Raw genomic sequence first — 57671 nt, forward strand, 5'->3', positions numbered from 1 at the left:
CCGTGGTCCGCCAGTTCGATCAGGTGACGGTTCACTTCCTTTCGATTGAAGCCGGTGTTGAAGGCGACGACTGCTGGCGTCAGCACGAGGTCCGTGCCGTGGAACGCGCCGAGGATCTCGTCGTCCATCGGCGTCATCCACTCGGCCGGCCGTCGGACTCGCGACGGCTCGCTCAACAGCACGCGCTCCCACTCCGTCGTCCGCAGGTCGTTCGTCACGGGGTCGTAGAGGCCGAAGACGACCAGCAACGCGGCCGTGCCGTGAACCCAGTGGACCAGTTGCGGCGCGACTAGCTCGACGATCGGTCCGCCGATCACGGCCAGTACCAGCCCGGCGACAGTCACGAGCACGAACCGCCGGTAAGCCGTCACTGACGCCTCGAGCGAGAGGAGATACAGGAGCTCGAGGGCGACGACGACCCCGATCGCCAAGTTGTACCTGATGAAGGGGGTCAGTCCGTCCACGGGATCTCACCTCCCGATTGATCGCGGCGGAGCTGTCGGTGGCGCAGTATCAGCAGGCCAACGAAGATCGCGACGATCGTGTTCGCCGCGCTCCGGAGGACGTGGAGGACCAGCGACTCCGGCTCGACGACGAGCAACATCGTGTGGTAGATGGTCATCGCGACCATCCCGACCGAGAGGAGAGCGATCGACGTGCCGAAGGGGGAGTCACGGAAGATCCCCCAAGACAGGAGCGCGAACACCCCGGCGCCGGTGCCGGCGACGATCGCGAACGGAACGCCGAGGAGGTGGACGACGGAGTGGGTCATGTTGCGGGCTTCGGTTCCGGTGGTCGTGAAGCTGCGGCATGGTATTTCATCGGCGTAACGATCGGATCGAAACTGTCCCGACGCGGTGCGGTATCGGTTGGCAGCGGTGGCGGTGATCCACCGGTGACTCTGCCGCCGGCCTCGCGGTAATCATCTGTGAACCGCTCCTCACCGATCGGCCGTCCCGCGGTGCCCACTGCGAGTCTCTTCCCTCACCGTTCGGTCGGGCTGTCGTGGACTGTGAATAACAAAGCGGGTCGTAGGCGACTGATTGATCGCAATGGCACTGACCCAGATCGATCACGTCAGCGAAAACGAGGAGATGCAAGAGTGTATCGACAACTGCTTCGAAGCCGCCCAGGCGTGTGAGTGGTGTGCCGACGAGTGTGCCGGCGAGGGCGAGGAGATGGCCAAGTGTCTCCGGCTCTGTCGCGACGTCGCCGACTTGACGACGATGCATGCGCGGTTCATGGCCCGTAACTCGAATTACAGCACGGAACTCGCTGAAGCCTGCGCCGGCGCTTGCGAGGAGTGCGCCGAAGAGTGTGAACGTCACGACGCCGAACACTGTCAGGTCTGTGCGGATGTGCTGCAGGACTGTGCGGAGACCTGCCGGAACATGGCCTCGGCCTGAACGGCGAATGGATGCGACGCCGAGACTCGCTGCCAGCGGCAACTGCCTGCTTGGCTGCTGGCTGATCACCGCCCCCTTCGTCTTCGCCGTGGCGGGAATCGCTCGGTGGAACGACGTCCTGGTCGGCACCGCGGTTGCGGTCGTCGCCGGCTACAACTACGCTAGCGTCCGCAGCCGGCGGCCCCCGAGCGCCACCGGAGCGGGAGTCGTCGCGGTCCTCGGCTGCTGGCTCGTCGTCGCTCCCTTCGCTCTCGGATTCGAGGGACCGGCGCTGTGGAACGACGTCGTCGTGGGGACCGTGATGGCGAGCTTCGGCGGCTACAATGCGTACACCGCGACCGCCGCCGACCGCGATCCGTGAGAGTGTCCTCCTCACGAACTCGCGGTGGATGGCTAATGTTGTTCAAGATGTCTACGACGTTCGCCCACAAGTTGTCCATCCACCGGTTGACACGGACAATTTTGAGCCGCGCCCATGGGATGAGCGCGAGAACGGATTCGTCACCGTGGGCCGACTCGCCCGCTACAAGAACGTCGAAGAGACGATTCGCATCGTCGACGGCGTCCGTAATAGCGGCCACAACGTCCACCACCACATCGTCGGTCCTTCCTACCACCCCGACTACCGGCGCGAACTCGAGGCGATGGCCGACGCCTGCGAGTACGTCACGCTCGAGGGCGAACTCCCGCGCGAGGAACTCAATCGATCTGCTCTGTACGCACCGCTATGGACTCCACGGCAAGCGCCACGAGCACTTCGGGACGGCGGTCGCCGAGATGGTCGCAGGTGGTGCGATTCCGTTTGTTCCCGACAACGGCGGACAACGCGATATCGTCGATCGCCGCGAGGAGCTACTATACGGAACGCCGGACGAGGCCGTCGCGAAGATCGATCGGGTGCTTTCCGATAGGTCATTTACGGATGCGAGGTTGTCACCCCGGCTTTCGACGCGATGTCCGCCTTGATCCGGAGCGCGTCGAAGCTCGGTTCGGTCGCGACCGCTTTCGCGAGGAAATTCAATCTCTCGTCCGGGGGATACTGGACGGTGAAGAGACACCTCAGCGATTCGAGGAGTTACCCGCGAAGTAACTCGTACCGAACCCGACCGGGTAGCCGTTTTCACAGTCTAGGAACTCCAGACAAACCGAAGGGGATGAGGCGGGGGGCTCCAACAAACAGTTAACTTCCGATACGGGGCGTTCGTGTTCGGCGACCGTCACCGTGGCGCGATCAGTCCGAAACCAGCTGCATCTCGATTTGTTTCCGGGGAGAGACGAATAATAGGTGAAATAGCCACCTATTCTCCGTTCTCTGGGCCATACTCGAGGAAACGAAACTGTCTGATCTGAAAGCATGCCATATTGATGGCGAGTTAATGGATAAGAAGGACGTAACACACTTCTGGTCAACGGGCCACGATTCCAATTCAAATATCCAATTAATTTCGAACTCGGTGTCAGAAGACAATATCAGTGAAGCAATCTATAAAGCTGTTGAGAATATGGAGACAACTCAACAAGACTCGTACACTGATAACAAGTGACTTCTCAATGGATATGGAACCCAACCAGATTATCCTCGAGCGTTCGGTCGAGGTCCAGCGTTTCACCGCAGATCGGACATTCGACCGGTGGCATGAATGCTATTTCTTTCCCATTCTTATCCATTCGGTAGAAAGCGATCGGCTGTCCGCCTATACAACGAGGCAGTATCCGAAAGAGCAAGCGGTGAACACCACATCCCAGAAGGGTGAGGGTAGGGGTAACGGCGGTTTGGCACTGCCAGCAGTTCATCACACCGATGCTGTGGGACTACCCGTGCCCGAAAGGTATGGTCGTCCGGTGATTGGACTGCGAACCTGACACTCCCACCGCTTGGGATTCCTCCGCGTTTACGCGGAGGAGGATGTCAATCAGGTACCATCTGGGGCCGGGAGCGACACCGAGAATGTTGCTCCCTCATCCGGCTCCGAATCGACCCAGATCTCGCCCTCGTGGCGTTCGACGATTCGCTTGCAAAGCGCGAGCCCGATACCTGTACCGGTATGTTCCTCCTGAGTGTGGAGCCGCTGGAACACCTCGAAGATACGATCCTGATCTTCGTGGTCGATCCCGATCCCCTCGTCGCTGATTGATAGAACCCGCTCGTCGCCAGCCCATGTGGCCGAAACGCGTACACGTGGCGGCTCAGCGCCGCTGTATTCAAGGGCATTCCCCAGCAGGTTCTGGAACAACTGGCGGAGTTGACTGGCGTCACCCTCGATCGCTGGGAGATTCTCAGTTGTAATCTCCGCATCGGTCTCCTCGATCTGGAACTGGAGATCAGCCAGCACGTCCTCAAGGACAGCGTTCAGGTCCACCGGTTCAAACGAGTCACCCTCTGTCTCGATGCGAGAGTACTCAAGCAAGCCCTCGATCATTGTTCGCATCCGGTCAGCACCATCCACAGCGAACTCGATGAACTCCCGGCCGGTCTCGTCCAACTCGTCGACGTATCGATCCTCGATGAGTTGGAGGTAGCTCGACACCATGCGTAACGGCTCTTGGAGATCATGAGAAACCGCGTATGCGAACTGTTCGAGGCGCTCGTTCGACTCCTTGAGTTTGCGCCCGTATGTCTTCCGTTCGGTAATGTCACGAGCCACACCAACTACCCGCGTCAAACCGTCGTCGTCCTGAACAGGGTGACCAGGGGCTTCGATCCATCGTACTTCTCCGTCTCGAACGATCCGAATCTCTTCGTGCTTCGGCTCGCCCGTTTCGAGGGCCTTCTCGATACCCTGTTGTACCCCCTGTCTGTCCTCTGGGTGAACTATATCAAAGAAGTCCTCCCAGGTTTCGACTGTAGTTCCGTAGAGTGACTCCGCCGAGGGATAGAACGAAACTTCATCGTTCTCGACGTCCCAGTCCCAGACGACCGCATCGGTGGCATTGAGGGCGAACTCCATCCGGTCTCGGACACGCTGGAGTTCCCGCTCGCGTTCTTTCCGCTTAGTAATGTCTTGGACTGCTCCGCGGAGCAAGGTAACCTCTCTATTATCTACGTTGGGATCGCCCTTGACATGGAGCCAGCGTACCTCGCCGTCAGGTAATCTGAACCGAGCCTCTACGTCGAATGACTCGCCGGAGTCGAGCGCCTCCTCGACGGCGTTCTCGATGATCGGTCGGTCCTCCTTGTGGTAGACGTCGAGGGCTTCGTCCAGTGATGGTTCCTCGTCGTCGGGTATTTCCAAAATCTCGAAGAGATGCTCGGTCCAGAACGCCTCACGAGTGTTTGTGTCTATCTCCCAGCCGCCGACGTCTGCGATGCTTTCCGCCTTTTCCAATAGTTCGCGTGTCCGTTCGAGTTCCTTTTCGCGCTTCTTGCGGTCGGTTATATCCCGGAAATACACGGAGAGGCCAGATTCCGAGGGGTAGACTCGGACCATCGCCCAGATTCCCAACGGGTCAGAATCCCATTCGAAGCTCACCGGTTCCCGGGTAGCCATCGACGTCTCGAACTTCTCGAAGAGCAGGTTGGATTCATCGACATCGAGCACCTCCCAGGGTTTTCGTCCAAGAAGTTCCCCTGCCGATTTACCGAGATATGCCTCGGTGCGTTGATTCATATACTCAAATTTGAACTCATCGTCGAGGGCATAGAACGCATCATCAATTCGCTCGAAGATGTCGTCGAGTTCCTGCTCAAGTTCGTCGCGCTGCCGCTCGAGTCGCTTAGCCTGCTCCTCCAGTTGTTGCTCGTACTCACGCCGCTCGGTCATATCGCGGGTAACCTTCGTGAATCCCTTGAGCCCTCCCTTGTCATCTCGGATGGCGGTGATTGTGACGTTTGCCCAGAACGTCGAGCCGTCCTTGCGGACCCGCCACCCCTCGTCCTCGATACGGCCCTCGGCCGTAGCGCTTTCGAGATTCCGATCTGGCAGGCCGTCGGCGATATCGGTGTCGGTATAGAACGTCGAGAAGTGCTCGCCGACAATGTCGTCTTCCGAATAGCCCTTGATCCGCTTGGCCCCCTCGTTCCAGCTGATGATCCTACCTTCGGGATCAAGCATGAAGATAGCGTAATCTTTGACAGCACTCACGAAAGCGCTAAACTGCGCTTCGTCTGGCTGCTCACCACCTGCCAGATTTTCCGCAGGTTTCCACCAGATTCGGCTCAAATCGTCTCTTTGTTTGGTTTGTATCTCTCCCTGTTCGGCGAGGTCCTCCAGACAATGGCGGGCGGTTTGACGGGGGCACTCCAGCTCTTCGGCGACTTCCCCCGTGAAGACTGGCGCCGACGGTTGGTCTGTTTGGCTGAAGAACACCCGAATATCATCTATCGTGACGTCTGGTGGTGGCCCAGGGAATTCCATTGCCTCCGAATATGGCCGTGAGCCTATAAGCGCTTGGCGTCCCCGGGGTAGTTTCCGCCAGATTCGACTTATTTCACAGAGAGTTTCATCAAATAATATGGTTATAGAACCGATTTGAGCCGGTCTACGATTTGGTACCCGGAGATGGGGGAGAGTCAAGGCAGATGTACACGCGAGTGGCACCGTCCCCGTCGAGTTTCTGAGTCAGACCGTCGTTGTCGCCGGACGACCAGTAGTCCAGGAACAGTCGTGTCGGCCCGATAGTGGCCGCAAGCAGATTAGAGATGTCCTCACGCCCCATCCACCGCCGAATCCGTCTTGTGTTCGAATCCAGCCGCTTCCGCAGCAGCGAAATCTCGTAATCCTCCTCATTGTCCCTGTTGTCGTGCGTTCCCGGCCAGTAATCCAGTCGGCGTTCCACGTCCCGTGAGACCGTCCGCTCATGATCTGGACCGTCATCCGCAGCACCTGTTCCAGGCCATGACGGGAGCGCCTTGAGCAAACTCACGTTACGACCGACAGAATCGGTAATACAGAGATGTGCCGTCGGTCGCAGTCATTCTCCGAGGAAATCACTACTGAGGGAGGGGAAGATCATGTGCGCGAAATGGACCGCGAGGACGACGACGATAGGGCCGAGGAAGAGTCCGTACCAGCCGAAAGCGAGGGTCCCGAGGAAGTACCCGAGGAGAACTAACCCCATGTGGACGCCGCTTCGCGCGGAGAGGTACGACCGCGCGAAGAAATCGGGGATCGTGTCGACGACGACGAACGTGAGAACCAAGAATGCGATCGGGTGCCAGAGCGGCGTTGACGCCGTCACTGCGAGTCCGAACAGAACAAGTCCGTACGGGACGTAGACGATTTTCATTCCGACGGCCGGTATCAGCGTCCCAATTCCGATAAGCAGTGAGAGTAACACCGGCGTCGCAACGATAGCCCCACCCGGTGTGAGGTAGTTGAGACCGGTGTACGTTATGGCAGCGGTTACGGCTGCAACCGCAATGACCGCGAGATTACTAAGAAAGACCGTTTCGAGGTCGTCGTCGACCGACTCGATGTATGAGACGATCTCGTCGTCATGGTCGATGCTCTCATAGAACCACCGTCGTAACTTCTGGTCGTCACGCAAGAGATAGAAGAGAAATGTGAGCATGAGAAAGAACCGAGCGAGAACTGAGAAGACGAATCCGGCGAACGACTGTAGTCGTCCCAGCGCGCTCGGAACGCCTTGGCGGAGGACGCCAGCGACCGGGCTGCCGGAACCAGCTGTGAGTGCGTCTCGGAGTCTGTCGACGTTGCCCTCCCTGACCAATCGCAAATACGGCTGGAAGAGCGATCGATATGCCTCGAGTTCACTCGAAGCGAGGAATTGATCCAGCTCCCGGAGTGCGACGACGCCCGCGTAGACAATGACGGCCGCCATGGGGACGACGACGAATAGTATCGTGACTGTCGTCGTCACGTTCGGGTGGTCGATGACGCGATCGAGTTGGCGATACAGTGGACGCGTCGCGTAGTAGACGAATATCGCGAAGAGTACTGTCCCCACGTATCTGAAGAGGGCGATTCCGATCAGTATCGCGATACCCAAGCCGAATCCAACCCAGAGGAGTCGCTCGCCGTCCCATCCGTCGAAAACGGCCATGGTCAATTACACGGATACAAACCGGAAAAATGCCGGTCTTGAAAGAGTAGACTGTAATCATCGCGTGGTCGTCGCAGAAGCGAGTAGTCGACACGGCGGCAAATGCGGCTGCGGGTTTTAGTGTTCTCGAACCTAGTTAGTGCTCTGTGACGCTCGAGAAACTCGTCCGCGACGAGTGGATGAACGCCGTCATCGGATGGTCGTTGACGGGCATCGTGGCGCTGGGTGCCATCGAGAGTATTCTTACAGGTGTTCTACTCTGGGGTGGGTTCGAGCTAGTCATCGTCGCTATGGTATCAGTACCAGCGCTGATAACCAGCGATTGGACGGCGATGGTTCCCTGGCCGCTCTTGGCAGTCGCTACGCTCTCAGTCGTCGCCGGTGTGGCCGGATTTCCGTCCGAGACCGTGGTGTATCTCGCTGTTGTGACGCTCGCACTCATCGTCGTTGTCGAGCTTGAGACGTTCGCATCGGTCGAATTGAGTCGTCGGTTCGCTGTCGCCTTTGCGGTACTGACGACGATGGCACTTCAGGCGCTCTGGACCATCACGCAGTTCTACTCGGATCAATGGTTCGGGACCGAGTACCTGCGCTCACAGACTGAACTCCAGTGGGACTTCGTCATCGTCACCGTCGTGGGGCTCGTGCTCGGCGGACTCTTCCAGTGGTACGCCGATCGATTCGAGCCGGCGGGTGCCGTCGCTCGAGCCGCAAATGGAACGGAATCACCATGACGCTCGGCGACGCACTGGGGCTGACGGATGCTCAAGAGCGCCGTATCGTTCGAGGCCTGCAACTTGGGCTCGTCGTGCTCCTCGGTTACGGGGTAGTGACGTTTCAGTTCGGAATCTCCGGAACGGCGGGATTGGCCCTTGGGATAACGCTCCTGCCGGCGTGGTTGCGTTGGGAATACGGATACTCGATGGATGCCGGACTCGTCCTCTGGATCACCACCGCCGTGATCCTCCACACGGTGGGATCGCTCTGGCTCTACGAAGCGTACCAGTGGTACGACGAGATCGCCCACACCGTCTCGGCGTCAGTCATCGCGGGACTGGGGTATGCGGCCTTCCGGGCGTTCGAGCTCCACTCCGACGAGATGAACGTCCCGTCGACCTTTCGCTCCGTGTTCATCGTCGTCTTCGTCCTTGCGATCGGCGTCATCTGGGAGGTACTGGAGTTCGCTCTCGGCGGCGCGGTGGTCACTGTCTATGGAATCGACGATATCGTTACTGACTTCGTGTTCAACGCAGTCGGCGCAGTGATCGTCGCGATCTTGGGGACCGGCTACGTCGGCGAACTTGTCGGATTCTTCAGGCGACGACTTCGGTCTAGACCCGAGAACTAGATCCCTGCAGTGACGTTCGATCGATGGCGCTGCCAACGGCTGCAAAAGCCAGCACGAGGACTATCTGAGGACGGGGTGAATGACTGATTGTCCGGGAGGGACATCGATTCAGCATGAACGACCAGCCTAGCCGGAAATCGCGACGGTGGTTCGTAAAGGCGGGGTCGGTCACTTCGGCCATATTGGGACTCGGAGTGACCAAGAGTGCAGTGGCACAGGAGACGTCTACCGAGAGCGACGCCGGTGGTGGCAACGGGCAGTTTCGGGAGGCGATCGCGACCCGTGAGACGTACTTTTCGGGCGCGATCTTCCGGGTCGTCTCGCCGGCACTGGAGGACGCCCCCGTGGTGGACAATCCGGATGTCCTGCAGAACCACAGCGTACGCATCGTCGAACACTTCAACACGAACGAGGAGGGGTATCTCTTCGCACCCCAGGACGCGCAGATCGAAGAAGGAGAGCAGTACGTGTTTGACGACCGGTTATCGCCGTCGACTGAAGACGAGCTAGCAGTCAACGATCTCGTCCGCGTCCAGTACCGACCGCTCACCGGAGAAGACCTCCCCTTCAAGCTCGAGGCCAAGGAAGACTTCGAGATTCTGAATGAGGGTGGCGGCGAAGCCGCCGTCCGTCCCGATAACTTCTTCTCGAGCTCACCGTTCAAGATAACTTCGGGACCGCAGGGCTGGGTTCCACAGGATATCGAGCAAAGCGGCCTGTTTACGGGGTACAATACTGTCCATGCCGAATACTTCGGTACGAACAATCGGTTCCTCTTTTTCCCTCAAGAGGGAGCAGAAACGGAACAGGGAGAACTCTACGTAATGCGTGACGAGTCCGAGATATTCGATCCGGCGGGCAATCTCGTGGCCACCGAGTTCGATGTCGTCGACGAAGAAACCCTTACTATCGACGACGATTCCCTCCGGTGAGACCCTCCCCGGCGTTTACGCCGGAGAGGATGTCACACCTTCGACGTCGCCGACGAGAACAGGCCGACAGGACGCATGATCGTGGGAAGGAGTCGATTCAACTACGGCGAGCGAAATCCCATCGAAACGCAGTACAGGCCGCCTAGGCGGATCGATCGCTTCCTGCCGTCCGGAGGAGCGGTCCGCCTCGAGCTCGCCGCCCGGTGAGGCGAGTCGACGCCCGCTCTGATCGTGATCGGCCGAACCGGGCGTCGGATCGGCGACCGTCTGCCGAAAAGGTGCCGACTCGCCCAGTATCATGTCGGTTGAATATCCATGGCTATGTGTTATCCAGTTAGTACGTGTCAACTCCGACGTGCCAATTGCTCCGGATCCAGCAGAGATATTCGATCGGGCAGTCACGGAAGGTGAACGGCGGCTCGACCAGTCACTGCTCGAGCTCACGGCGACCAGCTTCATCGCGGGATTTACCATCGTCTTCGGTATTGCCGCGCTCGGAGTCGTTGACGGACTGGTCGAACCGCGCTTCGGTGACGTTGCACATATTGCGGGCTCACTCACCTTCGCGGTCGGCGTCGTCTTCCTGGTCGTCGGCCGATCGGAGCTGTTCAACGAGAACTTCTTCGATCCGGCCGCGAAGGCGGTTGACCAGAACGGTTCGTGGCTGCTCGGGTCGCTCCTTCGCCTGTGGATCGTCACCCTCGCCGTCAACCTTGTTGGCGGGTTCCTCTTCGCGTTCGTCTTTGCCGTCGATGGCGTTCTTCCGTCCGGCACAGCACACGCACTGTCGCGGACTGCCGAAGCAATCATCCACCGGCCGATGAGAGGAATGTTCGCAAGCGCCATCATCGGCGGTGCGCTCGTGAGCTTACTATCGTTCCTCCTCCAAGGCGTCAACAGCGTTCGGAGCCGCATCACGATGGCCTACATTGTCGGGTTCCTGTTGGCCCTCGGGCCGTTCGACCACGTAATCGTCACTGCAATCCACGTCTTCTTTGGGCTTCTCTTCGACGCTCAGATCGGGTACGGAGCACTGGCCGAAACGATTGTCATCACGACTGCAGGGAACTTCGTCGGTGGAATCGGCCTCGTTACGTTCACCCACGTCGCTCAGGTGGTGGGTGCGGAAGAATGAACGCAACGAGAACCGACATCCCGGCCGCATCCAGCCCAGTGTACTTGAGCGCTCATCCCGTCCGATTCCGTCATGACCAGTGGAGACACGGGTTCGACGGACAAGATGACCAAGGACACGCGTCGTCTCATCCTCAATCCGATGAGTGGGGAGGGTGACCATACTGAACAGGCCCATCAACTCGCCACTGATCACGGATTTCAGACCGTCGAGACAGAACGCGCCGGACATGCGGTCGGTCTCGCGACGCAGGCCGCCGACGACGATGTCGATCTTCTCGCGGTCTGTGGCGGCGATGGGACTGTCCACGAAGTCGTTCAGGGACTCGTCGCTGCCGACGCACTCGAGGATGTGACGCTCAGCATCATCCCAGCGGGAACGGCGAATATCGCCGCGTCGGCGCTGGGAATCGAGACCGTGAACGACGGGTTCGCGGCCGCGGAACGAGGCGATACGAGGCGACTCGACCTGGGGACGGCCGACGGCGAGCCGTTCGTGATGTCGGCCATCGCGGGCCTCCCCGCAGCGGCGAGTACGACTACCTCAGGGGAACTCAAGGAACGAATCGGCACGCTCGCGTTCGTCATCGAAGGCCTGCGGACCGCCCGAGAGTTCGACGGGCTCGAGGTGGCGGTCGACGCCGTCGCTGGTGACGGAGAGTACGCTTGGCAGGGCGAAGCGCTGTGTCTGCTGATCGGGACCCTCCGGCACTTCACTGGCGAAAATGAGCCTTTAAACGCCCAGACTGGCCGTCTCGAGGTGACAATCGTCGATCAAATGCCGCCGGCGGACGCGATCGCCGAGGCTGTCGAACGACGGCTCTTCAGTCGGGAAACGCCCCACGTCACAACAATCGAAGCGTCCGAACTCGAGGTCGTTGCCCTCGAGGACGAGCCGGTGCGGTTCAGTCTCGACGGAGAGCACCGGAAATACGAGACGGTTGAAATCGGTGTTCAACCGCGAGCGCTCCGTGTTTGCGTGGGGGAGGAGTACAGTTCCGGAACGTGAGTCGGGTCCGCCTCGAGAGTACGTCGACCGAGGCCGTTCCCTGCCGGTGTGACGGTTAAGCCCGCAGCCGTGGAAGTCCGCGGCGAACGCCATGCGCGTACTTCTGGTCCGTATTGAAGTACGCGTTGAGTTCGTCGAGGTCCGGGTCGGTCAGCGTGAGCAGGGTGACATCGTGGTCGTCCTGCAACGCCTCGAGCACGTTCATATTGACGGCTTCTCCGCCGCCTTTCGACATGAGGTCCATATGGACGACGCCGATTTCAGCCATCGTATCAAACCAGATAAATGGACTACCGATAGCTCCTAATAGCTGTTACAGGCAATGGGAAGGGACTCACGGTTCGGTCAATTATGTATCATAAAAAGCCGTGTTAATCAAATCCCTGTATGTCCGTCGAATCACCGTACTTTTGGACAGAGTATCCAGAAGTTCGTCTCTTTCTCAAGAGTGAGAGATGTTTCCCAGAAATTCACTGTTCGACAGCGATAGCGCGTATTTGGATATGGCTCAAGTCAGCAACATCAGACTGACCAGTAGTGGGCAATCGCGTCTCGTTTTCCCCTACTCGCACCTTCGCTGCTCGCTGAGAAAGGGGAGGGCGTCCCGCTCGTTCACAGCAAAGACGTGACTGACGGCCGTCCAGTCGAGTTCAGCGACGGTGAGGTGGACATCAACTTGTGTGCAGCGGCTGCCCGTGATGCCGGCGCTGAGTGGCTGATATACAAGCACGACGACCCGGTCGATCCTATCGCCTCGCTTGAACGTGGGGCACAGACGCTCTCGAAAGTATGCAACTGATTCGTTGATGTCGCTTGGTAGATTTTCGTCGAACAGGATTCGTTACAGTTTCGAACTGATCAGCGAGACACTATTTATCTCATTTTTAGATAATAGTTAACTCAGATCATCACACAATATACTGTAGAGATGACTGAAGAAGGTGAGAGACAGCGGGCAGCAGCAGTATGTGACAACTGTGGAACTGCCCATGCGGTACGTCTCGGGCCCGACGGGGAAATACGGCCGATCGGGAGCGGACGGGATGCCACTTGCACATGTGGAAATGCCAATCTCCGTATCTTGAGCAACGACGCGGAGGTTCTCGAAGACGTAAATATGTAGAATCGGCGGTGTTCGATCACGAAGACTAATCAGGACAATGGCTTTCTGAGTCATCTCTATTGACCACTGCGAGTATTGAACTGCTCTGCGACCCGTCGGGTGCCGGGCCGAGGTTTTGCCAGCAGCTGCGGACGCCCCCGACAGATGGTGCGGATTGCCGTAGCGCACACGGATCTGATGGCGAAAGGCGGCGGTAGGGCCGTCTGTATGACCGTCCTTGAGGCCCTCCACCGATATCACGACGTACGGTTGCTCACGCTGATGCGGCCCAACTTCGCCGAACTGAACCGGTATTTCAACGTCCGCTTTCGATCGCCCGTTCGTTGAGCAACTGTCGCGTCGTCGACGTCGCCGGATAGACGTTATCTGCCCAGACGTGGATCTCGAGGTCGTCCCGGTCGAGCGAGATAAGTCCGATGCCAGAATCCTTGCACTGCTTCTCGTGCTTGATCGCGTCTTCGATTGCATCGGCGTCCATGACTACCCAGCGCATATCGGCGTAGGAGTCGGATCGGATCGCCTGTCGGAGTGCCTGTTCCCAGCCGCGTTGCTTGAGCTCGAAGGTACGAATCGAGAGGGCGTCTGGATATCGGACTGTCACGGCCGCAATATTCGATCGACTGGTGAGGTTGGGATCGGTAGAAAACTGCTTGCCTTCGCGTTGACCACGCTGATCCAAAATATGTGGCAGCAGTGATCTCAATCGGCGTCGATGATTGAGTATTCCTTAGAGGTCAGGCGACGCGACTCGACAGCCACACGGCGCCGCAACATGCTCCATCGGACCGCGTGTGTGTACCAGAATCACTGCTTTCCCACAGTGCGGACACGATGGCAGCGACCAGTCTTCCTCCTCTCCTGACTGTCTCTTCTCGCTCATAGCCACCTCGAGCGGTGACTGTCGGGATCGACGGCTCCTCGAGTGCGATACGACTCTCGTGCGGGACGTTTATATCCCGTTAGAAGTAAGCGAAACATGGCTTGCAAACCGCTCGTTTGGAAGCCACGTCTCGGGTGGTAGTGACACCCGGGACATTTCAACGCATGCCCCCGCGACAAGGTGGAGCGCGGCTTCCATCTTGATTAATGATACCTAGTTACTTATAGCATTGGGATTACCACTCGAGAGAAATAGTCGGCACCAATCCTGCTCGGTGATTGCTCGCCGGTATTCTGGCCGCCGTGCTCTGAGTTATATCCAATCAGGAGGCCACTGCCGGCGATGTCTGAATCCGAATACAGAGATGACCGTCTCATCGCTGTCACGCTGACTGAGTTCAGCATCCAGTACGAGCAGGCCGATCCCGAACTTGCTGAACATGCATGGCAACTGGCTGCCATCCGTCTCATCGATTACGATAGTCGGCCCGCTAGGGCTGTCGACGCACTCGAGATTGGAGCGCCAAGTAGAGAGTGAGACTAATCAGAGAATAGCTCACATAATAGTATTCTGATGAGAGCTACCGTTCAGTACAGGTATAGCAATTATCACCTATCTCTGGGTCAGTATCACGTCCAGCCATGGTCTTATTCTGCGTGAGACTGAACTGGCCTTATGAGCATTATTGCAGAGTTTTCCGTTGACTCAGACGATTTCGCCCTCCATGAATCGTTGACTGCTGCACCAGACATGATTGTTGAAATTGAGCGTGTCGTCGCAACGCTTGAAGACAAGGTTATGCCATACTTCTGGGTCAGTGGTGGTGATCAGACGGAGTTCGAAGACGCATTCCGCGATGACAATTCCGTGCAGAATGTTACTGCTATTGACGAGGTTGATGGTGGGAAATTATATCGGTCAGAATGGACTGAGAATATCGAGACGATTATCTATGCGTACGTCGAAATTGGGGCGACCATTCTCCAAGCGATCGGGAGAAACGAGAGTTGGGAACTACGGATGCGGTTTGACGATCAGGATAAACTCTCACAATTTCAGGCATACTGCAGTGAAAATGATATCTCGTTCGTACTCAACACCCTCAGAGAGCAGGAACAACCAATGGCGAGTGCACAGTACGACCTAACGACAAAACAACGAGAAACCCTTGTTACGGCACTCAAGGCGGGCTACTACAATATCCCGCAGGAGACGACGATGAGTGAATTAACAGATGAATTGGGGGTCTCTCAACAGGCCCTCTCAAAACGCTTTCACTCAGGTCATAAAATCTCATTACAAGCACCTTGACCGTCAGCCACCCAGACGACGAAGAGTCAGAGTAGCGGAAAACCATTTATACATAAAGGAGTGGTCGATACAACCCTTCTCCACTTGGAGTAAAACGACTACAAGAGAGTATGAGTGATTTACTGCAAGCGCAGGAAAGCATCAATTCGGTGTTTGAGGTATTCGCACATCATCGTCGTCGATATGCCCTCCGCGAGTTACGGCGGCATGCGAACCCGATGAAACTCGCCGATTTAGCTGATGAATTGGCTGTCCGAGAAAATGAAACACCAATTACTGACGTTCCAGCTGACGAGGTGAAGCGGATCTATATGTCGCTCTACCACACATATATCCCAAAATTGGAAGAGGCTGATCTCGTTTGCTACGATCAAGAACAAGATTCAGTCACGCTTGCAGAGCAGGCTAAACACATTGAACAATATCAGGAAATCATTACAATTGGTTGAATTATGAGTGAATCAGCACGCGAAAAGATGCTGCCAGATGCTGTGAGTGTGGTGCAGTATATGCAGCATGGATATTGCCTGACGACTCGATTCAACTCATTGGCCGAAAAGATGGCTGTCAATGTGGAGCATCAGCCTTCGAATTAGTAGACGCCGATCCCGATTGGGAGTAGAAACTATGACCTTCAACCTACCAACAGAGTGCCCGATTTGTGAGGCAATATTAGCACCAGACCGTTCACTTGAAAGCACCTTATCAAGAAGCATACCCATCGCGAAGTAGTCCGGCACCTTGTACCCCTACAGGGCCAAATCGCTCACTAAGAACCTCATTTAAAGACCGCTTTTGTTCAGTTCGCATGTGTAGTGAGCGTGTATTCTATGACAGAATAGATTCAGCAAAGCCGAAAACGTGATAGCGGACTCTAGCAGATTCTGCTATCAGTCTCCAACTCTAGTGATTGAATTTCTAGGGTGGTTTTGGAGGATAGTATATTCAACAGCAGACGTATTGACCTCCTCCACGCCCTTCAGGACGTGGAATCCGCCCATCTGATTTCCGCCGGGTGTGGCGTTCGAGGTTCCAGCCCGCACTCAAGGGGAACCGGCAGCATACCGGGGGAACTCTCGTTTCCTCCCCTGTATAGGGCTGTGGCCCGGTCAAACAGGCCCCGTCGAATACCATGTCATCGCCGTGCGAACCACCGCTGGTTCGCCATCCTTTGTGGTTCAGGAACGGCATCTCACGGTATTCGTCGCACTCTATGCTACGACGCACCACACTAAAACAGTTTTGATGGAAATCCGGTCCGGCCATCTACGACAGTTGGTCGGATAGGCCTACCGCTCGACCCGCGCCTGAAGACGCAGGTATGCGCTATCGTTCTGTATCACCTCCCGACCCTCCTCCAGAGTGGCGGTCACTAACCGTTTCGATGGCCCAACCACGAGATAGATTGGTAACCGCCATCTCTTTATCACCGACATGCTGCTCAGTTCAGGAAATAGCTGAGTTAGTTTTGATGTCAGTTAACAATCTGTATGTGTTGGTATCACAGAGGAGTTCAATGGATGCTACTCCGTGAATGCTCTATACCTATATACATGAAATATAATAGGTTAACGTCCTAATTGAGTTTCATCCGTTTGCAATGCGCGAATCCGTAACCCGGCGAGACACGCTTACGTCGATGCTTGTAATGGCCCTAAGCGGGAATGTGGCCGCAAATCCTGGACGGAGTAAGGGCAACGGAAACGGTCACGGCAATCACGATGATCACCACGGGGCGGACGAACCAACGCTTAACCGATTTGCGACGACGGTTGCGGGTGCGGAGTTCACTGGTATGTTCCTCTCGGATAATGGACAGCTCTTCTTTAACGTCCAGCATCCATCGAGCGCCGAAACTGACGGAGTTGGGGACGGATACCTCCCTAGTGCTGTTGGCGCTGTCACCGGCATCAATATGAATGACCTCTCTGGAGACTTCTCAAGCGTCCAGCCGCCAGAGGGGACTGCGACACGTGTCAAGACAGCCGCTGGAGAATACCAGGTTCTCGCCGAGGGTGGCGATGAGACTGAGACCGGCCAAAATTGGGCATCCCATACAGTGACGATGGCGAGCCGATGACAGCAGGTGCGAATCCGGATTTCAACGGGTTCGTTCCAACTGACGAGGATTCGAACGAGGGCTACCTCTTTACGAACTGGGAAACCCAGCCCGGGATGGTGAGCCGCATGCACATCAGTCAGAGAAGCGATCAGGGGGAGTGGTCGGTCCACGAAAAGCAGAATCTCGATTTCCGCCCAGTTGAGGGAACATGGAATAACTGCTTTGGCACCGTCTCTCCGTGGGGAACACCGCTTACTTCCGAGGAGTATGAACCAGATGCATACGCGTGGTTCCACCCCGATGAAACCGGGTACGGTAATCCGGAGCAGCGTTTCGAGGACTACCTCGGTTACTTCGGGAACCCGTACCGGTACGGCTACATCGTCGAGATCGAGAACCCGACCGCTGACGATCCTGCTCCGGTAAAACACTACGCGATGGGGCGTTTCTCCCACGAAAATTCTGTGGTGATGCCTGACCAGAAGACGGTCTACATGAGCGACGACGGGACGGGCACGGTCTTCTTCAAGTTCGTCGCCGACGAGCCAGGCGACCTCTCCGCAGGCACACTGTACGCTGCCCGTGCCAAACAAGAACGTGGCTATAACCCCGCAGATGTTGGGTTCAGCCTCGACTGGATCGAACTTGCTCATGTGACTGACGAACAGGTTGAGCAGTGGATCGCAGAGTATGATGATCAAGGCTCCTCAACGGATCCGAACTACGTCACTGATAAAGATGTACAGAAATGGGCTAGTGGGAATGCTGAGGATGACCGCGCAGCGTTCCTCGAATCACGTGCGGCTGCGGCCGCCGTCGGTGCGACCGACGAGTTCCGCAAGATGGAGGGCGTCAATGTCAAGTCGAATGCACAGCCCGGTGATTTCCTCTACATGGCTATGTCGGAAGTCAACGAGACAATGTCCGACTGGGAAGGTGACCTCCAACTGAAGGGGAACGACTACGGTGCAGTCTACCGGATGCGCTTGGATGGAAGGTACGACGTCCGTAAGATGGTGCCAGTCGTGGCTGGCGGTCCCGGGGCAAATATCTGTGGTGGGTGTCCATATGACGCTAAACCGAACTCAAAAGTACGGTCTGTCAGGATTGTGAGTTTAATCCGGCAAAGAAGACGAGAACGGTGTTGTCGGTGCGGGGATGCAGAAGGTGAAAGACACCTTCTCGCGCCGAGAGATCGACCCTGAGAACACCATTGCAAACCCCGATAACCTGCTAGTGATGGAAGACGGTCGCGTCATCATCGGTGAGGATTCCGGTCTCCACCGCCCGAACATGATGTGGCTGCTAAACCTTGGCCAACAGTAACCAACACTCCGTTTCTATCTCCTTATTCCCTCGTATTACCCGTTCAGTTCGCATACCTACCTACCATCCTATTCGTCCTAATTCATAATGAAATTTAGACAATGAACAAACGAGCAGAGGAGAACTATATAGGTTCTCCTACTCCGGACCCGCAAGGACCTGCACATTGGACTGCGTCACGCAGAGACGAAACTCACCAACCGAGAATCTTACCTCGAGATTAGTGCCTGCTGAGTCGACGAGTTGCTCGAGCGCTTCGATGTCGATCACCCGTTGGAATTGGTACTCGTCATGACTGAGTCCCTGCTCTTCGAGTGTAGTGACAATCTCGAGGAGGAGATTTCGCTCACTCATCCACCATCACCTCGTCGACGACATCGATGATCTCCGCGGCTGTCGAACTGACCACGGGTCAACTCTGACTCGTCGATATCGACGTCGAAGACCACGTCCTTGACGCGGTCCTCGGTAAATTCGATATCTCTGATGTTCACAGTCGTGAGGACATCACGGAGGCAACGGTTCAGGAACAGTAGTTCCGGTTCAGAGAGCATAGTCTTGTTCCGCAGTCTCGACAATATCAACCGGGCATCGAACCTATTCGATCCCGGTCGTGAAAGGGCCATATCGGGGCAGCCAGCCGTCCGATACCGTTCGATACCGGGATTACCTCCTATCTTTTTTATATTTTCGTGAAGCCATCCATCGAAACCATTAATACCGTGTTCATGGCCACATGGGGTGGGCCTACTGGCCTGATGTGATCACATGCCCGAAGTACGATTCGAGGTGGACACCGACGCGCCACCCGACGAACAGCCGGGGGACAATCCGTTCAACCGCTGGCACCCCGACATCGAGTCTGTCGTCACCGCCGAACCGGGGGAGACGGTTCGACTTGAGTGTCTGGACTGGACGGGCGGACAGATACGCGACAACGACGACGCGAATGAGGTCCGCGACGTGGACCTGAACCAGGTCCACTACCTGAGCGGACCGGTAGCGGTCGAGGGCGCCGAACCGGGAGACCTGCTGAAGACGACGCTGCTCGATATCGGCGCGCTGAACGAGCGATCCGAGTACGGGTTCACAGGAATCTTCTCGCAGCAAAACGGCGGCGGCTTCCTTACCGATCACTTCCCCGACGCGGCAAAGGCAATCTGGGACCTCGACGGGACCTACGTTTCCTCAAGACACATCCCGGATGTCTACTACGAAGGGAAGATCCATCCCGGACTCATCGGGACGGCTCCCTCGCAGGAACTGCTCGAAGAGTGGAACGAACGCGAACAGGAACTGATCGAGAAGCACGCCGAGGATCCGGAGTCGATCCAGAACCACCCGACCGGCGAATCGGAGCCGCCGGTCGCATCGCCCCCGACAACGGACGGCGCATTGCCCGGTGAAGCCTCCGGCGATGCTGCCGATCGGATCGCTGAAGAGGGCGCCAGAACGGTTCCACCGCGGGAACACGGTGGCAACTGCGACATCAAGGACCTCTCGCTGGGCTCGACGATCTACTTCCCGGTGTTCGTCGAGGGCGGGAAGTTCGGCATCGGCGACATCCACGCCTCCCAGGGCGACGGAGAGATCACGTTCTGTGGCGCCATCGAGATGGCCGGCTACGTCGACGTGAAGTTCGAACTCGTCAAGGACGGTATGAGCAAGTTCGGCATCGACCACCCCATCTTCGAACCGGGGCATCGTGGACCGGACTTCTCGAACTACGTCGTCTTTGAGGGCTACTCGGTAACGGAAGACGGCGAACAGCGGTACATGGATCCACACGTCGCCTACCGACGTGCCGCTCTCGACGCGATCGAGTACCTAACCAAGTTCGGCTACACCGAAGAACAAGCCTACATGATCCTCGGGACGGTCCCGATCGAGGGGCGACAGAGCGGGATCGTCGACATTCCAAACGCTTGTTCGACGATCGCTCTCCCGAAGGAGGTCTTCGAGTTCGACATCAGCCCCGACGCGCTCGACGAGGCAGGTGACCTCGGCCAGGTCCCGATCACCGACGATCCGCTCGGGTAACGCGCGCCCTCACGTTTGACGGCCCTCAACCGTCGAACACTCCTTCCTCGTCGAGCACGTCGCGAACTGGAGCGGTCAGCGGAACCAGTCGCTCCTCGTCGATTGCCTCGAGGTCCCCGAGGTCCCCCGTGGCCAGCGCGTGATAGCGGGCCGCGCTCAGGAGTGCGATCCGCATGACATCGTTCGTGTTTACGGTTTGCTCTTCGAGGCAGTCGTTGAGTTCGTCCTGGATCGCTCGCAGTCGCTCCCGCGTTTCCATCGACATCGTCAGTGATACCTGGAACTGATGGGAGACGTCCTCATGGAAGCGTTCAGCGGCGGTTGCGATCTCGTCGTCCGTCATCGTCGGGTGCCACCATGGTCGGGAACGTAAGTGTTCGGGCGCGATGCCGCGAGGCGGAGCGACCGGACACCTCCCCGACAGAGCCCGACGTGAGACGGCACAGTATCTTTTTGTCTGCACCCGATGTGGGAACTACTCACATCCACTATGGAACACGACGGCATCGATCGATCAGTCCTAGTCCAGAACCACGACGTCCACCGGCTTGAGGGACGGGACGCACAGACGGACAACTTCGCGGCCGCGAAGGCCCTCTCCGACGTGATCGCCTCGACGCTCGGGCCCAAGGGGCTTGACAAGCTCCTCGTGACGTCCGACGGAACGGTGGTGGTAACGAACGACGGTGCGAGTATCGTCGACCGGATGGAGATCGTCCACCCGGCCGCACGATCCGTCGTCGACGTCGCGAGCAAGCAGGACTCCCGGGTCGGCGACGGAACCACCTCGACGATCGTCTTGACGGGAGCACTGTTGACGGAGGCCGAGTCGCTACTCGAGTCCGGTCTTCACCAGACGTCCGTCGCGCGCGGGTACAGCCTCGCCGCCGAACGGGCGACCGAAACGCTGCGGCAGCGAACGGTTCCGATCGACAGCGACGACGAGGAGCAACTTCGATCAATCGCCGAAACGGCGATCACGGGCAAGTGGAACCAGCAGGCGAGCGAGTTCCTCGCGGAGAAAACGGTCAGCGCGGTTCGAGCGATCCAGCGGGACCGGACGGTCGAGTTGAGGCGACTCACCCGCAAGGCCATTCCAGGAGGGTCCTACTACGACTCGGAAGTCGTCGACGGGCTAGTGATTGACATGGAGAGTTCGTCCACGACCGCAGTCTCGCCCGAACCTGGACCGCTGGACGCGTTCAACAGCGCCACCGTCGCGCTCGTCGACGACCAGCTAACGATCGAAACCGTCAGCGGACAGGGAGCGGTCAGTCTGGAATCGCCGGACGACCTCCAGACCCTCCGGACGTACGAACGGGACATCTACGAACGGTACGTCGACCGGATCGTCGACACGGGAGCGGACGTTGTCTTCTGCCAGAAGTCGATCGACGACATGGTCCGCTACCTGCTCGCAAGAGAGGGCGTCCTCGCCGTCGAACGGACCAGACAGGACGAACTCGAGAAACTCGGCCGAGCAACGGGTGCCCACGCAGTGGGGACGGTCGACGACCTCACCGAGAGCGACGTCGGCCGAGCGCAACGGATCGATCAACGTGACCTCGGCCCGACAGAGGTGATCGTCGTCGACGGCGGCCCCGGCGTCGAACAGGCGTCGCTGGTCCTGCGCGGCGGCACCCAACAGGTCGCCGACGAGGCGAAGCGGGTCGTCGACGGGTGCTTCCACGTCCTCTCGCACGCGATCGAAGACAGCATCGTAGTCCCCGGCGGCGGTGCCACCGAGGTATCACTCGCGTCGGACCTCCGATCCTACGCCGCAAGCGTTTCCGGCCGCGAACAGCTCGCGATCGAGGCGTTCGCCGACGCGCTGGAGGCGATTCCACGCCAACTCGCGTCCTCTGGCGGAATGGATCCGATTGACACGATCGTCGAGTTGCGAGCCAGTCACGATGACGGGGAGTTCGCGACGGGCCTCGTCTTCGAGGGTGAGTCCGGGACGATCGACGACGTCAGGGAACGTGGCGTCCTCGAGCCGTTCGCGGTCAAAGCACGCACGATCTCGGGTGCGGCCGAGGCGGCGAACCTGCTCGTTCGCGTCGACGACGTTGTCGCGACCTCCGGCAAGGAAACTGGGGAGGAGGCCGAGCACGACCACGATCACGGCCCGGGGGCTTGTCGAAAGCGAAGAGGGGTACCCCTGGGCGGTCGGGCACTCGATGGGGCACTGAGACCGGTGCCGTGACCACTGGCGGCTCCGAACTCCCTCGAGAAAGAATTGATCGGCGGGTCGACGATCAGGACGGTTTCGCGACGTCGCCCTTGCCGCCGACGGACTCGTACTCATCGGTGAGCGTGTCCGGATCGATGTCGATGTCGAATGCCTCGTTTGGGACCGACACCGTCACGCAGGTGTTGGGCAGGTCGACGATCCCCGCGATCCGGCTCTCGACGGGAATGGTGCTGAGGAGGATGTACGCCTGTTCTTCGGTGTAGCCAAAGTTCGTCAGGTAGTCGATCGCGTCCAGGCAGGCCCGGCGCATGCCGACGTTCGCGTTCTTGTAGTGCTGGGTCCCGTCCTCGTCGACGGAGTAGCCCTCGAAGACGATATAGTTCGAGAAGTCCGGATCCTGGTAGCCGGGCTTGAACATGGCGTGGTTGGTTCCCAGCTGGTCCATTCCGTTCTTGATGACGTCGACTCTCATGTCGATCCAGCCGGCAATCTCGATGGCGCCACAGAACGTGATCTCCCCGTCGCCCTGGGAGAAGTGGAGGTCACCGGTGATGAAGTTCGCACCTTCGACGAACACCGGGAGATAGACCCGGGAGCCGCGACCGAGGTTCTTGATGTCGCAGTTGCCCGCGTTCTCTCGGGGCGGGATCGTTCGGGCGGCCTCCTCTGCCGCATCCTCGACGTCCTCCTCGTCCATATCGCCGAGCAGCACCTCGTTCGGTTCCGGTGGCAGGGCAAGCGGCGGCTCTTCTTCTCGGGTTTCGTGACTGACCGCGGTTTCGGCGTCTGCTCCTCGTTCGATGAGTGCTTGCTCACGTTCGTTCCACTCTTCGAGCAGTTCGTGTGAGGGGGCAGTCCCGACGATGCCAGGGTGGACACAGCCCGGGAACCTGACGTCCTCGATGTGACGTGAGTGAGTCATCACGCCGTCGACGTCCCAGATGGCCTTTCGGGCTTCCGGGAAGTGGTCGGTGAGGAATCCACCACCGTTATCCAACTCGAAGATTCCGGTGAATCCCCACTCGTTGTCCGGGAAAGGCCCAAGATCCAGAATGTCGATGACCAGTACGTCACCGGGTTCGGCTCCCTCGACCTCAAAGGGGCCGCTCAAGTGGTGATTGGGATCCAGCCGCATGTCCCGGATGTCATTCGCGCTATCGTCGTTTTTCACTTGGTTCCCCGTCCAGTCGAGACATTCAATCCGAACTTTTTCACCGGGTTCGATCGTCGCTGCCGGTGGAACGTCCGGGTGCCAGCGGTTCACTATCGGATCCGGTTGCTCGTCGATGGAGGCGTCTACGTCCACCTCGAATACCGTTTCAGGCATGATACATGTTGACGGACCACACATCAGTATTTATAGCTGATTCTCGAGAGAGCGCACACTAATGATTACGACACAGCCAGAGTGCAAATGAACGCGAGTCTACCGGTGTGGGACCGCGACCGTGATGCCGATCGACTGTCGCTGCGACCGTCGCCGCTGACGCAATGCCGGCGACCCGATATCGTCTCCATACTTGCGGCCAGCCTCGAAGGGCGATCTGCGCTCGAGGAGCGTAAGGACCCGACAACGTTTTTCCGCCGAACGTGGCCGATTGGTGTATCCAGCCAATGACCACGCGAACTTCGCTTCCGGCGATCGACGACTGCCTCGAAGCATATCTCGCGGCCCACGCCGACTTCGGTGCGGAGCCGTTCTCCAGCGCCGACCTCGCCGACCGCGTGGACGGGTTCGACCCGTCGGAGCCGACCGGAGCACACCGACTCGATCTCCTCATCGCGTACGGTCTCGTCGATCGGATTGGCGACGATCGATACCGGATTCGTTGCCGACCGGACGAGAGCGTCGCTCGGTGGCAGGAACGGTCCGTCGAACGGGCCGCGACGGTACGTCGTCTGGTCGCGGACCGAACGGCGGGTCACGAAACACCGTCCAACGACCCCGAACCCCTATCACATGACGGCGATTCCTTCGCCAGTGTTTTCGTCTCCGAACAGGACGACGTCGAGACCGTCGCTACGACAGCGGCGGCCGCGCTCGCTCGAGACGCCTCCCTCTCGGGGATCGTGTTGCGAGGGGCGGGATCGCGCGCCGATCACCTCCAGCAGATCACAGACGAACTCTGTAATTCCGACGTCGTCGAGCACACCGACCTTGAGCAGTCCTTCGAAAAGGTCGTTTCCGATGTCGTCGGCGAGTCGAAAGACACACTCGAGTTTCGCTCGTTCCTGCGGATAACCCAGACAGCAGAGTCCTGAGAGGGAACGGCTCGGGAGGCATGCGCCCGCGTCGATCGGGGGTCAACCGTCGGTCCCATGACTGATGGTCTGTGCGACCGCGTTTTGCGTGATACAGGTCCACTTAAGTGGATCTGTCGCTGCTCCGTGGGACCGCTCCGAGAAGTTTCGGCCGCGCCGACGGATCACACTTCGACTTCGGACGGTCCGAACCGGCTCAGTCCCCGGACGCCGTCGTGTCGATCCACCAGACTTCCTCGTGGACGACCCAGCCACCGGTCTGAAGGTTCTGTGACAATGTGACGTGGTTGCCGTTCGGATCCGCGACGGTCACCGAGTACTTGTTCGTTTCGACGACCTCGTAGGCCTGTTCTCGATCGTTAAAGGTGATGCCGTCACCGACTTCAAGGTCGGCGAACCGGTCGGTGATGGTCTGTGGTGCGAGCGTTTCTCGTTCCGCGGCGGGGTCGGTCTCGTCCCGAGACATCCGTGGTCAGCATGACCATCTCCTGGGATATAACCGTTCGACGTGGATTGTTGTACGGAGCGGGCGCGCTTCCTCCCCCTAAAAGGTGGGCTTCCGCGCTGTACCGCTGTGAAGACGCTGCGATCGCGGTATGAGGATCCTCACGTCCGCCCGTCGATTCCCTTCGATTGGGGGCCGGCCCCCCGTTCACGTCTCGCCAGCAGACAGTAGCCGATCGATGATATTTCACGAGACGTGTGGTCAGAATTATTGGTTCACACCGTGAAGCACGACTTGCGTGGCGCTAGCACGCAACAGGGGTATTCATCGATGTCACTGTACATGATCCTGGGCATGGGGCTGATCTACGTCGGAATGGTACTGGTAGTGAACGGAATCTGGTTGCTCGGTATAGGAAATAATAGAGACGTTTCGATATTTAATCTCTTCGTCGGAGCATTGTTATTTATTATCGCGATATGGTGGGCGTTCGGCGAACTGTGGGCGTTCGGCGAATACCAGTCCGGAGATGCGTTTGTAGCAGCGGGAACGTTGCTGTTTTCGTTCACATATCTGTGGATCGGGATAAACGCGATCCGCGATATCGGTGACCAGCGGTCGTTCGGGTGGTATTGCATACTCGTAACTGTCATTGCCGTCCCGACAGGTTACCTCGTGTTTCTCGACGGGGACTTCGGACTCGCCGGGCTCTGGTGGACCTGGGCGGTCCTCTGGGCGACGTTCTGGGTGCTGTTAGGGCTGGAACTCGACGAGTATACGGAGCCCATCGCCTGGTTCACTACGGTTGTCGGCATCGTCACGGGAGTGGCCGGATACATGATGGCAGCCGGTTTCTGGCCGTGGGCAGCCTGACGTCGCTGTCGGAAGGGGACGGGCAGCGGACGATCAGGCCACCAATACCCAGGACATCCCGATCGCCGCGATCGAGACCGCAGCGTTGCCGAAGGAGTACACGAGAGCAGTCCAGACGCGCCCGTCCTCGACGAGTCGAACCGTGTCGACAGAGAACGTCGAGAACGTTGTGAACGCACCGCACATGCCGACGCCAACGAACAGCGCAAGTGACTCCCCCGCCCCCGCGAACGAAACGAGGCCCAGCAGGAAACTCCCGACAACATTCACCAAGAATGTCGACAGCGGAAAGCGCTCTTCCTCGACGAGACTGCTCACCGCGTACCTCGCCAGCGCACCGACCGCGCCGCCGAGTCCGACGAGCAACGCCGGATCAGTCACGGGTTTCACCCCGGATTCGCAGCGCTATCCACCGACCGAGGACGACGCCGACGAAGCCGAACGAGTAACTCGCCGCGACGTTCACCAGGCCGAGTACCGGCTCGACCGTCGCCGTCTGGAAAGCGAACGTGCTGTAGGTCGTATACGACGAAAGAAAGCCGGTCGCCACGAGCAGCCGCCCCCTATCGGTGAGGTAGTCGGTGTACATCGCTTCGTACGCAACGAACCCCAGGACGAAACTACCGGTCACGTTCGCGAGGAAGGTCCCGGTCAACCCCGGGTACGCGAGGGAAACGGCGTACCGGACGTTCGCGCCAAGGAAGCCACCGACCACGACGAGTACCGCAGTCTGTACGTGAGCGACCCAGTCTTGGGTCGTCATCCGGTGAGTTGACGTCATCCTCCTTAAAATAAATGTTGGACGATAGATACCCCTTCGGACAGAGCGGCTGCCGGCTGAACAAACATTGAGTTCGCCGTCGGCGCGACGGCACTCGCGCAAACAGGCGGTGGACGCTACGGCGCTCGCTCGAGGGGATACTCAAGGCCGGTGGGATACGGGCTCTCTTCGGTGGTGTCTAGTCGCAACGCGATACAGAACCTGTCGAGGCCCACCTCGAGACCCGCGAACATCAGGAGTTCGACGATGGCCTCGTCACTGTACTCCTCGCGCAGTTCGGCGAAGAACTCGTCTGGCATCTCCTGTGGATCCCGGGACATGTGGTCCGCGACCCGAACGGCGAGTTCCTCACGGCGCGTCAGTTCGCTGGTCTCGATCTCCTCGGAGAAAACCGCGTCCTCCCTCGATTCGACAGCGTCTTTCACCTCCCACGTTCGAACGGTCCCACAGTAAGCACACCCGTGGACTGCGGCGACCCGCAACCGCATCAACTCCAGGGTCTCCGCATCGATCGAATCGCTCCGCGGAAACAGGCGAAATGTTCGCACGAGCCGTTTCAGGAGCCTGGGCTGGTGGGCGACGGCGCCGAAGTACGCGGAGTCTTTGTACCACCCGTCTTCGCTCTCCGCAAGGATCTCGTTTACTTCCTCGTCGTCCGATTCGCCGGGTTCGATCGGCTCGATGCGCGAAGTCATGTGTCCCACGCTACGTTAACAATCTACATAAATACCATCGGGGCTCGTAGCGTGGATTCGAGTCGGCTTCGATGCCGTCCGAACGGTTGGACGACAGTGCGTGTGACGGCGGCACACTAGGGTACGGAGCCGTCTCGAGACGTTGCAACCGCGACCGTATCTCCTTGCGGCGTCCTCGCGCGGACGATCATCACGGACCGACGATGGGTCGTGGACGGTCCACTGCTGGTGGGCCGTCGAAATTCCGGAGCGGATTCTAGGATCTGGCCAACCAGTCGTTGCAATTCCCTTCGTAGGGCCGGTTAGCCGGCACAGGACCTGTTGAAGAACTCCTTTTTCGTAGCTACTTCATCACAATCGTCACACTCCGTACCAGTATGTAGAATGGTCGTGCTTCGTACGAAGCCGGTGACCCCACGAATACCCGGTGTGTCGCTCCTGGGGTTTCCCGCGGTTCGTACTCATGGGTCCGCCGCCCCTGCTATCGAAACCTCAGTCCGACCGCGGCGACCAACGAACACGCCCGGACTCCGGGTTCGTCCGTCGTCGACAGGTGTTCTGTCGTCATTCCCGGAAGTCAATTGTGCCAAACCCAGCCAAATCTTCGCTGCCGGTCTGGCTTTCTTCGGTACAGCTACTCCCGTCGCGGACATTTCGATCGCGGACCGTGCGTCCGCAAAACGTGGGTTCTGAGGGGTAGCTGGCCTGTGGGCCGTTTCTCTTCCGCCCCAAACGTAGTGATCGTCTGCCCTCCTTCGTTCTTCGGCTCCGTTTCGGGCCGAAAAACGGGTGGTTGGACAGTGTTTGCGGTCATCGGCGGTGGCGAAGAAGCCATCCAGAATACACCTATTGAAATAGGTTCCGCCAGTTCTCACAGGGAACATTGCTCCCAGGCAGCGAAGTGTTAGCCGTATTCCCACAGTGGCTCCAGATCCGACGGATCACGGACGTCTATCGGGTCTCTCGGTGCCGTACCTAGTGTACGTGACACTAGTGCGGTGACTCGATTGGCGCCGGCTACGTCTGGCCGAAGATGCTTTCGATTTCGTGACCGAGGTGGCTGCAATAGTCGAGTGAGGCGGCTGTGTTTAGCAGCCACACCGGTCAACTGGCACCTGCTCTATTGTCCATTCGTTCGAGGCAGGGTCAAAACAGCACAGTCAGCGTTTTTGGCGAGCGTCGCTTGTGCTACCACTGCTCCTGTGCGCGGTTCGGCCGCTCGCGCTGATAGATGTCGTCTCGAACCTCCTGGAACGTATTGATGAGTTCTGCAACGGCGTGAGTGATCGTCTCGAAGTACTCTTCGCCGAGTTCGGCGGTCGCTTCGCTCGGGTCGCCCCACGTCCCGGTTTCGCTGACCCGGTAGTATGCACCTTTGCCAATCAGGAGGTGGTCCAACAGCGCCGCGGGGTTCTCGATGTCCTCGGGCAGATCGGGGTCATCGAAGGACGTGCTCTCGAGATCAACGAGGTCCTCTTCGATGGCCATCACTGCGGCCGTCTCTCCAACATTCGCGTGCCACCCGGCGTCGAAGGAGAGGTAGTCTTCCATGTCGTCACCGCTCAGAGCGTCCCAGTAAGGGAACGCGTATACGTAGTTCTCTTCGGGCAAATCATGTGAGACCTGGTTGGCGCCGACTTTTGCCGCCCAGTCGTTCGTTAGGTGACCCGAGATGAACACGACATCGGTGAACCCGCTCTCGGCCAGCGAATACGCGATATCGCGCACCACTGTCGCTAACGTCCGATAGTTGAGGTAGGTAATCCCATCATACCCGGCGTGCATATCCGACGCACCATAGGTTATCGGTGGCCCGACGAGCCCGTCAATGTCCTCGGCGATTCGCTCACAGATCTCGGTCGGGATGAACGCGTCAGTTCCCATCGCGAGATGTTCGCCGTGTTGTTCCGTCGTCCCGACCGGAATCAACACCGTTGGCGTCTCTGTACTATCGAGATACGCTTCGACTTCGGGATGTCGCAGTTCGTCGAGTCTACTAGACCGTGGCATATCCGACTGTGCCACACCGTACCATATAAACCTATTATGGAAGGCAGATCCGAACAGCGGAGAAGGGAGAATCGCGTTACGGAGAGCGGTTTCACCGGAGTACCAGAGAGGGAGGCACCGATTCACAGAATGTGAGAAGACAGCACCGATACGTCTATTCGACTTAGCGCCCAGATATGGGTGAGCTGACGGTGGTGTCTTCATTGGCAATCGTGATTCGAGATTTCCTGATAACGCTATATCGGCTCTATTGAAACCCTCTTCTTTAGATGTTTACTCTAATGAAACTACTGATCATTATACATGCGGACTTATCGATAATATTTGTCTTATCTACCACAGATATTGACGGTGTCGTGATGAACATCTGGCGCATGTCGATCATGCAACGACCTCAATTGTTGCGTACGACTGCACAAGCCCACAGAAATCGTTGAGTTATGCAGATTCCGGAGGGCGATAGGCCCACCGGGGCAGAGCATCCACAGCATCATTTCTTTGTTCGTGGAGTTCCGACCGAAATGGTTTCTCCTCAGAACTGGAGAACCACTTGGCACGGAACACCTCTACCTCTTTCTGGAGTTCTACCTCACGGCACACTTAAACATTATAGGCTGAACAGTCGCAATACCACGGCCGTCAGGCCGTGGATACGCACCGTCACTCAGAGCAACAGACACCCATTCAGATGCCTGTTCCGAGTTTTCCACGCTGAAGTTTAAGTGACAGGCCGCTGTACAGAGAAGGGAGGAATCGGTCGGGACGGAGCGGATTCCGAACCGTCCTTCGGAGGTCGTTCGAGAATCGAAGATTCTCGTGATGACAAGAGACCTTTGGTCTCTCGAACCACGGCCTGTCCGCCTATACAACGAGACAGTATCCGAAAGAGCAAGCGGTGAACGCCACATTCCAGAAGAGTGTGCCGACGTACCGACTGCTCAAAGCGAACCAGCAGATACCCCCAAGTCTGCCGACGCCTGCCCGAGTCCTCGTGGCAAAAACAACACGTGGACTCCGCACATGGGTGAGGATAGGGGAACGGCGGTTTGGCACTGCCAGCAGTCCATCACACCGATGCTGTGGGACTACCCGTGCCCGAAAGGTGTGGTCGTCCGGTGATTGGACTGCGAACCTGACACTCCCACCGCTCGGGATTCCTCCGCGTTTACGCGGAGGAGGATGTCAAATTAGCTAGTTTGGGTTTTTGCGTAGGCAAGGTAGTCTATGCGACACCACCATTCGCAGGAATTACCTGACCACTGATCCACTTGGCGTCTGCTAAAATAGCAAATAAACCGGATTGTTAGCAGGAAAGCGAACTGAGCACGAAGAATCTATACTGCTGAAGACGATCTGAGGGCATCCACGACAGTCCCATGCGTTGGGCACCCAAAGGATTTCCTCAAGCCGCTCCAAGAACATACAAGGACATGATGTTCCACCCGTATCGGTTCAGGAGACACGAGCAGGGCCTTGTCTCCCAATCTGGGTCTAGAGAAATCGCTTCTGGGGGGATCTTCCATCCATGAATTCGCGTCAGGTCGACGCTGTCATCGACCTCTCATACGGGGTGTTGATCTTTGTCTCCATCGTGTTGATCGTCACGGTAGGAACCGAAACTGGTCTCGCCTTCGGGTTCGGCGTCTTGGTTTCCTACGCGGTTCACGTCGTCTGGAAGATGGCGCGCTTCGATCCCGACTGGATGACCCAGGCCGTCGAGGAGGCCGTCGACCAGACCGTGGGGGAGACGGTCGAAGAGGCGGTCGGACAGAGCGTCAAGGAGCAGGTCGGCATAGTCCAGGATCAGATCGAGACCGTCGAGCAGCGCGTCGAGCGTCGCCCACGGGAAGATGAGGTTGAGGAGCTGATCGAGGAGACCGTCGAAGATGACACGCAAGGCCGGTCGGATAGCTGATCACATTCCCCGGATACTGGGTCGCATCACGAGTTGCGACTGAACGACATCTGTTGTCAGTCCGTATCTCACGGTACAGACAGTTTTTCGACGCTAACAGACGGCACAATAACTATGAGTCTATCTGCGCAATATCTATGCGAGAAGGTACCATGGTCGCTGTATTGATTCTCGTAGGCGTCTTCGTCGCGGTTTTCGTCGGGTACAACGTCGGCGGCGCGACGACGGGTCCGGCATTCGGTCCGGCGGTCGGTGCCAACGCGATCTCGAAGACGTGGGCAGCCGCACTGATGACGATCTTTTTCTTTGTTGGCGCCTGGACGATCGGCCGTCGAGTCGTCGACACGCTCGGGACTGAACTGGTCCACGACCCCGGCGTCTTCACGCTGGAAGCGAGTATCGGCGTCCTCTTTTTCATTGGGCTGGCGCTGTTCGTCGGGAACTTCTTCGGTGTCCCCGCCTCGACCTCGATGACGGCTGTCGGCGCGATCGCGGGACTCGGCCTCGCGGGCGGGGAACTGAATTGGGCGGTGATGGGCGAAATCGCCGTCTGGTGGATCGTCGCTCCCTTCATCGGCTTCTGGATATCGCTGATCATCGGCCGATACTTCTACGCGTATCTCAATCGGATGGTCGCCATGGAGCGAAGCAAGGGACCACTCCTCACGGTCGATCGCTCTCGCGTCGTCCCGGTTCCCACCGCGAGCGAAACCACGAGCCGACGCGAGTTGAGCGGCGTGTTAACCGTCATCGTGATCGGCTGTGTGATGGCGTTCAGCTCCGGCACCTCCAACATCGCGAACGCGATCGCCCCGCTGGTCGGCAGCGGTGCACTCGAAATGAATCCCGCTATCGTCATCGGCTGTCTAGCCGTCGGCATCGGCACGTTCACTATCGCCCGGCGTACCCTGGAGACGATGGGTAACGACCTCACCGAACTCCCGCTGACGGCGGCTATCGTGGTCGCGACCGTCAGCGCCACGCTGGTGACCTTCCTGTCCTGGATCGGGATCCCAGCGAGCTTCGTCGTGATCGCGACGATGTCGATCATCGGCCTCGGCTGGGGACGGGCAACTCGTCAAGTCACAGTCCTCGAATCCGTCCGTGGGGAGCAAGCGGCGAAGATCTCCGTCGGGGCGCTGGCCGCCGACGAGGAGGGCGAAGAATTACCGTCGATCGGCCAAGAAAATCCCGCGGACGTTCCGTCTGCGTCGGATCTGTTCGATCCCGCAACGACCGGCCGGGTCGTTCTGATGCAGAACTTCGTCCCGGTGATCGCAACGGTCGGGGCGTACCTGACCTTCCGGTTCGTCCCCGTCTTCGGGATCTGATCTGCACCGATCGATCCGAAAGACGAACGATGCCATGCGTATCGTTTCACCAGGATCAACGGCCGGTCGGAGTTCCTAACTCTGGACAGCCAGCCGTGGTCCGCTGGCCGATTGGTCAGTGCAGAAAAATTCCTCGCACACTGGCCGCTTGTTCAATGGGTATACCGTCTCCGATCAATAGCTCCACTCTAATCGAATATGTTCTCATCCCGATAGACGGCTCGGAGATGGCACTCTCTCCAGAGTTCTTCGCCGGATCCCATTCTTCATATCTGCTTTAGCGTGAAACACTCACTACCCGTGCTCAATGCTCAATGAGAATTCTATCAGCTCTGGATTATGCGAAGATGATCACTCCTCGAGAGACCCAGTGGACTCAAGGTAGTCACGGACCTCCAGGACGAACTGACGATACCGCTCGAGGTCCTGCAGTGCGTTGTAGACCACATCGTGATCGATGATGTCGCCGTAGGTGTGTGCCAGGACGTTCCGAAACTGAGCACCCTGAGCCATTTCCTCGGCTGTCGAATCGGACAGGATACCAAGCTCTCCGAGAGCCCGCATTGATTCCGGATTACTCCTCGGTGGCGAGCCACGCTCGTGCTTAACCAGTTCCTCACCGATGTCGATGGCTGCCTCGGTCATCTTCACGAACCGCCGCTCGACGATATCACGACTGTCCGAATTAGCGCGGTAAGCCTCCCGGCTCAGCGATTGCTTCCGAGCGAGGACACCCAGACTCGCTTCGATCGTATCGACAGCGTTCAGAATTCGGTTGAGTCGGTCAGCAGGAAGGGTCTCCTCCGTCATCGATCTCGAGCCTCGCCATCAGTTGCTGTGACAGCGGAGCCACCGAGATGCTCGTCGATCTTAGCGATTGCTGCATCGAACCGTTCACGCGGTGATCGGTCTGCAGACTCAGCTGCGGTGAGTTGATTTCGGACGTTAGTCGCGTGTTCCGGATCACCGATGAGCAGCACGCCCTGCTCGAAGATTGACTCGGCAAGTTCGGGTGATACCGTCTGGAGATCGACGAGATCCACATCGTCAGTGGCGAGTGCGTCACTGAGATCGGCACTCAACCCGAAAAAGACCTCGTTGTAGTCCGGATCACTGGGGTGAACAGAGTCGAAGTCGACTGCAATGTCAATATCGCTCTGTGAGTGTGTGTTTCTACTCGCGTGAGAACCGAACAGAATCGCCAGCTGTACTGACTGCTCTCGAAGTACTGCTTGCAAGGTCTCGAGGGGGAGAGACTCGTCGAGATCCGCCTCCTCACTGGTTCTCATTGTCAAAAAACACGTTCTCGATGCATATAAACACTCAGGAGCGACTCTGCACGAACATCTTTCTGTGGATTGTGTAGCAAGCTCGAGTGGACTCGTAGGCATGCTTGGTGTCTCCGACCAGCGGAGCAACCGCATTCGCGACGTTGCTCGCGCCCGCACTGAACGACATGTAACACGCGATGATGAAAGCGATTCCCGTACTCATGACTTCGCGAAGCGAGGTGCCCGGTCCGAGCGTTGGAGTCGGGACGTAACCGTCTGTGTCCAATTCGAGTAACGGTCCATCCGATTGACTGACCTCGAAGTACCGATTCAAATGCGGATACAGATATCGTCCGACGACGCCACCAGACCAAAAGCCGATAATCGGCGCAAGGATCCACCACATGAGGATCTCACCCATGATCGACCAGTTCAGCGAATCCGTGGCGATTCCGAGTCCCGCGATTGCACCGACTGCCGTCATCGATGTTGAAACAGGTACGCCGTAGAGATTAGCGATTAACATTCCCAAGCCGATAAACGACAAGACCACGATACTTGCCTCGATAGAGAATGCGGACTGCGGAACAATGTTCTTCCCGAGAGTGTTCGTCACGTTCCGACCGATCGTCCAGCCACCTATCAGAACAAAAATCACCATGAAGACTGTTGCTATGCCCTTCTTGATGAGGTTCGCCCCAATTGACGGACCCCAAGCTACGCCGGTGGAGGAACCTCCGATATTGAACCCGACGAAGGCTGCCGCCAGAACACCGATGAATCATATTGGCGACACCATGTTGGAATAATATATGGTGGTGTTGAAAAGAATGGTGGTGCAATACGGTGATCTCTTCCCCTACTACCACTGATGTGGCGGCCTCGGTCGTCGGTATTCCAATCCTGGCGACAGCAATCGTCTCAGCGGGTTGGATCAGCCATGAAATTACTGTAGTCAAGGACTGCTTCTCCAGATCGGTAAGCGAGGCCCAGCCGTCGACAGTAATCGGACGACCCAGGGAGCGATTGAAGCGGGGACTCCGACACGGTTGCATCGAAAATATGCCTGAGGGAACGACGTTTTTCCTTCAGCCCGTTGAGTATACCTTCACTCAACAAGTCTGCCTTGTTGAATCCGGTGACGGCGTAGCAGTCACTGTTTGATTGATCGTCATAGCCTTTGGCGCCGGCGAGAACCTCTATTTCCGCCGTATTTCGCAGTGCCACCCGACAGCCCGCATGGGTATCGTTCGGCCAGTGTGCCGAACAGTGGACGTCCAGCACGGCACACGAGGCCGTATCGACCAGGGCTGTCACTTTCAGCGTCCGTCTGTGGCGATCCGGTCGTGAGATATAAGTAGGCTGTCAGATCAAGCCGTTTTCGCGAGCGTTCTCCTGCAGCGAGTCTAGATCGAGTTCGTCACTCATATGCAAGTTCTCGAGCGTCGACAGCGCAGCGTCTAGGGGAACATCGACTTCGTACTCGTAGTAGATACCACCAGCTCGACCCTCGTTTTGTTTCGTCCGATTGAGGACCCCGAGCATCGAGAGTTCAGCAAGGTGGTTGTGGAACGCCCTCCCGCCAAGTGGATCACGCTCAGTGGCTTCGGCGAGATCTTGGTACTGATCGTACAGCGTCTGTTTTTGCAGTGGGACACTGTCAGGTTCGGCAACCGACGACGCAACAACCGCTAACAGAGTCAGATGCCCGTGTGAGGTCAGATCTTTCATCGACTCCTCAATACGCTGTTTCTCGAGGAGTTGTTTCGCGTCGCGAACGTGTTCTTCGGTCACAGTGGCGTCATTCTGCCGACGTGTGAGATCCCCGGCCTCAAGCAAGAGATCCAGTGCCTGTCGTGCGCTACCCTTATCCTGTGCGGCAAAGGCCGCACACAGCGGGACGACATCCCCATTGAGGACGCCCTCTTCGAATGCGCGACCAGCCCGTTTTTCGAGGATATTCTGGAGGTCGTTGGCGTCGTAGGGTGGAAAATGGAGTTCACGCTCACAGAGCGTATCTTCGACTCGCGGGTCTAACTTCTCGCGAAATTTGAAGTCGTTGCTGATCCCAACGATTCCGACGCGAGAATTCTGGATCTTGTCGTTACTCCGAGCGCGTGGGAGTTGGTAGAGAATCGAGTCGTCGTCACCGATGTAGTCGACCTCATCGAGAACGATTAAGACCGTGCCACCAATCGAATCGAGTTTTTCCCAGAGCATTTCGTAGACCGCGTTCAGCGGATATCCAGTTCGGCTGATTTTCTCAGTCGGATCGCGAAGCGTATTCACCAGGGAAACGGCGACACGATAGCTACTGGTCAAATCCTCGCAATTGAGATAGACGGTCGTAATCCTGACGTCGTCGTATTGTTTGGCGTCTTCCTCGAGATGGTGGAGGAGATACTTTGTCGTGGCTGTTTTTCCGACACCGGTTTTCCCATAAAGAAAGATGTTTCGAGGCTGTGCACCGTTGATGACCGGTTGGAGATAACCTGTGTATTGCTCGAGTTCGTCGCCCCGCTCATCGAGGGATTGAGGCTGATAGTCGTCATGGAGGACGTTCTCGTCCTCAAAGATTTCCTCACTCCGCTCGAAAAGTGCCATATAAGCGAATTATAGTTCATCCACATAAAACCACGGCAGCAATCGTTACAATCGATTCAACCGTTACGACCGTTCTCTGGACACACCCACACCACCACTGCAATCGTTTCTCCCCGAGAAAGAGGAGTGAATCTCACTAGAACCCATGAATTGGTTTTGGAACAGACCTAGATTTATACGGTTTCCGTCACAACCAAACCCGCATTGCAAGACGTTGCGGAACGATTGAATGGGTGGGGTGTTTGGTAGACCGATCGTTCCATGACGCTCTTGGTTTGACCGTATCTCCCAAGTTCGACCGCTATTATCTTTGTACCGTCTATATCTGGGCTCTAGATTTGCACCCTGTCTTGCCGATCCTTCGGACCGGAACGATTGAAGCAGTGGTGTCTCTCTCCCCTGTTCGTGAGAGAACGTCTGAAGAGGTGGTGTGTCTGGATCTGGCTGGAAGGAACGATTGAATCAGTGGGGTGGGGGTCTGGACAGTTTCACTCACTTTGTGACTTTATGACCTCTGATCTACACATCAAGCCGCCCAAAAGCATGAACTACATTTCAGTGGAAACAGGCCATCAGAACGTGTAGATCGTCGTCCCGCCGATGACCTACACTGACGGTGAAGACGTGGTCGAACCGAGCGAAAAGGCGGTCGCATAACCATTCTGCTGTGCTGTTGAATTCCTCAAGGGGTGTTCGATCTAGTACTCGTAGCAGCACGTGTAGTCTATACAACACTCATTCATTGAGTATCTGGTTCGCCCGTACGATAATGTATATCAGGACGATCCCAGAGCCGACCGCGATGATAAACTGGCTCGCGAGCATGTACAAAAAACCAAGTCCGGTGGTTAAGCCTAATAGACCGCTAAATACGACCCGAAAAAGGAGTGGGACCAGGGCAATTAGGATAACAGCCCCAATAAGTTTCGTAAGGGGGACTGCTTCTTTGATAATCTGGACTGTATCGAGTTCGCTAGAATCGGGTTCGAAGAACGGTCTGGAGGGCGACATCCTCTGAAAATGTCCATCTACAAATAATATATCTTACGAATAGGTTCATCGAAGTGAACCTCCCATGCTGATGCTGTTTCCGGCATACAACCTGTTTCAGTTCGCGGGGCTCGAAGATGAGCACGACATCATTGTCAGCCGAGCCGATTTCAACATTGATCGGCGTATACCAAGTGTAGTCGACATCGGTCCGCTCGGAGCTCGCGATGAGGACGAAGTCGTCGTAGTTCGAGCGGAGCGTGTAGACGGAAAACGTCCTTCGCCGCGAACTCGTGGGGAGCCGGCTCACTGCAGCCGGTCATACCGACCACCTCGCGCGACCGACATCCGCCAACTGATTAGTGGGAGATCGACTCATCAAGTGGATGACCGCTGTCCGCAATTGTTACCAATCTCGAGTTCCGTGTCGACGTCGCGAGGATCGACATCGTAATCGACGAGACGGTCGGCAGCCAGCTGCCACGCGTGCTCGGCGAGCTCGGGATCGGCTCGTTCGTAATGGACGCTGAACTCAGTCAGTGTGACGGCGATCAGGAGGTCTTCCTGTCGATCGGTGAGGGCATCGCCGATGTTGGCCGCGGCTCAGTATATAAATCACGCATCGCAGAAACGCCGGCCAGAGGCCAGCGATTGAGCCCCCATCCCTGTAGGTGATCTGTCGCTAGGGAAGGGTCCGAGATCGATGTGCGTGACAATTGGCCATTGGCTTCACGTCGGAACGTGATTCGATCTCAGAAGACGAGGGACCGTCTGTCTCATGTCGGACGAATTCTGTCAGGCAACGACTGAACCCATTCCCCCTCGCCATCATCATCTTGAGTCCATTTTCGAATAGCTCTATTGGCTGTACAAGTTGGTAACAACGATGTTACCAGCGGATGAACGGAAGAGAAGCCTCGTTTACTCGTCGGCCGATCCGTCGCTGTCGTCCTCGTCTAGGTGCCGTTCTTCCTGGGCGACGTCGGTAGCCGGCCAGCCCTCCCGTTGATACTCTCTGACGTGTTCGGTGTTGACATGCTCGAGGAACTCGGCTGTACCGCCGGCCGAAAGGGACGACAGGACCACAGTCTCAGTTTACTTTTGTTGATGGAGTGGTAGCACTCGTGCTGTTGTGCGCTGTCAGTGCAGTTCGTGGGTCTCGAACCTTCGTATCGCCCCACGATAGGCGTGCCAAGCGACTAGTAGCCCACCGAAAACCAGCAGTATGCCGAATCCGCCCCGGAAGGCAGTGATTGGGAGCCCCTGAATTGTCGAACCAGCGTCGTTCAGCGACAACGCGAGGGTGGTGAGCACTCCGCCGTTGGCGACTAACCTGAGAATAAATCCCGGAATATAACCGATCCCAGAGAGCGCCAACCTCACCAGCTCCGGTGCTGCCACGAGTCCAACCAGCGCCGCGCCGGGAAGCCACATCGATACAACATGAAGCACACCTGCGAGCAACCGGGGTGGTCGTACTCCGTCGCTGTTGCCGATGCGAATGGCGCTGTAGCGCGGGAGCCACATCCCGATTATCGGTGCGAGTGTCGCCCCGACGACGGTGAGGAAGCATCCGATCAGTGTCAGCGCTATCGCTGCCAGTAGTCCGTATCCTCCTACGAGTGCCGTCACAAGCGTGACGACGGTGACGGCAGGCGTGAACAGCAGACTTGGAGCGATGAGTCCACGGACGAACGCCCGACCCGAAACGGCAGTCAGGGTCGTCGGCAGGACGGCTCCTTCGTCGCCGAACGGGTTGAGACCGAACGCCGCGCCGGCGGTCCACCCCAGCAACACGGCGGTGGCTGGTCCCAATATCGCGAGCGAGCCGTACCCCTGTAGCATCATGTTCACTAATGCTGAACCGCCACCGAATACCGGGATCAGCAGGAAGTTTAACCGCTGGGGTTCCCGACGGGCTCGCAAAAGGGACCATTCAGCAACGTGACGGGTTGGGCCGGTGATGAACGGTACGCCGAGGGGGCTGATGGCCCGCTTAAGGGCTCGCTGATCGCCCTCCGTGCGGGTGGAGACGGAGGTCTTGCCGGTGTCAGAAACGTCGATTGGCTCGTCAAACCAGAACGAGGTTGCAATATGCTCGGACAGCCAACCTCCACCGACGAGCACCACGCCAACCGTGGCCACTCCCCCGAGAGCGTGTGTCGACGACCAGCCGATGGGCGTGCCAACCACCAGCAAGTCTGCGAGCCACCCAGTCGGAATCGCTCCGAGCGTGGCTTGACTGATAGAGATAGGCAGTTGCGGTACTTGGAACAGGAAGTAGATGCTAAAGAACAGCATCACAACCGTCCCGCCCAGCGCGCCCTTGTGACGAGCAACGAACGCCACCTTGGCCACAAGCCATGCGGCACAATACCCCAGCAGGCGACCGGCCGTGACCGCGCTGGCGACGTACAGACTGCCGACCAGCGGGACTGCCAGAAGGGTCAGTGGTGAACTGAAGGCGTACGCCCCGGCAATGGCGAGGAGAAGGACGACCGGGAACGCATACGTCAGCACTCGCAGGCTCTCGGCGACGATGCCCCCGACGACGGCGGTTCTAGGTGAGACGGACGTTAGCACGAACGCATCGGCGACCGGTTTACTGTGTGCCGTTGTCGTCCGCTGCGCGAGCATGAATACACCAAATATCCAGAGCATGGCGATCGTTCCTCTACCGAGTCTATTTATCGAGAACTCTGGATCCGTCCCCCGGAGTTCTGGAACGAACAGGACCGCGAGTCCCGTTAGCAGGAGCGTCGGGAGCACCACACCGCCAGCCATCAAGATCAGTCGACCAGTGTCGTCCCGAATCGCCCGGACAGAACGCTGATAGTCGAACCAGCCCATCCGGATGGCATGCCCGAACCAGCCCGATTCAGCCATCGGTGTTCTCCTCGACGACCCGCTGGTTACCGGTATCGGCGGCGCTGGCCTCACCATCTGCCGCTCCTGCGGTACCGCGCTCGTCGGTCGTGAGTTCGAGGAACGCATCCTCCAGCGAGCGCGTCTCACCAGTCTCTGCGCGGCGTTCGAGAGCAGCGGGCGAACCTTCAGCGACCAACTCTCCGTCGTAGAGGATTCCGACCGTGTCGGCGACCGCTTCGACAACAGGGAGGATATGCGTCGAGAGGAAGACGGTCGTTCCCGCGTTGGCGAGTTCCGTAATCATCCCCCGGAGCGTCCGTGCAGCGCGTGGATCCAGTCCGGAGGTGGGTTCGTCAAGGAAGACCACATCGGGTTCGTGGAGGACGGCCTGTATGTAGGCGGTTTTCTGCCGCATTCCCTTCGAATAGTCCGCGATCCGCGTGTCAGCATCTGCCGTGAGATCTAGTTTGCTGAGGAGTGCATCGATTCGGTCGCGTGTCGCTTCCGCGGGGAGATCGCGGAGGCCGGCGGCGTATTCGAGCTGTTCGTACGCCGTCGCCTGATCGTACAGTGGTGGTTCCTCGGGTAAGTATCCGATGTGCGTGCGGAGGCCGTCTCGGTCCGTGATTGAAACGCCAGCAACGGAACCGGTTCCCTCGGTTGGCCGTGTGAGCCCAGTTAGCATTCGCATCGTCGTGGTTTTCCCTGCGCCGTTTGGCCCGAGAAATCCGTAGACCGATCCACTCGGGATAGAAAGGTCTAGACCACTAATGGCGGTAGTATCGCCATATCGCTTTGTTAATCCGTTAGCGAAGACGGCAGGCTGATCGTTCATAGGATAGTGTTTTACACGTATATTATAACCCTTATCGTAATGGCTCGATAGTAGTGATAAACAGGTACTCATCTAATTCAAATGAATTGGGATACTCTGTCCGGGCTAACGTGGGGACAGACACCCCAGTAACGTTCCAAGGAGCTTGTTTAGACGCGTGAGATTAGTGGTGTCAGAGCCTCACGGCTTGCTCGATGTTTCTGACGGCGGCCTTTAGGACGAGTTCTCTGAATTGTCCAAACCACGTTCTCGCCCGCAACGTCTCGCCGAACCGATATTTCAGTGCGAAGAAGATCGCTTCGACAATCGAGCGACGGTGATAGACGTTCTCGTCGTGGCGACCGTTGTGCGCTTTGTCAAGTCTATAGAACTCATGATGTTTGATTACCGGACGGATGCTAGAATCCCTGAGTTCGTGCCGTAACGCATCCCAGTCGTAGCTTTTGTCGGCGGTAATCGTGGTCAACTATGCCAGATTTCTCGTGAGTACCTGCCGTCCAACTTGGGTGTCATGGGGCTGTTTCATCGAACAATGAAGCTTGATGGCGTTTGAAGCCCGTTGCATCAATCACCTGAATGTCGCCGAGTTCGTGAAGCGAGACAGATAGCCGCAGCAAAACCCGCCAGATCCGCATTTTGAGATCTTGCTTCCGTGTGAGACTGTAGTAAAATCCGGCAGCTGATCCACCGCAAGACCGAGTTTAGCGGCGATTCCGTGCATATCGAGCAACCGGCGGTATGGCTGTTCAGGTACTCTCGAAGGCAGTGAATCGAGACGATCACCCAGTCAGCGTAGCCGTCGTCACCCTTCTCGATCGACGGAGCTGGCTCGCCGATGACAGCGTTCTTGGACAAATCGACGCATCGGTCGGTGAGCCGAACAAGTTGAGAGGACATACTCGTCGCTTCCACACTCAACACCTCATAATCCCGGTCAAGATGCCATTTGACCGGCGTTTAAACACGGCCCATAGCGCGTATTCATCGTCAGGATGGTCACAAGCACCGATATCCATTATAATGTGGTACACGTAAGCACATCATGGATGCCGCCATCGAAGAAATCGAATTTCTCGCCCGGTCGAGTCACCGCGTCGGTGTCATAGAGAGCCTGACCGAGGGGCCCCAGGAAAGCAGAGAGCTTCGCACCACGATAGGGGCCTCCTCACCGACCATGAGTCGAATCCTCACTGACTTCGAAGATCGTCGATGGATCGTCCGGGACGGCCCAACCTACGAACTGACACGGCTCGGCGAGTTCGTGGCAGATCGATTCCTTGATCTCCGCGACGCGATGGAGGTCGAACGCAAGCTACGCGACGTCTGGCAGTGGCTCCCGCGGGAGATGGAGGGGTTCTCCGCCGATCTCTTCGCCAATGCGGTGGTCTCCTATCCCGGTCCGAAGTACCCGTACGAACCCGTCGAACGGCTCACCCAACTCATCAAAGGAACCAGTCACATGCGCGGATTCGACAGTATCGTATACAAATCGGTTAACAACGAGACAGTCTGCCAGGCTGTCCTTGACGGCATGGAACTGGAGTACGTGTACTCGCCAACCGCCCTCGAGGGGACCGTCGCGTGGAATCCAGAACGAGTCATGGAGGCCGCCGCCTGTGAGAACTGCACCGTGCACGTCCACGAGGCCCTCCCCGACGGGAACCGGTGCGGGCTCGGCATTGTGGACGACCGCGCCGGCATCTGCTGTCACGACGCCGAAACTGGGGCGCTGACAGCTGTGATCGATACGGACGCACCCGAGGCACGCGAATGGGCCATCTCTACCTTCAAGCGCGTCCGCCATGAGGCCGAGCCGATCGGGCCGGAGGCGTTCGAGACGCTGATCCCATCGGACCTTCTCCCGTAGGACTCGTCGGCAACTGATAAGTGTGCGTTCGACGATCAGCGATTTGCCGGGTATCACGGAGAGAACCGGCAATTCGAGACGATTCACCGCATCAGGCTATTTCCTCCCCGCCGCAGAGCCGAAGCCACTCTTCACAGGGTGAAATCTTTCAGCAGGCAATTAGACGTGGCCAGCCGGCGTACCCGAATCTGAGGTATCATGACCGAGCAAACAGCGATACAGGCAGCGTGGACCGAGATCGCCACGGGGTACGACGAGTACGTCACCCCATCGAACATAGCCCTGGCCGAGGGAGTCCTCCAGTGGGCCGGGCTCCGACCGGGGATGCGGGTGCTGGATGTCGCAGCCGGCAGTGGCGGGTTGAGCATTCCCGTGGCTCGCGCGGGGGCGCAGGTGCTGGCAACGGACATCTCTCCCGCTATGGTCGAACGGCTCGAAGCGCGCGTCCGCGAGGAGGGGCTCACTGACCTGGAGACCCGAGTCATGGACGGCCAGGCCATCGATCTCGAAGACGACACCTTCGACGTCGCCGCATCACAGTTCGGCGTCATGCTGTTCCCCGATCTGCCGCGGGGACTGAGCGAAATGACGCGTGTTACAAGACCCGGTGGCCGCGTGGTACTCGTTACGATGGGTCCACCCTCGGAGGTCGAGTTCCTCGGGTTCTTCCTCGGCGCGGTGAAAACAGCCGACCCCGAGTTCACGGGCCTCCCGATGGATCCACCGCCGTTACCCTTCCAGGTGTCGGAACCCGCGACACTGCGAGAGGAACTGGCCGACGCCGGACTGACGGATATCCGCGTGGAGACGGCCAACCATCGGTTAGAGTTCCAGACCGGCGAGCAGATGTGGCACTGGGTTACCGCCAGCAATCCGATCGGAGCGGAGATGGTCGCCGACCTGACGAGCGAGCAGAAGGCAACGGCCCAGACGGCGCTCGATGACGAACTGCGCAAGCGTTCCGGGGGGAGCGGTCCCGCCGTGTTGAACAATTCAGTGAACATCGGTATCGGGACGAAGTGAGTCGAAACAGCCAGTGAACACAATGACCATCAATGTCCAACAACCAGGGGACGGCTACCGCTGGTTACTGCACGTGATCGAGAACGCTTGCGACGACTCTGGACTCCAACAGCCCGAAGCGTTCCCGCAAACACTCTATGGTGCGCTCGAGACGTCCGATGATCGAGAACATGGAGGGCAGCGATGAACTACGAGTTAGCGTACAAGGTGGGCTTCCATCCATGGGAAGATGCTATCGAGGATCCGGCGTTCGTCGAGACGATCACCGAACTGTTCGAAAGCGAAGAGTGTGAACGCGACCCGCCCTACGGACGAGCCCTCGACGTGGGCACGGGCAGCGGGATTTGGGGGATCGAACTGGCGAAACGTGGCTGGCAGGTCACGGGTATCGACAACGTCGAAAGGGTGTTACGTCGCGCTCGTAACCGGGTCGAGGATGCCGACGTCGAGATGGATCTCGTCCTCGGAGACGTGACAGATCTCGGAACAGCGGGAATCGATGACGAGTACCAGTTAGTGCTCGATACCGGGACCTTCCATGGATTGAACCATGCACAGCGCGAGGCGATGGCGCGGGAGGTCGATGCGGTCGCTGGGCCCGATGCTACCGTGCTCCTCCTTGTTTGGGAGCCCAAGCGTAGAGGACCGCTTCCTCGAGGGGCGACCAGCGACGAGATCGAGGCAGCCTTCCCGGGCTGGACGGTGACCGACATGGGGCCGTCACAGTTCACGGCCCCAAAACCAGTCGAATTGCTATTGACGCCAAACGAGCATTGGTACCGGCTCCGGCGCGAGTGACGGCCTCGTCGTAGCACATCTGGGTTCCGATTTCAAACACGAGTTCGATGGATGATAGAGACAGCCTCTCTATGCAGCACTGAGCGATCTGCCAGAAGGGAGAACGTTCGGTTATCGGTGGTGGACTCGACGGAGTGCGTCAGCGGTTGCGGTCCCAGAAACCCAGATATACTTCTGGACGGTTGCCAAGTCACTCCAGCCCATCAGTGCTTGCAGCGGTACCAGGGCCACGCCCTTGTACGCATGGTGGCTGGCCGCGGTAGCCCCAGACAGTGCGGAGAGATACATCCCGTGAGAGCTGCTTGGTTGGCGGCGTCCTGGACACATCGGTTGACCGTTGACCACGACCGCGGCAAGCCATCGTAGCGATTCGCAAACCGCTCGATACAGAGTTCGATTCGCAGTGAGAGATCAAAAGGAATCGAACGGGCTGAGGCGACGGTCTTGGGGTGCCAGCGGGACGCGATAGTGTTGGCTTCGGTGAGCTGGTTGGTGCGGGCGGCTTCCTGACGGGCCTGTCGCTGGCAGTATCCACAGTTACACGGTTCGTGCTGTGGGATGCGGATGAGTTGCGGTTCCAGTCCAGATAGGAAGTGTGGTAATGGGCGATCTCCTCGGCGCGGCGGCCGAGCCGACCGCCGAGTAGACAGATGAACTGGGCCTCAAAGCCACGCGGGGTCGACAGGTCCCCACAGGCCTCCACTGCGGCTTGATGGAGGTAGTGTCGAACCATACGTTAACACATAGCGCGTCTTCGATCAAGGAATCAAATAAATAGCGGTCCCCAGAATGGCGCCAATTCCTCTGTTGAGACAGATTGCTGAATCCATACTCTGTATGCAGCACGTGCTTTCTGGCAGTAGCGGGGAAGATCCCTCGCTGGATGCTGAATACAGGGCGCAAATTCAGCACTCTTGCTCACCTAGACGGGGATGAATCGGTCACTACAGGCGAAAATCAAACTACCACCCCCGAACTACTATATCTGTTAGTACTGTGTGTTCACATTGGCAGTGGTATGTGTTACCAAGGCCACTAAACACCATGACACTGGAAGACAGCTACCTCGAAAACGAGTATTACACACAGGACGAACACGGTGACTTCGAGTTATTCGATCTTGGTGATTTCGAACTTGCGCGTGGGCAAACACTCCGAGATGCTAAACTCGCCTATCAGACGTTCGGCGACCTGAATGACGAGAAGGATAATGTCATCCTTTTTCCCCATATGTATTCTGGGACCCACCGGGATATGGAACGGTTTATCGGCGAAGACATGGCAATTGACCCGACAGAGTATTTCGTCATTCTCCCAAATCAGCTCGGGAACGGCCTTTCGTCGTCACCGCACAACACGCCGCCACAAGACGGTGGTATGGGCTATTTCCCGGATGTAATGATCGAGGACGACATCCGTGCCCAACACAAACTCGTCACGGAAGAGTTCGGAATTGAAGAACTCCAACTCGTCCTTGGTTGGTCGATGGGTGCACAGCAAACCTACGAGTGGATCGTTCGGTATCCGGATATGGTCAAGCGAGCCGCTCCAATCGCTGGTACGGCCAAGGTCACACCACACGACCAGCTTTTTATCGAGGCCCACAAAGAGATGATCCGTTCAGACCCCGCGTGGAATGATGGGTTTTATACGGAGCCGCACGCCGTCCACACAGGGCTGCGGCGACACGCTCTTATCTGGTCTGTCATGGGTCTAAGCACCCAGTTCTATCACCAATCCGAACAGGCCTGGGAGCGGGCGGGGTTCCAGTCAGTCGATGATTTCATGGCAAACTTCTGGGAAGATTGGTTTCTGCCAATGGACCCGAATAACTTACTCACGATGGCGACGAAATGGCAGCATGGCGACGTGAGCCGAAATACCGATGGCGATCTTGAAGCAGCGCTTGGCCGGGTTGAGGCGAAAGTATACGTCATGCCGTTTGAGGAGGATATGTTTTTCCCGGTGCGAGACTGCGAATATGAGGAGACGATGATTCCAGACAGTGAGTTGCGACCGATCCCTAGCTTGTGGGGCATTTCACCATGTTTGGTGTGTTCGACGAGGATCTCGAAACGATCGATGAGCATATCAGTAATCTCCTGAACGAGTCAGTGTAACACAGAGAATCTGGCAGCACTCGATTCTCATTTCCAGAACAGAAGTCGGTACCAGCCGAATCCGCTCTTCCGCTGAGCTATAGATGAATACCGGCTCTGATGAATTTAGCCTCTGTATTCAGCACGCAGTTTCTGCTATCTCCCGGATAGATCGACTATCGCTCTGTTACCTTCTTGACCTGTACTTAGCAGCAGGAGTCTACCTGTCTCTTGCTAAGGACTCGTCAGAGTCATAGACCCAACTCTGCATAGTCGGATCATTCGGCACTGTCTAGATGCGAAAAATCGCAAGACTCGAAGACGGTGACGTTGCGATGTCGACTGTAAAACCACCATGGATAATCTGATACAACAAGACTCTGTTCTACAAACGGCAGAAATTTGGCTACCTCAGCACATATTTCACGAGGTGAAACAATCACTGGGGTCAGCACTGAAGCCATAACAGCCGCTAAGACACCGTTCTATGCCAGAATTTCGAAACTAGACAGTGCCAATGACCATTAACTCTCCGTCAGAGATTTAATGTAGTCATCGATCATTTCGTAGACGGAATCAAACTCGGGGAGGTCGGAAACCAAATTCGGTAGCGTGTTCTGCCAACCATCACGAATCTCAGCGCGCTTCTCGTTCGGGAGTCCGTCCTCGAGATTGATATCTAGATCGTCGTGTTCGCACTTCCTGATGAAAGCTGGCATGATGACGGAGTCGTCGACATCGGCTTCTGTATTGACCTCCTCCACGCCCTGAAGGACGTGGAATCCGACCATCGGATTTCCGCCGAGTGCGGCGTTCGAGGTTCCAACCCGCACTCAAGGGGAACCGGCGACACACCGGGAGAACTCTCGTTTCCTCCCCTGTATAGGGCTGTGGCCCGGTCAAATAGGCCCCATCGAATACCATGTCATCGCCGTGTGAGGAACAGACCGCGCTCCTCACCATCCCTTGTCTGTTCGGGAACGGCCTCTCACGGTATTCGTAGCACCCTATGTTACGTGCTATCACACTAAAACGATTACGATGGAAATCCGTCCCGATCACCGGCTGCGGGTGACACGCTGCGCCTACCGCTCGACCTGCGCCTGAAGACGCAGGTATGCGCTCGAAATTCGTATCAGTGTCCTAATCAAAACAGCTATCATTTTCCCACCCGAAGTGGGAATATGGCCAAGGTGGATTCGAAAGGGCGAATCGTCCTTCCACAGGAGGTGCGAGACCGCCTCGGTATTACTCCCGGTACCGAAGTCGAAATTCGCGAGGAAGACGGGAAGGCGGTTGTCAAGCCTGAGGACGATCCCGAACAGATAATCGAACGCATGGAGCAACTCGTCGAGGAAACGTCTTCCCAGCGTGGGGAAACTACTCCGTTCGACAAAGGCGTTGATCCGATCGCCCGAAAGCACAGAGACGCTGTTCAGCGAGGAGCAGAGAAAGACAGCGATGAGTGACGCGGGTGGTCCATACTTATTTGACGTCGGAGTGATCGCCCTCGCACACACAGAGGCCCCAGTTCGTGATGCCGCACTCTCGTACGTCCGAGATGCCATTGCTGGCGACATAGATGCCGTTGTTCCGTATCCTGCGCTGTTCGGAGCACACACTGTTCTCACGACGTACTACGGACGATCGAACGCGGACACGTCTCGGCTTCTACAGAACTTCATGGACGCGAAGCGAATTCACTGGTACGACCGAATTCCTGAAGAGATCGTCTGCGGTGGATTCGCTCGAGCACGCACTGCGAACATTGACGGATGGGACGGATACTATGCACAGGTAGCGATTGACGAGGGGGTGAACACGGTTCTGACGATTGACGATGACTTCGAACGATTCGATGCGTTCGCTACCGAGATTATTCTCTCACCGGACGAATTTAGCGAACTGAACCGGTTTCTTGAAAAATAATCCCAGACATAGTTTTGAATATGGTCTTCGTGAGCGACTGAAGAAGTCCTGGGACTCGCTCTCGAGTGCCATTAGCGCGCAGAGTTCTGCCTCAGTGTACATAGCGTTGCAATAGAACGAACTAAATATATCTGACTTCGTAACGAGCAATCGCTATTCGAGCGATTCGACGAGGACGGTCGAGCCATCTTCGAGGTCGTCCATCGCTTCCAGAATCCGTTGCAACTGCTCGTCGACACCTTCGAGCAACTGTTCGGCGTCCTCGATCAACTCAGCGACACGCTCATCATTCGGCGGTGAATCCGATTCAACAGCCGAAACAAGGGCGGTTGTCGTCTCGTGGTCAGAGACTCAGTCAAAGAAGACCGCGATGGGGGTGTACACCAACTGTTCGTCTACCAGGATACCGAAGACAAAGAGAAACAAACACGCCGCGATCTCGAGGACCGATTTGACGATGATCTCTACAAGCTCGATGCTCGGGAAGCCATATATCTTGCTGGGATGTTCACGGTATGAGGAGAATTCTATGATACGCTCAGAAGATACAACCTAAACTAGTCTATTACCATATGTCGGAATCAATTACAATCTCCACTAGTTTATTATTACCTATGTTGAATTGATGGTTGCATGCCACAATTGACCCGACGATCGATCCTGAAGAAAAGTACTATGACGGCCGCTGTCGGTGTGGGTGGCGCTTCGGTGCTGGCCGGTTCGGCCGCTGCCGCCGAGTGCCGGCTCGCCATCTACTCCGAAGGCGGTCGCGGCCAGTACGAGATCGTGATTGACGACGGGAGTATCGAGAAGACCGACCACGAATTCTACGATGACGACACGGAGGATCTGGGCGACAAGACTCGAGTATCTGGCCAGGTCACCGACGGCTGGAGCGGTTCCAACAAGGACGTTTACATCTACCAGGGGTCCTGTGACGACTCTGATCTCACCATCGATCAACTTGACTCGAACGTCAATTACCGCTGGGAGTAACGGATAGGCACCAGTAGACGCCCCGACGAAAACCGTTGAGAGCGCAGGCGGGACGAGTTTCGGCGTTCACGCCCGAAACACCCGCTTTGTCGATTCGTTGTCTGTTTGCAAATATACCTTGCGGAACAGGCACTGTCTAGATAAGAGAAACCGCAATACAGGGAGGTGATGAAGTGACGATATCGATTGTAAAACTACCATCTTGGATCTGATATAGGCGGACTCTGTTCTACGAGCAGCGATAATTCGGCTGCTTCAGCAAACTTCCATAACCAGTGACAATTTCAGATCTCACAGGTAATGATGTAACAGGCTCTAAAACGCTCCTATACGCCGGAATCGAGTGACTAGACAGTGCCATAATATTCTTCAAAATATCGAGGATAGTTCCCCATCGTGCTATCAGCCAAGTTGCGATCCATGTATTCGATGATCGTGATCGCGTGTTGGATATTCTTCAGACGTTCGTCGTGAGTGTTGTACTGCCCGAGATCAAGTAATTCGATGTCAAGTCCTTCATCTCGAATCAGGCATTCGTCGACGCAGTCTCCCAATATCAAGAACTCGCGGAAACAGTCCAAGCACTCCACAGGATGGGTGTTCTCTCAGCCTATTCCCTCCCCTCTTCTGAGGATCCCGAACTGGAGCCCGAAGATCCATACACGCCTTCGGCTTCCCTCTACGATCGAACAGTTGATCCACACGAACCCATCCGGAATGATGTTTACGAGATCCAGTCGCTCCTTGCTCAGTACCTGTTCGCAGCGACCGTAGACCAAGGCGAACTCTCTGAGAACCTGTCTGAGACAGAAAAGAAGCAGATCCGTTTTGGGTTAGCACTGATGGTCGGGTTTGCTGCCGTCCTCCCTGTCGGTCTAATATTCGGCTACGTGGCGATCCCCGTTGGAGTGGGTGCGGGGGCTTGGAGCTCCAGAGAACTCGACGAATACTATGATATTAAGAAGCGGCAGCAGCTCCCCGAGGACGAGTCCGATAGTTGAAAATCAGGATCTCTTCCACACGTACACCGGCCCTTGGAGGTCTTCTCCTAGTCTGACTAACCGAGAATCAGAACCGATCCGTAGTTATGGGTTTCAGAGCCGATTATCCCTACTCCGACGCGACCGGGTCAACGATGCGTTCGAGAGTGAACAACTGCAGGTCGTCACGGTCAGCCGCTTCATCACGAACAGATTGCGTGAACCCGCTTCGCGCGAACAGCGCATACTCGTGCTCTACCTCGCCATCATCAGGCGACCATCGAATCTCATCTGTGTGGTCTTCAAGCGAGGCGAGCGCACCGTAATCGAGTGGCGCGGACGTGAACTTGCACTCACCCGTTACCATCGTCCCGTCTGCATCGAACCCAACCACATCCACCTCGTACTCGTTGTACCACCAGCGGCCGATATCGGTGAACATCAGCTCGGGATAGAGATCCGGGAGTATGTCCTGACAGCGATTTTCAAACTCCTGACTCACGAAGTCCGCCAGTTCCGGTTCGATGACCGTCTCGTAGGCGTCGGCACCCAATCGCTCGTAGCGGTCTTCGTTGCCGTAGACGAACCGGAACCAAAACCTGAACAACGGATCGAGAATGCGGTACCGCCCTCGGCGTGACTTCGTCTTGTCCTCCGTCACCGGGACCTCACGTTCGACCAGTCGCAGTCGCTCCAGTTTCTGCGTGTACGTCGAAATCTGTTTGCCATCGATCCCGACTGTTTGTGCAATCTCGTTCGACGCGGTGTTCCCGGCAGCAATCGCTTTCAGGATGGCAAAGTATCGATTCGGCTCCGTCAGCTCAGTACGGAGCACGTATTCCGGTTCATCATGCAGGAATCCCTGCCGTGACAGCAGCGACTGCTGGATGACTGTTTCGAGGTCACCATCCAGATCGATGCCGTCCAAATAGTACGGTGTCCCGCCAAACACGCCCCACGCGAACAGGAGTTGTTCGGGGGTATAGCTCTCGGGAAAGAACGTCCGCACGGCAGCAAAGTCGAGCTGTCGAAGATCGATTTTCTCGGTGAACCGGCCATACAACGGACTGTTTCCGAGGAGTGTCGCCTCCTCCATCATACTGATCGAGGATCCGACGAGCACGAGCGTCACGCCCGTGTCACGCAACTCTTGATCCCAGAGTCGCTGGATAACCGATGGGAGACTCTCGTCGGCGTCAATCAGGTACGGGAACTCGTCCAGCACGATGACTGCATCCTGATCAGCGAGATACCCGAGTAGCGATTCCCACTCGCTCTCGATCCGGTCGATCCCTGGAAACGACTCAGCCGCTACGTCCACGAACGCGTCCAGTTGGATCTGCCGGGTTGTTTCGGTTGCCTGGTACAGAACGGCGTCATCGCGGTTTGTTAGTGACTCTCGGACGAGTTCGGTCTTTCCGAGACGGCGACGCCCGAAAATCACGACCATGTCAGCGTCGTCCGACTCGTAACAACCTCGAAGCCGACTGAGTTCATCTTCCCGATCCACGAATCGCTCCATATTCTCTGACTTGCGTCCAACCAAATAAAACTCTCGAATAGACTAATACAGAATAGGCTAATTGGGAATTGGCTAACTGAAGATTGTTCCCCAGACATACTACGGTGACAGCAGAAACAGCCCTCTATCGCCGTGGCGACTACAAGGACGACCGATATCTCGGTACCGACAAGTGGCCGGCTGCTACCGTGTGTCGCTTATCCGTCGTCTCGATAGTCCAGTACTTGACTGGCATACCCGGCATCGTTCCGATCGCTCTCTGCAACGGCTTCGAACGAAGAGCCTCAGTGGTGTTCGGCATACTACATAGCTCCCATTCAACCAGAAATACCTCCTTGATTGATCGTCCATCACTCGATAGTCAGTACTGATAGCCATCAATAGTGTAAATTCAAACCACTGAGATGCCTTACTATCCATGGAGTTACAACAGAATTTCGACCGTCTCAAGCTGTTTGTCGACGACGGTGAGACGCCGATCGATGGATACCCGCCCAGACAGGAAGTTGGTGTAAAGCCGGGAGACGGTCTTTATCGCTCATATTTAGCGGGTGCGAACGATTCTGGTACTTCTCAAGACACCCCTCGTTTTCAGTGAAAACGTATCGACGGACACCCCTGATTTTCAGTGAAAGAGTCGGCAGGAACACAGGGATACCCTCGTTTTCAGTGAAAGCGGGGAACGCTACACCGACGATTCCGAAAGCGCATTTAGAACATCATTTTGGGTTTCCGATGATTCGATACACGCGGCCAGGACCACGTCAGGATCATGCAGTAATCGATGGGTCCGATAACTGCCCTCTCCTTTCCCACCACCAGTGTGGCGGCTTTTCGTAATCTCTGGAAGCGTCCACTTTTTCATCAGATCCAGTATGCGCTGATGAGTAAGCGATTCACCAGACGCGATTTCAGCGACGATACAATAGGTATCGTACAGTTCGCCGGTCGAGAATGAATCACTGAGCTTCGATTTGGTCAGATACGCGAGTGCATAGAGCGCATATCGGGAGTGCGGCGTTCCGTTTTTGATGACCTGTATTGAGCGATTCAGATCGCTATACTCGTCAGCCTGTCGAACGTGATCCTCAGTCACGCGATCGCTTTCGTCTTTCTCTGCGAGCTTGCCCGCTGAAGGATATCGAGTGCGCGTCGTGCGTCGCCGTAGTCGCGAGCTGCAAGCGCGGATGCGAGTTGGATAACGCCATCCTCGAGCACGCCATCTTTGAACGCGTCACTTCGACGCTCAAGGATTGCCTGCAACTGGGCACTGTCTAGATAAGAGAAACCGCAATACGGGAAGGTGATGATGTGACGGTATCGGCTGTAAAATCACCATATTGGATCTGATATAGGGGACTCTGTTCCACGAGGAGCGACAATTCGGCTGCTTCAGCAAATTTCTCATAAGCAGTGACAATCTCAGATTTCACCGGGAATGCTGTAGCAGGCTCTGAAACGCTGCTATACGTCGGAATCGAGTAACTAGACAGTGCCTGCAACTGATTTGCGTCGTAGGGTGGGAAGATGATTGGATCGTCCTGAAAACTCGAGGCAACGCGCTCATCGGAGGAACCGAAGTAATCAGTTTTGTTACTTATTGCGATAACTGAAATGTAACAGCCCGTCTTCCCCGCCTCTTCGGATCGCGAGAGTTTCGACAAGATCTCAGCCGTATCATCACCGAGTTTGTCGATCTCATCAAGAATCACGATCAGTGAATCGGTCTCATGGAGGAGACCATCTGAGTTCCAGAGTGCGTCGTAATATCGACTTGCACCGACGCCTTCCTTTGGGATGTAGCGGTCAGGCTCAATCGCATCGCGTACTTCAAAGGCCATCGTTCGGGCAGCTCGTGTCTCAGTGTTATACTGATCACAGTCGACGTAAGCAGCTGTTAGGTCGGTCCCCTGCATCTGTGCGATGCCTCGAGCACGACCGGTGACGTGTTTCGCGACGAGTGACTTGCCGGTCCCCGTTTTCCCGAACAAGAAGCCACTCTCCGGTGGATCACCAAACGCTGCCGGTTTTAAGAGCGCTTCAACAGTCTCGATCTCTCGGTCGCGACTGACGATTCGATCTTTTTGTGGGACGTGTTGCGGTCGGAGGAGTTCACGACGACGAAAAATGGACGTAGCCTCATCTGCCATCGGGTCATCCTGAAGATCCTCGACTGAGGGAGTCGGGATTGGATCGTTACCCATTAGCTAGGGTATTCTAGACTACCACATTGACATCCTCCTCCGCGTTCACGCGGAGGAATCCCGAGCGGTGGGAGTTTCAGGTCTGCAACCACGGATGCCGCCACTTCACGGGAGTCCGCGTCTCACCCAGCCATCGTGGTCGGTGGCTGACTGGCGGTGCCAAACCGCCGTTACTCCTATCCTCGGTGTCGTTGCCCCCCATCTGTTGTTTTTGCCATCAGGGAGTCGCTGACACGTCGCCAGACTTGGAGTTATCGTCGGGCTTGCTCAGGCCGGCGGGCACAAGGCGAACCCTTCGAGGATTCGCGTTCACCGCGTCGGCGTTTCGGATACTGCCTCGTTATCGTGTATACGTATCTCTACTTGCCATCGTGATCGCTTTCGCACGCTCTCTGTCTTTCACTGAAAACGAGGGGTGTGTCTGTCTTTGCAAAGAGGGCGATAGTCTCGGGGAGTAGTATCCAAGAAGAGAGACAGTGGCAGTGCCCTCGAGCGCCCTAAGGTTCGAAGATATATCGTTGCAGCTGTCTCTATTCAGGATATTTCGCTTAACCAACGCTCGATACGCACTGCTCTTTCTGTTGGTCAAAGCGGAAACTGCCTAACTTCTCTTCGATGCCTCATGACAGAGGGCCTTGAGTTGAGTAACTTGGACACTGGTTGAAATTGGAACTCTTTTTCATGAGTCGCATGGGAATCCAACTCTCAATGTTACTCTCATTTGTCTGAGCATTCCAAAACACAAGTTATTATCGAAGTAACAATTAGCGAAAGTACACCTTCTACGACCGGGGTGACGACCTCGAGTAACTCATCCCGACAGCTTCGAAGCGTATTCGGCAATGTTCCTGCGATATCGGCAATCCGACGCTGAGACAGACAGAACCCAGCTCGCTCGGCAGCGAGATACAGACACCCCGCTACGACGCCACTTGGCCGGTAGCCGATCATGAGCCCAGTTTCCCTCTTTCTGTGCGAGCTCGAGCGCTCGTCGACGTACGTGGTTTGGGACTTCGAGTTCCGCGTTGATCTCGAGCCCGTGTGGTGCGTCTTGGTGGGTGATTACAGGGTATGAGCACGCTGGAACCTCGCAAACTCACGCAATAGGTATTTTATATATGAAATTACACTTTCCGGGGATGGGAAGGAAGCAAATCCGATCGCGGATACGGGTCCCGGCGCTCCGTGTATAATTTCCAACGAAACTCTGTACCCGAAAACGTATCTTCATAATGTAAATTATCGGCGTTCTCCATATGGATGTGAATCGTTCACTCACTATCTCACTCGTCGTATTCATAGCCGTCTCACTGACCATTGCTCCGGTACTCGCACAGGAGGGTAAGATGGGTGAAAAGGAAGAAAGCGAAGGCGGTATCGAAGGTGTAATCGAGGGATTCATCGAGGCTCAGGGGACGATCGGTGCGGTACTCATCCTTTTCGGAGGTATCACGTTACTCATGGTGAGTACCGAGAAACTGATCAGCTATCTCGCCCGCGCGTCGCTCAGTATGAAGATGTCGTTGTTCGCGCTGGCGATCATCTTCACCGGGTTCGAGTTCGACGACACGATTCTTGCACTCGTACTCTCGTCCGGTGAACTGGAAGGCGCTGCCCTGGGGACGGCGCTTGGGACAGGTCTGGCGATTACCGGCGTCACACTTGCGGGGGCGGCTATCGTCCGCCCGTTCCCAGTCGACCTCCCCACGGACTATCTCGTCATTTTTGCGCTGTCGCCGCTCGTCCTCGTTCCCTTCGTCCTTCTCGGAACGCTGACGTTCGTTCACGGGATGATTTTGACGGGGTTCTTTATTTTCTCGTTTGCCTATTTCATTCTCCGGGAGCGTCAGCGCGACGTCCCCGTGTTCCGAAACACTGAATTCGGGCAGGAAATCCAAGACATCCGGACGGACGGCGGAATGGCCAGATCCAATTCGCTCGAGGAGATCCCCGAGGATCGACTGCTCGGAAATTTAGCCGATTCCGGAACCGTGTGGCTTGGTCTCTCTGTTATCGCTCTCGCCGGCATCGTCTTCGCGGCGATGTTGCTCGAAGGCGGGTCCGAAGTCGTGATCGAAGGATTCGGCATCAATCAGACTGTTTTCGGGGCGACGTTTCTCACGCTGATCCTCACGTTCGAGGACATCATGCTCACTATCGAACCGATCCGACGGGGGTTCCCCGAGATCGGCGTCGGAAACATGATCGGAAGTGTACTCTTCTCGGTGACGGGGAACGTCGGCGTGATCATGTTCTTCAGCGAGGTCAGTATCGAATCGTCCGTGCTGACGTTACATCTCCCCGCAGTGATTATCGTGACAGCTCTCGCCGCGTACTTCCTCTACGAAGGCCACCTGAAGCGGTGGCACGGCTTTCTGCTCGGTGGCCTCTATATCGCTTACTGGATAATCGCGATCTTCGTGTTCGGCGGAGTGCCGATCAGTGGCTGACTCGCCGTCACGAGCGTTTGGTCGGACTTTTTTACGTGTGGTACCGACAGCAATCGGGAAGGCCCGGAAATTTGATTTCTCGTCAGTCTAATATCTACTCGAGATGGAGGCCCTCAACGCTTTCAAGCGGAACGAATACACCGGAGAAAACCGGT

Annotated in this window: 54 protein-coding genes and 4 pseudogenes (1 of these 58 cut by a window edge); 29 read left to right on the forward strand and 29 right to left on the reverse strand. The window is 57.0% G+C overall.

All coding sequences use genetic code 11. The features are described from left to right. Both K6I40_RS04690 and K6I40_RS04695 read right to left on the reverse strand, forming a co-directional pair. Positions 1-464 carry the 5' portion of an ArsR family transcriptional regulator gene (locus tag K6I40_RS04690; protein ID WP_222914469.1) on the reverse strand. 118 nt of this gene lie to the left of the window's left edge, so only the first 464 of its 582 coding nucleotides appear in the window; its start codon is at positions 462-464; its stop codon lies beyond the left edge, outside the window. Continuing rightward, positions 452-772, reverse strand: a complete 321-nt coding sequence (locus K6I40_RS04695) for a hypothetical protein (RefSeq protein ID WP_222914471.1) — start codon at positions 770-772, stop codon at positions 452-454. The genes K6I40_RS04690 and K6I40_RS04695 overlap by 13 nt, the downstream gene beginning before the upstream one ends. 280 nt (positions 773-1052) lie before the next feature. Between K6I40_RS04695 and K6I40_RS04700 the strand changes: the two genes are divergently transcribed. From K6I40_RS04700 to K6I40_RS04710, 3 genes are read left to right on the forward strand one after another with little or no spacing between them, the layout of a single operon-like run. Next, positions 1053-1406 (forward strand): four-helix bundle copper-binding protein, encoded by a 354-nt coding sequence (locus K6I40_RS04700; protein WP_222914473.1) that lies wholly within the window; start codon positions 1053-1055, stop codon positions 1404-1406. A 7-nt stretch (positions 1407-1413) separates the two neighbouring features. After that, positions 1414-1767 (forward strand): SPW repeat protein, encoded by a 354-nt coding sequence (locus tag K6I40_RS04705; protein WP_222914476.1) that lies wholly within the window; start codon positions 1414-1416, stop codon positions 1765-1767. Next, entirely contained in the window at positions 1730-2317 is a 588-nt protein-coding gene (locus K6I40_RS04710; RefSeq protein WP_222914478.1) for a glycosyltransferase, read from the forward strand. The genes K6I40_RS04705 and K6I40_RS04710 overlap by 38 nt, the downstream gene beginning before the upstream one ends. Positions 2318-3319: 1002 nt before the next feature. Here K6I40_RS04710 and K6I40_RS04715 read toward each other — a convergent pair. Together K6I40_RS04715 and K6I40_RS04720 are read right to left on the reverse strand one after the other, a co-directional pair. Beyond that, entirely contained in the window at positions 3320-5920 is a 2601-nt protein-coding gene (locus tag K6I40_RS04715; protein WP_255681621.1) for a PAS domain S-box protein, read from the reverse strand. 397 nt (positions 5921-6317) lie between these two features. Continuing rightward, positions 6318-7409, reverse strand: a complete 1092-nt coding sequence (locus tag K6I40_RS04720) for an AI-2E family transporter (RefSeq protein ID WP_222914480.1) — start codon at positions 7407-7409, stop codon at positions 6318-6320. 146 nt (positions 7410-7555) lie between these two features. Between K6I40_RS04720 and K6I40_RS04725 the strand changes: the two genes are divergently transcribed. From K6I40_RS04725 to K6I40_RS04745, 5 genes are all read left to right on the forward strand, one after another. Further along, the gene (locus tag K6I40_RS04725) at positions 7556-8143 is read left to right on the forward strand and encodes a hypothetical protein (protein WP_222914482.1); all 588 of its coding nucleotides are present in this window, start codon (positions 7556-7558) and stop codon (positions 8141-8143) included. Beyond that, positions 8140-8757 (forward strand): hypothetical protein, encoded by a 618-nt coding sequence (locus K6I40_RS04730; RefSeq protein ID WP_222914484.1) that lies wholly within the window; start codon positions 8140-8142, stop codon positions 8755-8757. Before K6I40_RS04725 ends, K6I40_RS04730 begins: the two co-directional genes overlap by 4 nt. A gap of 209 nt (positions 8758-8966) precedes the next feature. Beyond that, on the forward strand, positions 8967-9689 hold the full coding sequence (locus tag K6I40_RS04735; protein ID WP_255681622.1) for a hypothetical protein: 723 nt from the start codon (positions 8967-8969) through the stop codon (positions 9687-9689). A gap of 355 nt (positions 9690-10044) precedes the next feature. After that, positions 10045-10824, forward strand: a complete 780-nt coding sequence (locus K6I40_RS04740) for a formate/nitrite transporter family protein (RefSeq protein ID WP_222914488.1) — start codon at positions 10045-10047, stop codon at positions 10822-10824. Between the two features lie 72 nt (positions 10825-10896). Then, positions 10897-11832, forward strand: coding sequence for a diacylglycerol kinase family protein (locus K6I40_RS04745; protein WP_222914490.1), 936 nt, complete (start codon positions 10897-10899; stop codon positions 11830-11832). A 55-nt stretch (positions 11833-11887) separates the two neighbouring features. Here the strand turns inward: K6I40_RS04745 and K6I40_RS04750 are convergent, their stop codons facing one another. Then, positions 11888-12100 (reverse strand): hypothetical protein, encoded by a 213-nt coding sequence (locus tag K6I40_RS04750; protein WP_222915013.1) that lies wholly within the window; start codon positions 12098-12100, stop codon positions 11888-11890. Positions 12101-13250: 1150 nt separating this feature from the next. Beyond that, positions 13251-13556, reverse strand: a complete 306-nt coding sequence (locus tag K6I40_RS04755; protein ID WP_222914491.1) for a hypothetical protein — start codon at positions 13554-13556, stop codon at positions 13251-13253. Positions 13557-14177: 621 nt separating this feature from the next. Between K6I40_RS04755 and K6I40_RS04760 the strand changes: the two genes are divergently transcribed. The 5 genes and pseudogenes from K6I40_RS04760 to K6I40_RS04775 all read left to right on the forward strand — a co-directional run bounded on the left by K6I40_RS04760 (position 14178) and on the right by K6I40_RS04775 (position 18413). Further along, the gene (locus K6I40_RS04760) at positions 14178-14372 is read left to right on the forward strand and encodes a hypothetical protein (protein WP_222914493.1); all 195 of its coding nucleotides are present in this window, start codon (positions 14178-14180) and stop codon (positions 14370-14372) included. Between the two features lie 138 nt (positions 14373-14510). Next, positions 14511-15181, forward strand: a pseudogene (locus K6I40_RS04765) (bacterio-opsin activator domain-containing protein). A gap of 75 nt (positions 15182-15256) precedes the next feature. Further along, a complete protein-coding gene (locus tag K6I40_RS04770; protein WP_222914495.1) occupies positions 15257-15595 on the forward strand; it encodes a hypothetical protein in 339 nt (112 codons plus the stop codon). A gap of 1151 nt (positions 15596-16746) precedes the next feature. Then, a complete protein-coding gene (locus tag K6I40_RS27890; RefSeq protein ID WP_255681623.1) occupies positions 16747-17226 on the forward strand; it encodes a DUF839 domain-containing protein in 480 nt (159 codons plus the stop codon). Continuing rightward, a complete protein-coding gene (locus K6I40_RS04775) occupies positions 17223-18413 on the forward strand; it encodes an alkaline phosphatase PhoX (RefSeq protein WP_255681624.1) in 1191 nt (396 codons plus the stop codon). The genes K6I40_RS27890 and K6I40_RS04775 overlap by 4 nt, the downstream gene beginning before the upstream one ends. A 259-nt stretch (positions 18414-18672) precedes the next feature. On the opposite strand, the gene K6I40_RS04780 is transcribed toward K6I40_RS04775, so the two are convergent. Both K6I40_RS04780 and K6I40_RS04785 read right to left on the reverse strand, forming a co-directional pair. Continuing rightward, complete coding sequence (locus K6I40_RS04780) at positions 18673-18888, reverse strand: hypothetical protein (RefSeq protein ID WP_222914497.1); 216 nt, start codon at positions 18886-18888, stop codon at positions 18673-18675. Then, on the reverse strand, positions 18885-19160 hold the full coding sequence (locus K6I40_RS04785) for a hypothetical protein (protein WP_222914499.1): 276 nt from the start codon (positions 19158-19160) through the stop codon (positions 18885-18887). The genes K6I40_RS04780 and K6I40_RS04785 overlap by 4 nt, the downstream gene beginning before the upstream one ends. A gap of 142 nt (positions 19161-19302) precedes the next feature. Between K6I40_RS04785 and fmdA (K6I40_RS04790) the strand changes: the two genes are divergently transcribed. Beyond that, complete coding sequence (fmdA, locus tag K6I40_RS04790; RefSeq protein WP_222914501.1) at positions 19303-20574, forward strand: formamidase; 1272 nt, start codon at positions 19303-19305, stop codon at positions 20572-20574. A gap of 25 nt (positions 20575-20599) precedes the next feature. On the opposite strand, the gene K6I40_RS04795 is transcribed toward fmdA (K6I40_RS04790), so the two are convergent. Further along, positions 20600-20917 (reverse strand): hypothetical protein, encoded by a 318-nt coding sequence (locus tag K6I40_RS04795; protein WP_222914503.1) that lies wholly within the window; start codon positions 20915-20917, stop codon positions 20600-20602. 147 nt (positions 20918-21064) lie between these two features. On the opposite strand from K6I40_RS04795, the gene thsA reads away from it, so the two are divergent. Continuing rightward, positions 21065-22780, forward strand: coding sequence for a thermosome subunit alpha (gene thsA, locus K6I40_RS04800; RefSeq protein WP_255681625.1), 1716 nt, complete (start codon positions 21065-21067; stop codon positions 22778-22780). A gap of 52 nt (positions 22781-22832) precedes the next feature. On the opposite strand, the gene fmdA (K6I40_RS04805) is transcribed toward thsA, so the two are convergent. Next, complete coding sequence (gene fmdA / locus K6I40_RS04805; protein WP_222914505.1) at positions 22833-24095, reverse strand: formamidase; 1263 nt, start codon at positions 24093-24095, stop codon at positions 22833-22835. Positions 24096-24382: 287 nt separating this feature from the next. On the opposite strand from fmdA (K6I40_RS04805), the gene K6I40_RS04810 reads away from it, so the two are divergent. After that, positions 24383-25030, forward strand: coding sequence for a hypothetical protein (locus K6I40_RS04810; protein ID WP_222914507.1), 648 nt, complete (start codon positions 24383-24385; stop codon positions 25028-25030). A 196-nt stretch (positions 25031-25226) separates the two neighbouring features. On the opposite strand, the gene K6I40_RS04815 is transcribed toward K6I40_RS04810, so the two are convergent. Next, positions 25227-25496 (reverse strand): transcriptional regulator, encoded by a 270-nt coding sequence (locus tag K6I40_RS04815; RefSeq protein WP_222914509.1) that lies wholly within the window; start codon positions 25494-25496, stop codon positions 25227-25229. Positions 25497-25817: 321 nt separating this feature from the next. On the opposite strand from K6I40_RS04815, the gene K6I40_RS04820 reads away from it, so the two are divergent. Beyond that, on the forward strand, positions 25818-26348 hold the full coding sequence (locus K6I40_RS04820; protein WP_255681626.1) for an AmiS/UreI family transporter: 531 nt from the start codon (positions 25818-25820) through the stop codon (positions 26346-26348). Positions 26349-26381: 33 nt separating this feature from the next. Here K6I40_RS04820 and crcB read toward each other — a convergent pair whose 3' ends face one another. From crcB to K6I40_RS04840, 4 genes are all read right to left on the reverse strand, one after another. Then, positions 26382-26729 carry a fluoride efflux transporter CrcB gene (gene crcB, locus K6I40_RS04825; protein WP_345779389.1) on the reverse strand — a complete coding sequence of 116 codons (348 nt, stop codon included), beginning with the start codon at positions 26727-26729 and terminating at the stop codon, positions 26382-26384. Then, entirely contained in the window at positions 26722-27111 is a 390-nt protein-coding gene (locus K6I40_RS04830; protein ID WP_255681627.1) for a CrcB family protein, read from the reverse strand. The genes crcB and K6I40_RS04830 overlap by 8 nt, the downstream gene beginning before the upstream one ends. Positions 27112-27245: 134 nt before the next feature. Next, complete coding sequence (locus K6I40_RS04835) at positions 27246-27824, reverse strand: carboxymuconolactone decarboxylase family protein (RefSeq protein ID WP_222914518.1); 579 nt, start codon at positions 27822-27824, stop codon at positions 27246-27248. A 1188-nt stretch (positions 27825-29012) separates the two neighbouring features. Beyond that, entirely contained in the window at positions 29013-29834 is an 822-nt protein-coding gene (locus K6I40_RS04840) for a creatininase family protein (RefSeq protein WP_222914519.1), read from the reverse strand. Positions 29835-31359: 1525 nt separating this feature from the next. Between K6I40_RS04840 and K6I40_RS04845 the strand changes: the two genes are divergently transcribed. Together K6I40_RS04845 and K6I40_RS04850 are read left to right on the forward strand one after the other, a co-directional pair. Further along, the gene (locus K6I40_RS04845; RefSeq protein ID WP_222914522.1) at positions 31360-31749 is read left to right on the forward strand and encodes a hypothetical protein; all 390 of its coding nucleotides are present in this window, start codon (positions 31360-31362) and stop codon (positions 31747-31749) included. 152 nt (positions 31750-31901) lie between these two features. After that, positions 31902-33080 (forward strand): inorganic phosphate transporter, encoded by a 1179-nt coding sequence (locus tag K6I40_RS04850; RefSeq protein ID WP_222914896.1) that lies wholly within the window; start codon positions 31902-31904, stop codon positions 33078-33080. 351 nt (positions 33081-33431) lie between these two features. Here K6I40_RS04850 and K6I40_RS04855 read toward each other — a convergent pair whose 3' ends face one another. The 9 genes and pseudogenes from K6I40_RS04855 to K6I40_RS04890 all read right to left on the reverse strand — a co-directional run bounded on the left by K6I40_RS04855 (position 33432) and on the right by K6I40_RS04890 (position 42545). Continuing rightward, positions 33432-33890, reverse strand: a complete 459-nt coding sequence (locus K6I40_RS04855) for a DUF86 domain-containing protein (protein WP_222914524.1) — start codon at positions 33888-33890, stop codon at positions 33432-33434. Next, positions 33887-34369: a nucleotidyltransferase domain-containing protein gene (locus K6I40_RS04860; RefSeq protein ID WP_222914526.1), complete on the reverse strand. Its 483-nt coding sequence runs from the start codon at positions 34367-34369 to the stop codon at positions 33887-33889. Before K6I40_RS04860 ends, K6I40_RS04855 begins: the two co-directional genes overlap by 4 nt. Before the next feature lie 34 nt (positions 34370-34403). After that, a complete protein-coding gene (locus K6I40_RS04865) occupies positions 34404-35129 on the reverse strand; it encodes an inorganic phosphate transporter (RefSeq protein WP_345779397.1) in 726 nt (241 codons plus the stop codon). A gap of 587 nt (positions 35130-35716) precedes the next feature. Continuing rightward, complete coding sequence (locus K6I40_RS04870; RefSeq protein WP_222914528.1) at positions 35717-36955, reverse strand: orc1/cdc6 family replication initiation protein; 1239 nt, start codon at positions 36953-36955, stop codon at positions 35717-35719. 1368 nt (positions 36956-38323) lie between these two features. Continuing rightward, on the reverse strand, positions 38324-38536 hold the full coding sequence (locus K6I40_RS27895; protein ID WP_255681683.1) for a hypothetical protein: 213 nt from the start codon (positions 38534-38536) through the stop codon (positions 38324-38326). 330 nt (positions 38537-38866) lie between these two features. After that, the gene (locus K6I40_RS04875; protein WP_222914530.1) at positions 38867-39031 is read right to left on the reverse strand and encodes a hypothetical protein; all 165 of its coding nucleotides are present in this window, start codon (positions 39029-39031) and stop codon (positions 38867-38869) included. A 54-nt stretch (positions 39032-39085) separates the two neighbouring features. Then, on the reverse strand, positions 39086-40831 hold the full coding sequence (locus K6I40_RS04880) for a hypothetical protein (protein ID WP_255681628.1): 1746 nt from the start codon (positions 40829-40831) through the stop codon (positions 39086-39088). After that, positions 40824-41648 (reverse strand): ABC transporter ATP-binding protein, encoded by an 825-nt coding sequence (locus tag K6I40_RS04885; protein WP_222914532.1) that lies wholly within the window; start codon positions 41646-41648, stop codon positions 40824-40826. The genes K6I40_RS04880 and K6I40_RS04885 overlap by 8 nt, the downstream gene beginning before the upstream one ends. A 172-nt stretch (positions 41649-41820) precedes the next feature. Next, positions 41821-42545, reverse strand: a pseudogene (locus tag K6I40_RS04890) (transposase). A gap of 145 nt (positions 42546-42690) precedes the next feature. Between K6I40_RS04890 and K6I40_RS04895 the strand changes: the two are divergent. The 4 genes from K6I40_RS04895 (at position 42691) to K6I40_RS04910 (ending at position 47442) form a co-directional block, all read left to right on the forward strand. Next, positions 42691-43515, forward strand: coding sequence for a transcriptional regulator (locus K6I40_RS04895; protein WP_222914534.1), 825 nt, complete (start codon positions 42691-42693; stop codon positions 43513-43515). A gap of 198 nt (positions 43516-43713) precedes the next feature. Then, positions 43714-44538: a methyltransferase domain-containing protein gene (locus K6I40_RS04900; protein WP_222914536.1), complete on the forward strand. Its 825-nt coding sequence runs from the start codon at positions 43714-43716 to the stop codon at positions 44536-44538. 183 nt (positions 44539-44721) lie between these two features. Continuing rightward, positions 44722-45336: a class I SAM-dependent methyltransferase gene (locus K6I40_RS04905; protein WP_222914538.1), complete on the forward strand. Its 615-nt coding sequence runs from the start codon at positions 44722-44724 to the stop codon at positions 45334-45336. Positions 45337-46380: 1044 nt separating this feature from the next. Further along, positions 46381-47442, forward strand: coding sequence for an alpha/beta fold hydrolase (locus tag K6I40_RS04910; RefSeq protein WP_345779390.1), 1062 nt, complete (start codon positions 46381-46383; stop codon positions 47440-47442). Positions 47443-47959: 517 nt separating this feature from the next. Here K6I40_RS04910 and K6I40_RS04915 read toward each other — a convergent pair. Then, positions 47960-48268: a hypothetical protein gene (locus tag K6I40_RS04915; protein WP_255681630.1), complete on the reverse strand. Its 309-nt coding sequence runs from the start codon at positions 48266-48268 to the stop codon at positions 47960-47962. 351 nt (positions 48269-48619) lie between these two features. On the opposite strand from K6I40_RS04915, the gene K6I40_RS04920 reads away from it, so the two are divergent. The 5 genes from K6I40_RS04920 (at position 48620) to K6I40_RS04940 (ending at position 51361) form a co-directional block, all read left to right on the forward strand. After that, positions 48620-48904, forward strand: a complete 285-nt coding sequence (locus tag K6I40_RS04920; RefSeq protein ID WP_222914540.1) for an AbrB/MazE/SpoVT family DNA-binding domain-containing protein — start codon at positions 48620-48622, stop codon at positions 48902-48904. Continuing rightward, positions 48897-49364 carry a hypothetical protein gene (locus K6I40_RS04925; protein ID WP_222914542.1) on the forward strand — a complete coding sequence of 156 codons (468 nt, stop codon included), beginning with the start codon at positions 48897-48899 and terminating at the stop codon, positions 49362-49364. Before K6I40_RS04920 ends, K6I40_RS04925 begins: the two co-directional genes overlap by 8 nt. A gap of 339 nt (positions 49365-49703) precedes the next feature. Next, entirely contained in the window at positions 49704-49883 is a 180-nt protein-coding gene (locus K6I40_RS04930; RefSeq protein ID WP_255681631.1) for a hypothetical protein, read from the forward strand. Positions 49884-50039: 156 nt separating this feature from the next. Then, complete coding sequence (locus K6I40_RS04935; RefSeq protein ID WP_222914544.1) at positions 50040-50360, forward strand: hypothetical protein; 321 nt, start codon at positions 50040-50042, stop codon at positions 50358-50360. A gap of 593 nt (positions 50361-50953) precedes the next feature. Further along, positions 50954-51361 (forward strand): hypothetical protein, encoded by a 408-nt coding sequence (locus K6I40_RS04940; RefSeq protein ID WP_222914546.1) that lies wholly within the window; start codon positions 50954-50956, stop codon positions 51359-51361. A gap of 109 nt (positions 51362-51470) precedes the next feature. On the opposite strand, the gene K6I40_RS04945 is transcribed toward K6I40_RS04940, so the two are convergent. From K6I40_RS04945 to K6I40_RS04960, 4 genes and pseudogenes are all read right to left on the reverse strand, one after another. Then, the gene (locus K6I40_RS04945; protein ID WP_222914548.1) at positions 51471-52862 is read right to left on the reverse strand and encodes an ATP-binding protein; all 1392 of its coding nucleotides are present in this window, start codon (positions 52860-52862) and stop codon (positions 51471-51473) included. A gap of 685 nt (positions 52863-53547) precedes the next feature. Further along, positions 53548-54137, reverse strand: a pseudogene (locus K6I40_RS04950) (cell division control protein Cdc6); the annotation flags it as partial. 215 nt (positions 54138-54352) lie between these two features. Beyond that, positions 54353-55066, reverse strand: a pseudogene (locus K6I40_RS04955) (AAA family ATPase); the annotation flags it as partial. Between the two features lie 717 nt (positions 55067-55783). Further along, a complete protein-coding gene (locus K6I40_RS04960; protein ID WP_255681633.1) occupies positions 55784-56017 on the reverse strand; it encodes a hypothetical protein in 234 nt (77 codons plus the stop codon). 395 nt (positions 56018-56412) lie between these two features. Between K6I40_RS04960 and K6I40_RS04965 the strand changes: the two genes are divergently transcribed. Further along, positions 56413-57516, forward strand: coding sequence for a sodium:proton exchanger (locus K6I40_RS04965; protein WP_255681634.1), 1104 nt, complete (start codon positions 56413-56415; stop codon positions 57514-57516). The last annotated feature ends 155 nt before the right edge of the window (positions 57517-57671 follow it).

The sequence above is a fragment of the Natrinema sp. SYSU A 869 genome (assembly GCF_019879105.1).
In the GTDB taxonomy this organism is placed as follows: Archaea; Halobacteriota; Halobacteria; order Halobacteriales; family Natrialbaceae; genus Natrinema.

What these genes read in the sequence shown, in the direction of transcription:
- K6I40_RS27890 (WP_255681623.1), top strand. Translation starts at nt 16,747, where the DNA reads ATGCGCGAATCCGTAACCCGGCGAGACACGCTTACGTCGATGCTTGTA.
- K6I40_RS04795 (WP_222914503.1), bottom strand. Translation starts at nt 20,917, where the DNA reads ATGACGGACGACGAGATCGCAACCGCCGCTGAACGCTTCCATGAGGAC.
- K6I40_RS04710 (WP_222914478.1), top strand. Translation starts at nt 1,730, where the DNA reads ATGCGTACACCGCGACCGCCGCCGACCGCGATCCGTGAGAGTGTCCTC.
- K6I40_RS04910 (WP_345779390.1), top strand. Translation starts at nt 46,381, where the DNA reads ATGACACTGGAAGACAGCTACCTCGAAAACGAGTATTACACACAGGAC.
- K6I40_RS04840 (WP_222914519.1), bottom strand. Translation starts at nt 29,834, where the DNA reads ATGCCACGGTCTAGTAGACTCGACGAACTGCGACATCCCGAAGTCGAA.
- K6I40_RS04695 (WP_222914471.1), bottom strand. Translation starts at nt 772, where the DNA reads ATGACCCACTCCGTCGTCCACCTCCTCGGCGTTCCGTTCGCGATCGTC.
- K6I40_RS04810 (WP_222914507.1), top strand. Translation starts at nt 24,383, where the DNA reads ATGACCACGCGAACTTCGCTTCCGGCGATCGACGACTGCCTCGAAGCA.
- K6I40_RS04935 (WP_222914544.1), top strand. Translation starts at nt 50,040, where the DNA reads ATGACGGCCGCTGTCGGTGTGGGTGGCGCTTCGGTGCTGGCCGGTTCG.
- K6I40_RS04870 (WP_222914528.1), bottom strand. Translation starts at nt 36,955, where the DNA reads ATGGCACTTTTCGAGCGGAGTGAGGAAATCTTTGAGGACGAGAACGTC.
- K6I40_RS04780 (WP_222914497.1), bottom strand. Translation starts at nt 18,888, where the DNA reads ATGAGTGAGCGAAATCTCCTCCTCGAGATTGTCACTACACTCGAAGAG.
- K6I40_RS04750 (WP_222915013.1), bottom strand. Translation starts at nt 12,100, where the DNA reads ATGGCTGAAATCGGCGTCGTCCATATGGACCTCATGTCGAAAGGCGGC.
- K6I40_RS04845 (WP_222914522.1), top strand. Translation starts at nt 31,360, where the DNA reads ATGAATTCGCGTCAGGTCGACGCTGTCATCGACCTCTCATACGGGGTG.
- K6I40_RS04925 (WP_222914542.1), top strand. Translation starts at nt 48,897, where the DNA reads ATGAGTGACGCGGGTGGTCCATACTTATTTGACGTCGGAGTGATCGCC.
- thsA (WP_255681625.1), top strand. Translation starts at nt 21,065, where the DNA reads ATGGAACACGACGGCATCGATCGATCAGTCCTAGTCCAGAACCACGAC.
- K6I40_RS04880 (WP_255681628.1), bottom strand. Translation starts at nt 40,831, where the DNA reads ATGGCTGAATCGGGCTGGTTCGGGCATGCCATCCGGATGGGCTGGTTC.
- K6I40_RS04900 (WP_222914536.1), top strand. Translation starts at nt 43,714, where the DNA reads ATGACCGAGCAAACAGCGATACAGGCAGCGTGGACCGAGATCGCCACG.
- K6I40_RS04770 (WP_222914495.1), top strand. Translation starts at nt 15,257, where the DNA reads ATGAGTGATTTACTGCAAGCGCAGGAAAGCATCAATTCGGTGTTTGAG.
- K6I40_RS04745 (WP_222914490.1), top strand. Translation starts at nt 10,897, where the DNA reads ATGACCAGTGGAGACACGGGTTCGACGGACAAGATGACCAAGGACACG.
- K6I40_RS04820 (WP_255681626.1), top strand. Translation starts at nt 25,818, where the DNA reads ATGATCCTGGGCATGGGGCTGATCTACGTCGGAATGGTACTGGTAGTG.
- fmdA (WP_222914501.1), top strand. Translation starts at nt 19,303, where the DNA reads ATGCCCGAAGTACGATTCGAGGTGGACACCGACGCGCCACCCGACGAA.
- fmdA (WP_222914505.1), bottom strand. Translation starts at nt 24,095, where the DNA reads ATGCCTGAAACGGTATTCGAGGTGGACGTAGACGCCTCCATCGACGAG.
- K6I40_RS04945 (WP_222914548.1), bottom strand. Translation starts at nt 52,862, where the DNA reads ATGGAGCGATTCGTGGATCGGGAAGATGAACTCAGTCGGCTTCGAGGT.
- K6I40_RS04815 (WP_222914509.1), bottom strand. Translation starts at nt 25,496, where the DNA reads ATGTCTCGGGACGAGACCGACCCCGCCGCGGAACGAGAAACGCTCGCA.
- K6I40_RS04850 (WP_222914896.1), top strand. Translation starts at nt 31,902, where the DNA reads ATGGTCGCTGTATTGATTCTCGTAGGCGTCTTCGTCGCGGTTTTCGTC.
- K6I40_RS04835 (WP_222914518.1), bottom strand. Translation starts at nt 27,824, where the DNA reads ATGACTTCGCGCATCGAGCCGATCGAACCCGGCGAATCGGACGACGAG.
- K6I40_RS04705 (WP_222914476.1), top strand. Translation starts at nt 1,414, where the DNA reads ATGGATGCGACGCCGAGACTCGCTGCCAGCGGCAACTGCCTGCTTGGC.
- K6I40_RS04760 (WP_222914493.1), top strand. Translation starts at nt 14,178, where the DNA reads ATGTCTGAATCCGAATACAGAGATGACCGTCTCATCGCTGTCACGCTG.
- K6I40_RS04895 (WP_222914534.1), top strand. Translation starts at nt 42,691, where the DNA reads ATGGATGCCGCCATCGAAGAAATCGAATTTCTCGCCCGGTCGAGTCAC.
- K6I40_RS04965 (WP_255681634.1), top strand. Translation starts at nt 56,413, where the DNA reads ATGGGTGAAAAGGAAGAAAGCGAAGGCGGTATCGAAGGTGTAATCGAG.
- K6I40_RS04775 (WP_255681624.1), top strand. Translation starts at nt 17,223, where the DNA reads ATGACAGCAGGTGCGAATCCGGATTTCAACGGGTTCGTTCCAACTGAC.
- K6I40_RS04830 (WP_255681627.1), bottom strand. Translation starts at nt 27,111, where the DNA reads ATGACGACCCAAGACTGGGTCGCTCACGTACAGACTGCGGTACTCGTC.
- K6I40_RS04920 (WP_222914540.1), top strand. Translation starts at nt 48,620, where the DNA reads ATGGCCAAGGTGGATTCGAAAGGGCGAATCGTCCTTCCACAGGAGGTG.
- K6I40_RS04720 (WP_222914480.1), bottom strand. Translation starts at nt 7,409, where the DNA reads ATGGCCGTTTTCGACGGATGGGACGGCGAGCGACTCCTCTGGGTTGGA.
- K6I40_RS04785 (WP_222914499.1), bottom strand. Translation starts at nt 19,160, where the DNA reads ATGGCCCTTTCACGACCGGGATCGAATAGGTTCGATGCCCGGTTGATA.
- K6I40_RS04730 (WP_222914484.1), top strand. Translation starts at nt 8,140, where the DNA reads ATGACGCTCGGCGACGCACTGGGGCTGACGGATGCTCAAGAGCGCCGT.
- K6I40_RS04960 (WP_255681633.1), bottom strand. Translation starts at nt 56,017, where the DNA reads ATGATCGGCTACCGGCCAAGTGGCGTCGTAGCGGGGTGTCTGTATCTC.
- K6I40_RS04855 (WP_222914524.1), bottom strand. Translation starts at nt 33,890, where the DNA reads ATGACGGAGGAGACCCTTCCTGCTGACCGACTCAACCGAATTCTGAAC.
- K6I40_RS04885 (WP_222914532.1), bottom strand. Translation starts at nt 41,648, where the DNA reads ATGAACGATCAGCCTGCCGTCTTCGCTAACGGATTAACAAAGCGATAT.
- K6I40_RS04700 (WP_222914473.1), top strand. Translation starts at nt 1,053, where the DNA reads ATGGCACTGACCCAGATCGATCACGTCAGCGAAAACGAGGAGATGCAA.
- K6I40_RS04940 (WP_222914546.1), top strand. Translation starts at nt 50,954, where the DNA reads ATGGGTGTTCTCTCAGCCTATTCCCTCCCCTCTTCTGAGGATCCCGAA.
- K6I40_RS04860 (WP_222914526.1), bottom strand. Translation starts at nt 34,369, where the DNA reads ATGAGAACCAGTGAGGAGGCGGATCTCGACGAGTCTCTCCCCCTCGAG.
- K6I40_RS04905 (WP_222914538.1), top strand. Translation starts at nt 44,722, where the DNA reads ATGAACTACGAGTTAGCGTACAAGGTGGGCTTCCATCCATGGGAAGAT.